36 protein-coding genes and 2 pseudogenes are annotated in these 44338 nt (G+C 27.5%); 5 read left to right on the top strand and 33 right to left on the bottom strand.

Annotated features, from left to right (window positions below; translation table 11 throughout):
- Positions 1 to 122 precede the first annotated feature (122 nt).
- The 6 genes from NG918_RS01295 to NG918_RS01270 form a co-directional block, all read right to left on the bottom strand.
- The gene (locus NG918_RS01295; protein ID WP_252224135.1) at positions 123 to 1997 is read right to left on the bottom strand and encodes an N-acetylmuramoyl-L-alanine amidase family protein; all 1875 of its coding nucleotides are present in this window, start codon (positions 1995 to 1997) and stop codon (positions 123 to 125) included.
- A gap of 408 nt (positions 1998 to 2405) precedes the next feature.
- Complete coding sequence (locus NG918_RS01290) at positions 2406 to 3341, bottom strand: Rpn family recombination-promoting nuclease/putative transposase (protein WP_252224133.1); 936 nt, start codon at positions 3339 to 3341, stop codon at positions 2406 to 2408.
- 85 nt (positions 3342 to 3426) lie between these two features.
- Positions 3427 to 4497: a DNA-processing protein DprA gene (dprA, locus tag NG918_RS01285; protein WP_252224140.1), complete on the bottom strand. Its 1071-nt coding sequence runs from the start codon at positions 4495 to 4497 to the stop codon at positions 3427 to 3429.
- 1 nt (position 4498) lies between these two features.
- A complete protein-coding gene (locus tag NG918_RS01280) occupies positions 4499 to 6037 on the bottom strand; it encodes a YifB family Mg chelatase-like AAA ATPase (protein ID WP_252224131.1) in 1539 nt (512 codons plus the stop codon).
- On the bottom strand, positions 6021 to 6611 hold the full coding sequence (locus NG918_RS01275) for a transposase (protein WP_252224130.1): 591 nt from the start codon (positions 6609 to 6611) through the stop codon (positions 6021 to 6023). Before NG918_RS01275 ends, NG918_RS01280 begins: the two co-directional genes overlap by 17 nt.
- A gap of 156 nt (positions 6612 to 6767) precedes the next feature.
- Positions 6768 to 7970, bottom strand: coding sequence for a cell wall-binding protein (locus tag NG918_RS01270; protein ID WP_252224128.1), 1203 nt, complete (start codon positions 7968 to 7970; stop codon positions 6768 to 6770).
- 296 nt (positions 7971 to 8266) lie between these two features.
- Here NG918_RS01270 and NG918_RS01265 point away from each other — a divergent pair, with 296 nt between their 5' ends.
- Positions 8267 to 9718 carry a DUF2334 domain-containing protein gene (locus tag NG918_RS01265; RefSeq protein WP_252224126.1) on the top strand — a complete coding sequence of 484 codons (1452 nt, stop codon included), beginning with the start codon at positions 8267 to 8269 and terminating at the stop codon, positions 9716 to 9718.
- Positions 9719 to 9784: 66 nt separating this feature from the next.
- On the opposite strand, the gene NG918_RS01260 is transcribed toward NG918_RS01265, so the two are convergent.
- The 24 genes and pseudogenes from NG918_RS01260 to NG918_RS01150 all read right to left on the bottom strand — a co-directional run bounded on the left by NG918_RS01260 (position 9785) and on the right by NG918_RS01150 (position 32119).
- Positions 9785 to 10711 carry a hypothetical protein gene (locus tag NG918_RS01260; RefSeq protein WP_252224124.1) on the bottom strand — a complete coding sequence of 309 codons (927 nt, stop codon included), beginning with the start codon at positions 10709 to 10711 and terminating at the stop codon, positions 9785 to 9787.
- 286 nt (positions 10712 to 10997) lie between these two features.
- Positions 10998 to 13037, bottom strand: coding sequence for a M13 family metallopeptidase (locus tag NG918_RS01255; RefSeq protein ID WP_252224122.1), 2040 nt, complete (start codon positions 13035 to 13037; stop codon positions 10998 to 11000).
- 380 nt (positions 13038 to 13417) lie between these two features.
- Positions 13418 to 13864 (bottom strand): hypothetical protein, encoded by a 447-nt coding sequence (locus NG918_RS01250; RefSeq protein WP_252224120.1) that lies wholly within the window; start codon positions 13862 to 13864, stop codon positions 13418 to 13420.
- Between the two features lie 2 nt (positions 13865 to 13866).
- Positions 13867 to 14280, bottom strand: a complete 414-nt coding sequence (locus NG918_RS01245; protein WP_252211741.1) for a nucleotidyltransferase domain-containing protein — start codon at positions 14278 to 14280, stop codon at positions 13867 to 13869.
- A 159-nt stretch (positions 14281 to 14439) separates the two neighbouring features.
- Entirely contained in the window at positions 14440 to 16119 is a 1680-nt protein-coding gene (locus tag NG918_RS01240; protein ID WP_252224118.1) for an AAA family ATPase, read from the bottom strand.
- Positions 16120 to 16379: 260 nt separating this feature from the next.
- On the bottom strand, positions 16380 to 16613 hold the full coding sequence (locus NG918_RS01235) for a hypothetical protein (protein WP_252211737.1): 234 nt from the start codon (positions 16611 to 16613) through the stop codon (positions 16380 to 16382).
- A gap of 35 nt (positions 16614 to 16648) precedes the next feature.
- The gene (locus NG918_RS01230) at positions 16649 to 16834 is read right to left on the bottom strand and encodes a DUF3990 domain-containing protein (RefSeq protein ID WP_252224116.1); all 186 of its coding nucleotides are present in this window, start codon (positions 16832 to 16834) and stop codon (positions 16649 to 16651) included.
- Positions 16834 to 17049 (bottom strand): DUF3791 domain-containing protein, encoded by a 216-nt coding sequence (locus tag NG918_RS01225; RefSeq protein WP_252224114.1) that lies wholly within the window; start codon positions 17047 to 17049, stop codon positions 16834 to 16836. Before NG918_RS01225 ends, NG918_RS01230 begins: the two co-directional genes overlap by 1 nt.
- Before the next feature lie 227 nt (positions 17050 to 17276).
- Positions 17277 to 18176: pseudogene (tnpC, locus tag NG918_RS01220) on the bottom strand (IS66 family transposase); the annotation flags it as partial.
- Between the two features lie 13 nt (positions 18177 to 18189).
- Positions 18190 to 18765, bottom strand: coding sequence for an IS66 family transposase zinc-finger binding domain-containing protein (locus NG918_RS01215; protein WP_252224110.1), 576 nt, complete (start codon positions 18763 to 18765; stop codon positions 18190 to 18192).
- Between the two features lie 5 nt (positions 18766 to 18770).
- Complete coding sequence (locus NG918_RS01210; RefSeq protein WP_252224108.1) at positions 18771 to 18929, bottom strand: hypothetical protein; 159 nt, start codon at positions 18927 to 18929, stop codon at positions 18771 to 18773.
- Positions 18930 to 19039: 110 nt separating this feature from the next.
- Positions 19040 to 19390 carry an IS66 family insertion sequence element accessory protein TnpB gene (gene tnpB / locus NG918_RS01205; RefSeq protein WP_252224106.1) on the bottom strand — a complete coding sequence of 117 codons (351 nt, stop codon included), beginning with the start codon at positions 19388 to 19390 and terminating at the stop codon, positions 19040 to 19042.
- Positions 19378 to 19662: pseudogene (locus tag NG918_RS17170) on the bottom strand (hypothetical protein); the annotation flags it as partial. The pseudogene NG918_RS17170 and the gene tnpB, both read right to left, overlap by 13 nt.
- 447 nt (positions 19663 to 20109) lie before the next feature.
- Positions 20110 to 21261, bottom strand: coding sequence for a UDP-galactopyranose mutase (glf, locus tag NG918_RS01200; RefSeq protein WP_252224104.1), 1152 nt, complete (start codon positions 21259 to 21261; stop codon positions 20110 to 20112).
- A gap of 41 nt (positions 21262 to 21302) precedes the next feature.
- Complete coding sequence (gene rfbC, locus NG918_RS01195) at positions 21303 to 21878, bottom strand: dTDP-4-dehydrorhamnose 3,5-epimerase (protein ID WP_252224102.1); 576 nt, start codon at positions 21876 to 21878, stop codon at positions 21303 to 21305.
- Positions 21875 to 22804, bottom strand: a complete 930-nt coding sequence (locus NG918_RS01190; protein WP_252224100.1) for an NAD-dependent epimerase/dehydratase family protein — start codon at positions 22802 to 22804, stop codon at positions 21875 to 21877. The genes rfbC and NG918_RS01190 overlap by 4 nt, the downstream gene beginning before the upstream one ends.
- On the bottom strand, positions 22804 to 23859 hold the full coding sequence (rfbG, locus tag NG918_RS01185; protein ID WP_252224099.1) for a CDP-glucose 4,6-dehydratase: 1056 nt from the start codon (positions 23857 to 23859) through the stop codon (positions 22804 to 22806). The genes NG918_RS01190 and rfbG overlap by 1 nt, the downstream gene beginning before the upstream one ends.
- Before the next feature lie 25 nt (positions 23860 to 23884).
- Positions 23885 to 25183, bottom strand: a complete 1299-nt coding sequence (locus NG918_RS01180; RefSeq protein ID WP_252224097.1) for an FkbM family methyltransferase — start codon at positions 25181 to 25183, stop codon at positions 23885 to 23887.
- A gap of 42 nt (positions 25184 to 25225) precedes the next feature.
- Positions 25226 to 25999, bottom strand: coding sequence for a glucose-1-phosphate cytidylyltransferase (gene rfbF, locus NG918_RS01175; RefSeq protein ID WP_252224095.1), 774 nt, complete (start codon positions 25997 to 25999; stop codon positions 25226 to 25228).
- 22 nt (positions 26000 to 26021) lie between these two features.
- Positions 26022 to 27098 carry a glycosyltransferase family 8 protein gene (locus tag NG918_RS01170; protein WP_252224093.1) on the bottom strand — a complete coding sequence of 359 codons (1077 nt, stop codon included), beginning with the start codon at positions 27096 to 27098 and terminating at the stop codon, positions 26022 to 26024.
- A gap of 27 nt (positions 27099 to 27125) precedes the next feature.
- Positions 27126 to 29090: a DUF4422 domain-containing protein gene (locus NG918_RS01165; protein WP_252224091.1), complete on the bottom strand. Its 1965-nt coding sequence runs from the start codon at positions 29088 to 29090 to the stop codon at positions 27126 to 27128.
- Positions 29087 to 29932 (bottom strand): DUF4422 domain-containing protein, encoded by an 846-nt coding sequence (locus NG918_RS01160; RefSeq protein WP_252224089.1) that lies wholly within the window; start codon positions 29930 to 29932, stop codon positions 29087 to 29089. The genes NG918_RS01165 and NG918_RS01160 overlap by 4 nt, the downstream gene beginning before the upstream one ends.
- Entirely contained in the window at positions 29922 to 30650 is a 729-nt protein-coding gene (locus NG918_RS01155) for an ABC transporter ATP-binding protein (RefSeq protein WP_252224087.1), read from the bottom strand. The genes NG918_RS01160 and NG918_RS01155 overlap by 11 nt, the downstream gene beginning before the upstream one ends.
- A gap of 11 nt (positions 30651 to 30661) precedes the next feature.
- Entirely contained in the window at positions 30662 to 32119 is a 1458-nt protein-coding gene (locus NG918_RS01150; protein WP_252224085.1) for an ABC transporter permease, read from the bottom strand.
- Between the two features lie 272 nt (positions 32120 to 32391).
- Between NG918_RS01150 and NG918_RS01145 the strand changes: the two genes are divergently transcribed.
- The 3 genes from NG918_RS01145 to NG918_RS01135 all read left to right on the top strand — a co-directional run bounded on the left by NG918_RS01145 (position 32392) and on the right by NG918_RS01135 (position 37379).
- Positions 32392 to 33843 (top strand): undecaprenyl-phosphate glucose phosphotransferase, encoded by a 1452-nt coding sequence (locus NG918_RS01145; RefSeq protein WP_252224083.1) that lies wholly within the window; start codon positions 32392 to 32394, stop codon positions 33841 to 33843.
- Positions 33843 to 34997: a glycosyltransferase gene (locus NG918_RS01140; protein WP_252224081.1), complete on the top strand. Its 1155-nt coding sequence runs from the start codon at positions 33843 to 33845 to the stop codon at positions 34995 to 34997. The genes NG918_RS01145 and NG918_RS01140 overlap by 1 nt, the downstream gene beginning before the upstream one ends.
- A gap of 549 nt (positions 34998 to 35546) precedes the next feature.
- Positions 35547 to 37379, top strand: coding sequence for an O-antigen ligase family protein (locus tag NG918_RS01135; RefSeq protein ID WP_252224079.1), 1833 nt, complete (start codon positions 35547 to 35549; stop codon positions 37377 to 37379).
- A gap of 127 nt (positions 37380 to 37506) precedes the next feature.
- Here the strand turns inward: NG918_RS01135 and hepT are convergent, their stop codons facing one another.
- From hepT to NG918_RS01120, 3 genes are all read right to left on the bottom strand, one after another.
- A complete protein-coding gene (gene hepT, locus NG918_RS01130) occupies positions 37507 to 37914 on the bottom strand; it encodes a type VII toxin-antitoxin system HepT family RNase toxin (protein WP_252224077.1) in 408 nt (135 codons plus the stop codon).
- A gap of 203 nt (positions 37915 to 38117) precedes the next feature.
- Positions 38118 to 39962, bottom strand: coding sequence for a PspC-like choline-binding domain-containing protein (locus tag NG918_RS01125; RefSeq protein WP_252224075.1), 1845 nt, complete (start codon positions 39960 to 39962; stop codon positions 38118 to 38120).
- A 566-nt stretch (positions 39963 to 40528) separates the two neighbouring features.
- Positions 40529 to 42859, bottom strand: coding sequence for a cell wall-binding repeat-containing protein (locus NG918_RS01120; RefSeq protein WP_252224073.1), 2331 nt, complete (start codon positions 42857 to 42859; stop codon positions 40529 to 40531).
- 1084 nt (positions 42860 to 43943) lie between these two features.
- Here NG918_RS01120 and NG918_RS01115 point away from each other — a divergent pair.
- Complete coding sequence (locus NG918_RS01115) at positions 43944 to 44195, top strand: hypothetical protein (RefSeq protein ID WP_252211711.1); 252 nt, start codon at positions 43944 to 43946, stop codon at positions 44193 to 44195.
- The last annotated feature ends 143 nt before the right edge of the window (positions 44196 to 44338 follow it).

Raw genomic sequence — 44338 nt, 5'->3', positions numbered from 1 at the left:
ATTCCTAAGTTCAATTACTCAGTCCACTTTGCTTATGCATATATAAACTCTATCCCCAAACATAACATTGTAAAAAAATAAGAGACTTTCTTTCGAAAGTCTCTTATAATTTAAAGCTTAAATTATTTAACCCAAGCTCCATTAGCTCCTAAAACATAACCATTAACAGTTGTGTTAGCTAACATTTTTCCTGATCCATCAGCGAAGTACCAAGTACCATTGTCGTTGATCCAACCAGTTTTCATTGCTCCTCTAGTTCCATCTGAAACTGGATTTAAGTAGTACCAAGCTCCATTAATGTTTTGCCATCCTGTTTGCATAGCTCCATTTGAACCTAAGTAGAACCAAGTTCCATTAATAGTTTGCCATTCAGTTTGCATAATTCCAGCTGCATTAGCTAAGTACCAATTAGCTCCATCTTGGAACCAACCAGTTGCTTTAGTGTTGTCAGCGTTAACGAATGTCCAAGTTCCATCAGCAGCTTGGCTCCATCCAGTTTTAACTTCAACTTCTGGCTTTTCTTCTTCTTTATCTTCTTTTCCACCGATTATAGAATAAACTTCATCATCTTTATTCTTATCACTCCAGATAACCATGTTATCTTTATTGTAAACTGACATAAAGTCCATTCCGCCATCTACTTTATAAACTTTATCCCAATCATCTTTGTTATCAAATTTGTAAATAAATCCGTTTTCTAATCTCCATATATTTCCATCTACATCAACGTCCATTGCATCATAATCCTCACTGCAATCTCCGTTAGCATCAATATAATATAATCCTGATTTTGGCTTAAAGTTTACAGTTTGTACTAATAATTCTCCAGCAGAATTTTCTTTATATCCAACTAAAGTTCCATTAACAACAGTGAAATTTGGATCTGTCACATTTTCACCATTTATATCTCCAGTAAGGAATGCATCTTTGAAGTTTTTAACATCTTCATTATTTCCATTATCTTTTTGAAGTTTTCCATCTTTATTACATACAACATAAGATGTTACATTCTTAGCATATTTAGCTCCATCTTTGTTATCTGAAGCTTGATCTTTTGAAATTTTTTGAATAACTTCAAATGAAACTTCATTTGTATTTATTCCATTAAATGCAATTTCATTATTTCCATATACTTCGTCTATAACAAGTTTACTATTGTCACTACCTACAAGAGATATTGTAACTGTTGCTAGTCTATATATGTTTTTAGAATCTTGTGCTAATACTGTTCTGTTAGTTACTTTTGCAGTAGCCTTAACATCTAATCTATCACCTTTTTTAACTCCATCATCAAAAGCTTTTGTTGCATAAGCATCAATCTTTTCTTCTGAATCTGTATTTTCAACATATATGCTCTTATCTTTTATATTTACACCGGCGCTTGTTGAAACTTGTATTTTTATTTTCCCTAAATTATAATCAGCATCAATATAATTTCCTTTTGCATCAGTATAAACTTCTAAATTTTCTGTGTCACTACCATTAGTTACACCATTAGGTTTATATTCAGCTTTATACCAAGTTTCACCGAATTTATTTCCCGCAATTTCTTCCAATGATGGATTTATATCATGATCATCATATCTATCTTTTGCTTTATCTTTTACCTTTTTCTTTAATGCTACTTCAGCATCATCTTTATTTTCTTCCTTAATGTTATCATCAGTTACTTTACCATTTGTTAAATCAACAAAGTACTTTCCGTCATCAATATTAACATATTTTTCTCCATAATTTCTTGATTCTGAATTTGAATCTAAATCATCTAATTCAGTATATTTTCCATTTGAATAGAAGTAATTAGCTTCATCTTTATCTTCTAATTCTCCATCAACATAGAATTTACCATCTTTGTATGCTTCTGCATGGTTTATTATACCGTCCTTTGATGGTATTCTCTTAACGTCTGCTGCATTAACTCCAGTTGCTGGAACTAATGAAACTACTGCTGCGGCAGCTACTAATAAAGCTGTCATTTTGTTTGCTCTGTTAAACATAATTTCTTTCCCTCCTAATTTTTAAAATCATTATAAATTATACCATTATAACATATTAATGTAAAGTTTGATATAAAGTACAATAATATTGTCATCATTTACTTAATTGGATTTTTATAGTCAAAAACCCACTTTTATCATTATACCAAAAAGTTTGTCCCTGTCAATTGATTTTTTGGTATATAATTATCATATTTCAAAATTATATATATATGTTATCTTTTTTCTATATGTGGATTATTATCCCATAAATCTTTCGTTATACAATACAATAACATTTTCTAATTTAGGGCCTTTTTTGAGAAAATAAATTAAAATTTAAAAATATTTATTTATTTCCCATTTTATGGACCCCAGGGGTAAACAAAAAAAACAGACAAGACTTTAAATCTCATCTGTTTCCATTTTTTACACCCCAGGGGTGATTATTTTATTTATCTCTTCGTCTGTTAATCCTGTTAATTTAGATATAGTTATATTATCCATTCCTAATTTATTTGCCTGTATTACTGTTTCTTTTATTTTTTGCGTTGCTCCTTGCTCAATGCCTTTCTCAATGCCTTTCTCAATGCCTTGCTGTATTCCTTTTTGTATTCCCTGCTCAATTCCTCTTTGTATACCTTGTTGAATTCCTTTTATTTCAGCTGTTTGCATGCAAGCTATATAATCTCTAATTGCCTTTAATTCTCCTTCATATAGCTCTCTTTCTTCTCTATCCAAATACATAACATCTAACTTTTCAACAGCTTTTTTTACAGATTCATCTACTGCTAATTCAGTTGGTATTTTATCTTTTTCAAGCTCATAAGCTCTATTTAAAAATGCTATCCATCTATCTAAAGTAGTTTTCACATCTTTAAAATCCTTCTTAAACTTATTAAGTTCTATAAAATGCATTTCAAATACACTTGAAAATTCTTTTTTACTCTTCTCATTATATACTTTATATACATTATGAAAGTCGTCTTCATCTATATAATCAAAATCTAAAATATTTATAGATATAGTTTTTCTTAATTTGTCATAATTATATCCACCTTCTAATTGATCTGAATATACCTTAGCCCAATAATAGAAAGCTCTTTTTTCATAAAAAACCTGTTCTGATAGTTGCATCTCTATGTCATACCAAGTTCCTTTTTCATCTACTGCTTTTATATCAAGTATGCTCATTTTGTCACTTTTATAATTTGCTATGTTATATGGATTTTTAAGTATAATATCCTTTACTTGTTGATCCTCTGATAATATGGAATTTATAAAAGAAATAAGTATATCCTTATTCTCTTCACTTCCAAATAATTTTTTAAATGCAAAATCTACTTTGGGGTTTAATCTACACATAAAATTCACTCCTTAGCATTTTTTATCTATATATATTATACCCTATTAAAAACTCTTCATAAATCATAATCTTTTTTTCCATTTTTTACACCCCAGGGGTAAACAGTCCTCTTTTTTGTATTATGTAGCCTTTAAGCTCCATTTGAAGTAACACTTCTTCTATATTATTAATCAATGTACCTAATATAACTTTTATTTCATCTAATGTAGCTGGCGATACTTTAACCAAATTATAAATTTTTTCTTCTTCTTCACTCATTTTAAATGATTCTGACTTATAGTCATCTTTTACAACAACCTCATTTGAAGCAATCATTTTAGGATTAAGGTATATCTTTGTCCCTTCAAATATTAATTGATTTGTTCCAACACTAAAGCCTTCATATATATTATTAGGTACTGCAAAAACTTCTTTATTATATTTCATTGCACATCTAGCTGTATACAAAGCTCCACTATTTTTTCCTGCTTCAGTTACAACTATTTTCTCACACAACATTGCAATAATTTCATTTCTTCTTATAAAATTTTGCTTTGCATTTTTGCTTCCTGGTGGAAATTGAGATATTACTAAACCTTGTTCGCATATAGCTTCCATTAATTTCATGTGTTCTTTTGGATAACATCTATCTAGCCCTGTTCCTATAACAGCTACAGTATATAAATTATTTTTCAAAGCTATTGTATGTGAATATCCATCTATTCCTTTTGCCAACCCACTAATTATAGGTATATTATTTTTAGAAAGTTCTTTTGATAATTCTATGGTTACTTTTTTACCATATTCACTACATCTTCTTGACCCAACTATTGCTACTGATTTAGAAAATTCTTTTATTATTCCTTTTGCATATAACACTATTGGTGAATTCATATATTTATTTAACTGACTTGGATACTTTTCTTTATATTTTCTTAAAATGTATATATCATTTTCAATACAGTAATCATATATTTTTTGACAATAAGTTAAATCCCTAGAATTAATGATTTTTTTAGCTAATTTATTGCCTATTCCATCTATTTCTAATAATTGTTCATATTTTGCTTCATATATAGATTGCACATTATTAAATTTTTTAAGAAGTTTAGAACCTATTACTCCTCCTACTCCATCTATTAAACTCAACCAAATATATAAAATTTCTTCATTCATACTAAACAATAAGCATAGATGCTTGCTCCTTTTCTATTTCTCTACACATTAATGCTTTTATAATGTGAGACTTATTAATTTTTTCACTACCTTCCATATCTGCAAAGGTCCTTGCAACTCTCAAAAATTTATGATATGTTCTTGCACTATATCTAAATTTTTCATAAGAATCTTTTAATATTTTCTTACTATAATTATCTAAAATACAATACTTCTTAATAAGATCTGGTGTCATAACTGCATTGCAATTAATATTTTTATAATTTTTATATCTTTCCCTTTGAATATTTCTTGCAGCTTCAACTTTTTCTCTAAGACTTTTAGAACTTGGTCCTGGAGTATTATTTGATAAATCCATAATATTTACTGCATTAAAATTCTTTTGTATATCTATTCTATCCATTATTGGACCTGATAGTTTTTGTCTATATTTAATAATTTCATAATCAGTACATTTACACCTTTGCTCTCCATAATATCCACATGGACAAGGATTCATGGCTGCAACAAGCATAAAATCTGCTGGAAAATCATGAGTATACTTAACTCTAGAAATTGTAACTTTACCATCCTCAATAGGTTGCCTTAATGCATCTAGGGTTTTCTTATTAAATTCTGCTATTTCATCTAAAAATAGAACTCCATTGTGTGAAAGTGAAATTTCTCCTGGCATAGCAAAAGTGCCTCCACCTATTAGTGAATTTAATGAAGCATTATGATGTGGTGATCTAAATGGTCTTTCTGTTATTAATGCCCCTCTATTTTGCAACAATCCTGAAACACTGTATATCTTAGTAACTTCTAAAGCCTCTTCTTCACTCATAGATGGGAGTATTGTAGGGATTCTTTTAGCAATCATTGATTTACCACAACCTGGTGTTCCACACATCAACAAATTATGTCCACCAGCTGCTGCAACCATTATAAATTCTATGGCACTATCTTGTCCTTGAACATCACTAAAATCTATTAAATATTTATTAGATATTTTATGCTTAGCGTTATTCAAATTTATAGGTTTATATGGATTTATTCCTGATATAAAATTAATAACTTCATTTAACGTTCTAAAAGCAAAAATATTCATATCACCAACTAGACTTGCTTCTTCCACATTTTCTATTGGTACTATTATGTTTTTTATACCATTATTTTTGGCTTCAATTATCATTGGCAATATTCCTGTACATGGTCTCAAATCACCATTTAAAGATAGCTCGCCTATAAAACCATATGTACTAATTTCTTTAACTTGTACCTGCTTCGATTGTATTAGCAATGCAACTGCCATACCTAAATCATAATGAGATCCCCTCTTTTTAATATCACTTGGAGATAAATTAACTACTATTTTCATTTTTGGAAATTGAAACTTAGAGTTTATTATTGATGCTTCAAGCCTCTCTCTAGATTCTTTTATGGCAGTATCTCCCATTCCTACTATAGATATAGACGGTAATCCATCTATAATATCAATTTCTATTTTAACTAAATATCCATCTATACCTAATATTCCAAAACTATTAACCACTGTAGCCACTTAACTTCCCTCCCTCTTTATTGATACTAAGTGCATTCTCTACAAATTCCTTATATAAAATATCTCTATTCCTTTTACTAAAATAATCTAATATTATTTCTGGATTTATTGTTTTTTTAGAAGTCTTTCCTATAAACATAGAATAACTAGACCATTTGTAATACTCAGGTTTCTTAACTATATTAGCCCTTACTGGATTTAAATGAATATATCTACTAACTTCTAGGATTTGTTTATCATCTTTTATCAACTCTGAAAAATATCGTGATTGAAATAAATGTCCTATGTAATTGTATTTCTTATTAAAATATTTTGTGTATGTAGAATTCAATCTTCCCATTATTCGTGTTAATGGTTCTTTTCCTGCTTTCATCATCAAATGTACATGATTACTCATTAAACAATATGATATTAATTCATAATTTAAGTAATCATAATAATTTAAGCTATCCTCAAGTTTATTTAAATAAACCCTAAAGTCTTGTTCATCTAAAAAAATTTTGCTTTTGCGATTACCTCTAGTTGTTATATGATATATAGCACCTTCATACCATATAATTTTAGGTGTTGACATCTCAGCATTTCTCCCTATAACTATTATTATTTTAAAGTATAGACATAATCTTTTTATTTAAACATTTCCCATTTTCTGGACCCCAGGGGTAGATACACCAAAAAAACAGATAAGATCAAATCTTATCTGTTTCCATTTTTTACACCCCAGGGGTGATTAATATGGGTAATAATAAAAATGTGTAGATGGATCTGTATCATATCTTGGATCATAATCTTTAACATTTCTTTTATGTACTACATTGTCACCAAATTTTTTTCTTTGGTTATCTGCAATATATGAATTCCATCCATCAGCCCAACACATAAATGTGTATACATGAGAATTATTTTTTGTAAATACAATATCTCCTGGTTTTAATTGGTTTAAATCATAACACGCTACAAATCCTTTATTCTTTAATTGACTTTCTAATTGAGCTACATTTGCAGTATACGTAGAAATATTGAATCCATTTCTTCTTAAAACTTCTGATAAAAAATATACACAGTTATTACTCTCAATTCCGCCATGCAGTCTTATTGCTTCATCATGCACACTTACTTGATTATATGTATTAGTCATGTATTTAAATATGTTGTAATTAGTATTTGAATGAGAATAATCTCCATATATATTTACACATTCCCCATTAAACTGAGAATATTTATAGCTATCATACCATGTATTTTCAGCAAGAGTTCCGTCAGCATTAAATCTATAGTTTTTTCCGTCTATAATTTTTTCTTCATTTGATAGCATTGCACCTATATTTCTATCTAAATAGTACCACTTTTCCTTTAATTTTTTCCAACCATATTCGATTTTTCCTGATTCTGAAAAACAATACCACTTCTCATTTACTAATTGCCATCCTGTTAACATCTCCCCATTATTATTAAAATAATATGTTGTTCCATTTATGTTTTGCATGCCTTTTTGCATTGCTCCATCATTGTTAAAGTAATACCATTTTCCAAATATGTTTTTCCATTCATTCTTAACTAATTGATTTTTAAACTCATAATAATACCATGAACCATACTTTTCTTTCCATCCAATTGTATGTAACTCTTCTTTTAAAGGTTCATCTTCTTTTTCTTCATCTTTATCAGATTTCTGTGATGATACATCAGTATTATTATGCTTGTCCTCTTTTTCTTTTGTATCTTCTTCCTTAATATCTTTTACATCCTTTGTATCCAAATCTAGTTCTTTCTTTGATTCATTCTTTAATAAATTACTTTCAGTTAAAACCTTATTTTCTTCAACTAATTTAATCTTTTCTGGATTTGTACTTTGACTTGCAAAGACTGTTGTTGGAATACTATTAATACATAGTATTAATGATAAAATCACTATTATTTTCCTTTTCTTCACATTAATCTCCTCATTTTTTCTTTTGTATTATGCATATTTTTAATATATATATGTTAGTTCTATTTTTACAAATTTATTAACTATCAAATAATGCACCTTAATTTATCGTTAACTGTTTATTAATCTTTATCTTAAATTTAAAAGTAGAAATTTTTTATCATCTACTCTTTTGTGCTTCTCACTAGCTTACCCAATTTCCATTTTTTACACCCCAGGGGTATAGCAATTACAGTATCATGTTATACTATATTTTATATTACATATTCAATAGATATGAAAAGAAAGGAATTTTATTTATGAGAAAAAGAATTTACACTTATCTTCTTTTATTATTCATGTTTATTTTTTTAACGGCTTGCAATAATACAGATGAAACTAAATCTTCTAGCTCAATTGATAACGATATTAGTAGTAATGATGAGAATTTAAATTTTGATAAATTATTAAAAAAAGGTGATGAACTTTCTAATGATTATTCCACATTTAAAGATTTTGATATGAATAAAGATGAAGCAAAACTTAAAATAGATGGAAAAAATTTAAATTTTACCTTACCAATATACTTAGATAAGAATAGATACTATTTACCATTAAATGAAATTGCTTATAATTTAAACGGTAAAGGCGTGAAAAATGAAGATATATTATCATTAAAAATAAACGATTTAATTTATTCTATTAATCTTTCAAATAATACCGTTAAGTGTCCTAATAAAGAATTTAAATTAAAAAAAGATTTATTAAACTCTGAAAACATTTATTACATATGTTTTTCGGACCTCTCTAATATGCTTGATTTATATACTAGATGGGATAAGGATAATAAGATAATTAATTGTAAAATTAATTCTAGTGAAAATATAAAAAATGCTAATACTGAAGTAAATAATAGTAATGATAACTCTAAAAATACTAGTGATTATACTGATATAGATAATGAAAATACACAGATAGGATTAATACGATTTGAGGATATATGTTTAACTTCTCAAAGTTATGATAAAAACTACTTTGAAAATCTTCGTGTAATTGGAACATACATGAATGAAAAAAATATTCCTTATCATATAGCTTGGATTCCAAGATACAAAAATCCTAATTTTAAAATTGATAATAATCCTTTAACTAAAAATAATTTTGAGATTGCAGAAATGGTTTATACACTTGATTATTTGAAAAATAATAATGCTGTAATTGGTTTGCATGGCTATACTCATCAGTTTGGACATCATGAATCAGCTGCTGGATTTGAATTTGGAAAGTTTGAACCTTCACCTGTTGTGTTTAGAGAAAAAATAGAAAAAGCTATTGAAACAGCATCATACTTAGATATACCAATAAATTTTTTTGAAGTACCACATTATGAGATAACTCAAGAACAAAATAAAATTGCAGAAGAATATTTTAAAATACTTTACTATCCATTTAATGATTGTGGTGTTGACAATGCAGATTTGACAAAGCCACAACTAAGTCCTTATAATAACGCTTCATTATATATATCAACTCCATTAGATTATATTGCAGAAGGTAAAGAAGATCTTTGTTTAGATAGAATTAAAAATGCTGATACCTCTAATATGGGTAGTGTATTTTTCCATCCTTCATTAGAAAATAATTTTATTACACTAAGTGAAGATTCTAATGGTTGTCCATGTTTTAGCTATGATGATAATTCTATATTGAAACGATTAGTAACTATATTAGAAGAAAAGGGATTTAAAATGATTAAAGTAACTGAACTTTAAAAGATCAAGCTGGTAAATATCACCAGCTTGACCTTTTTCCATTTTTTACACCCCAGGGGTGATTTCTTATAAATCATCTTTTGAAAGATTTATATAAACATATGAATCATCATTAGTTTTAGTTTCTATTTTATAATTTCCATCTTGAGTAAGCTTATATTTAGTAATATTAAAGAACTTACTACCGTTTAATTTAAACTCTTCTTTTTGTCCATCAGGTTTTGTTATTATAAGATTTTTCAAAACATCATCTCCAGCTTGTACAAATGATGATATTAATAAATCACCATTGTTAGATGATTTAGAAAAACCTATATTAGGTGAAGTTATATCTCCATTATTAAGGTAAAAGTCATATTTTAATACATCAGAATAAGAACCATCTTTAAACTTGTAAACCATAAGAATTTCAGTCATACCAGTATAAGAACTTTCAAATGATACAGGAGAATCATTACCATTAACTAGTCTCCAAGTTGAATAATCATCTGTAAATCCTAGTATCTTGCTATACTCTACTTTTCCTGATTGATTAACTTTTTTATAAGCACAATACAATTGTCCTCCATCATAAGTAGTCTTAGGTAATACACGATGTCTACAATACGCATCAATAGAAAGAGTTATTTTTCCATCTTCACTTTTTGCAACAGTTTGAATTGCATCTCCTCTTTTTATATCACTTCTATATTCTCCAGTTTTATCAACATAGTAACCATCAATAAATTCATCTGTACACATTCTACCCATGTCTTGTATAAAATACCATTTCCCATTTTCTTGATACCAACCATATTTATGGCTATATCCATCAGAATCAAATAAAAAATATGTTCCATTATAGTTATACCATCCAGTTGGATAACTTCCATCATCAAGTTGTAACCAATCTCTTCCGTTATCATTATGCCATTCATTAGCAGAAGCCTTTATTGGCAACGCTACTATTGTTATAACTGCTGTAATAAGTAAACTTAAAAGTATTTTTTTCAATATACTTCCCCCTCGTTTTAATTTATATATTTACAATTATACCATTATATATATTTAAAAGAAAATTAAAGCAGCATTGTTAGGTATGTTAAAGTCACAATGAACACTTCCTTCAATAAGTTTTACATACATTGGTTTCAAATATTCACTTAAAGTTAAAAATCTTCATAATATACTTTCAATAATCAAAAAACAGATAAGATTTTTACGTCTTATCTGCTCATATGTGGTGACTGTCACCAGCTTGACCTTTTTCCATTTTTTACACCCCAGGGGTGATGTTATCCTACCAAATCTTTAATCTATTTTCTGGTTTTACATACATATTATCATTTTCTTTTATTCCATATATTTCATAGAATTTATCAAATTGTGATAATACTACATTTGATCTTACCTTATTAGGTGAATGTACATCATTTTCAAGTTTAAGATCTCCATACTCTTTTGTACTAATTTCACGCCATACATTAGCATTACTTTCAAAGAAATCTTTGTAATTAGCCTTTGGCATCTTATCTAATATATCTAATGCACAAGCTATTCCTCCAAGGTCAGCTATATTTTCTCCTACTGTAAGATCTCCATTTACACTTTTACCATTATCAAGTTTTACATTATTATAAAAGCTTCTTACGTTATTAGTTTTTTCTTCAAACTTTTTATAATCTTCAGTGCTCCACCAGCTATTTAAGTTACCATCGCCATCAAACTTGGCTCCAGTATTATCAAAAGCATGACTAATTTCATGACCAATGATTGCTCCAATTGCTCCTAAGTTATGTTCTTTTGAAGCATTTACATCATAAAATTGTTGTTGAAGAATTCCCGCTGGAACTGTGATTGAATTAGCTGTTGGATTATAGAAAGCATTTACCATTTGTGGTGGACATGCAAATTGTGATTTATCTACACGTTCATTTAATATACTTAATTGCTTTTCTTCTGCAAATTTACCTAAATTTATTAAATTTTCAAAAAGTGAACCGCCTTCTTCATATGATCTTATCTTTAATGAAGAGTAATCTTCCCATTTTTCAGGATATCCAATTTGAACACTTATTTTATTTAATTTTTCTTTAGCACTCTTTTTAGTTGAATCACTCATCCAATCTAAATTTTCTATTCTCTTTTCATAAGTTTTAATTATTTCATCAGTCATATCTTTAACATCATTTTTAGTCTTTTTAGAAAAGTATTTTTCAACATATATCTTACCAAATGGCATTGCTAATGCTGAATTAACTATATTTATAGCCTCTTCATCTTTAGGAGTTTCTCCACTTGAACCTAAGTAAGCATTAGAAAATTCTTGTGCTGCTTTTTGGAAATCATCACCTAGACAACCTGCTGCACCTGCTATATTTTTTATTTCTATATAATCTTTAATAAGTGGTAAATTTTCTTCAGTATAAATATCATTCATTGCTTTTAACCAATTAGGTTCTGTTAAAATTATTTTATTAGCTTTATCTATTTTTAAATCTTTCATAAGATCTTTTATCTTTAAATTTGGAGCTACTTCGTTAAGCTTATCTAAAGTATATACATTATATTCATCATCTATTGCATTAGGATTTTTTGAGCTCTCTTCTTTTCCTATTATTGATGGTGCTATCATGTATTCTAATTTGTAAAAATTATCAACCTTTATTTTTGCCTCTTCTTCAGTATATCCTACTAAAGTTAAGATCTTTTTATAATAATTTTCAGAAAGACTTTTCACTCTTGCAGTATTTTCTGTTGGCTTTACATATTCATCAGAATTTCCCAAGCTAAGAGAAGTTGATCCAACATATGCTGCATATCTAGTGGCATCTTTTAAATCAACACTACATCCAATATTAATTAATGGATTTCCAATATCATATTTATTAAGTTCTCTAACATCATTTAAAGTCTTAATATTTTTAATCTTATCTAATATTCCCTTAATAGGTTCTATACCTTGTTTATTTCTTGCTTCACTATTTAAAACATTCTTATATAAATTAATCATTTTTTTCTCATCACTATCTTTTGAATAGTTCTTTTCATTAGCTAGTAATTCTTTCATTATTTCTTTCTTTTGATCTGTTAATGCCTTTTCAGCTTCATTAAATGCTGAATTAGATACTTCACCAGCATCAATCTTAGCAGTATTTAACCATTCTTTATTAGTTACACTATAAAAGTCATCTTGTAACCTTATATCGTCAGATACTACTTTACTTCCTAAATTAGCTGTGTCAGTTACTTCAGCTGCTTTAACATATGTTGCTTGTGACATAAATAATGAAAATGCCAAAGCACATGCTATAAGCCTACTCTTTTTAAATTTTGCCATTTTAAGTCTCATCCCCTATATCTTATTAATTTTTAGATTACATTTTTACAGGGTATTTATATATGCCACTTTACATATTGCATATATCAATACAGATAAAAAAATAACCTAATTTTTAATTTGCGTATTTAATGTACCATATTCTGTAATATACGTATATATTACCTATAAAATATTAAGAAAAATTTATGATTTTTCTAACTTGTACATTATTATCTTGCACAGATATATAATTATTATTATAAAAAATGTATTTCTTATGAATTACTTTTTAAGTAAAACAAAATTTAGATTTTAAACTTGTACCTGTAAAATTTTACACCCCAGGGGTCAATAAAAAAACAGATAAGATTTTTACACCCTATCTAATTGTATAAATTTTATTTCACTCTTAAATGTATTTCTGTATCACTTACCTCTAAAAATATATCAAGATACATTATTTCTGAAAAACAACATTTAAATATATCTTCTTCCACACCTTCTCTTTTATAATAATCGTGTGTATATCTATTTCTTAGTCGTACAATTTTTATTAAAAAATCACATAAAGAATCCTCTAAAAATCCATGAATTCTTGCTCTCTTTACTAATTCTACTGCTGAGCATCCATCTATATAATTATCATTCATAACTAAAAATGTCTCTGACATATCAATTATATATTCCGTTAAATCCTGAAAATATCCAAGAATAGAACGCTTTAAAAAAATAGAATTTGTATTATTAAATTCCTTCATTGCACCAATAAGCAAAGTAAGTGTGTCTTTAGCAACATAAAACTTCTTTTCTAATCTTTCTTTTTTATATTTATAATAAGGTGACATATTTATTTTCCTCCATTTAGTAATTCCGTATCATGTTTTATAAGTTTATTAAGCCATTCATTATTTCGTAAATATTTATTAACATAAAGTCTAAAATCAATTTCTTTATTAAAATCTAAAATAAGTTTATTTTTACTTTCTATATAACATTTTGCTAAATCAGAATCAAATTCATTTAAATATAAAAATGTTATATGTATATTATCATAAGAAAAAAAATCTTCTAACCTAGGAAGTAATTCATCTTCTAGTTTAAATTCAAATTCTACCCCTCTTTTTTCATTTAACAAAATTAATATATCTATATCACTTCTATTTTCTATAAAGTTTTCTGTATTATAACTACCAAAAGTAGCTAAAGCAATTATATTATCTGTGTCATCAATTTTAAAATCTTTTATATCTTCTTTCTTCATGTAATTCACTGCCTTTAAATCATAGTATTACTTTAATTATAACCTATGTTTAATTTTCTTAAAACAAAAAAACAGATAAGATTTTTACACCCTATCTGCTATGGTGACAGTCACCAGCTTGAATATTTTCCAAATTTTACACCCCAGGGGTGGTTTACATCAACCTTCAACAACCTCAATTTTTTTCCCTTTAAATACAATTGCAAGTTTTAATATATTATTTATATTTCTTTCCATAAGTTCTGCTTCATATTTATTTTCCTCAATTTGATTTAAAGCTTCTTCAATTCCATTTTCTATGCTTTTACTCATAAAATCATCAATCTTTTTAAACTCCATTATAATTCCAAGCTTTGAAGTATCTTTAGGAATTAACATAACATCATATCTGCCATATCCACTTTCTTTATTTGACTTAACTTCATATTTGTCTGAAAGAGATACAATCATCCCAAGTACAAAAGCATGATACACTTTTTCTGGTTCCTCTCCTGATACATCAAAATAACTTATATTATTTAAAACAAAATTTTTGAAAAAACCACCAAAGGTTTCAACATCACCAGTTACCAATGCATTCAGCATAATAGAATATTTCTTGCTTGTTAAACTTTCCTTAAACCACTTTTCAATTAAGTTTTCATAAAATATGCTTACTTCTTCATTTGGTATCTTTAATTCACAATTAAACTTTCCTCTAATAAGCTCCTTATTTACTGGCTTCAAATATCCGCTTAAAGTTAAAAATCCCCATAGATTTTCCTCATCATCTTCTACGTCTTTCATAACAACATGATCATCTACTATCTTTTTTATAGAATTTCCCTTTATAAGTTCTTCAAGATTTTTCTTAGTATCTTCATTTCCATTAGAAAGTAATCTCTTTATTAGATCATTACTACTACTATTTATCCAATAAGGCATAAATCCTATTGCATTGTTTTTAATATAATTTAAAACTGACCAAGGATTATATATTATCTTTCCTCCAAATATATATCCATTGTACCATTTCTTAACTTCATCAATCTTTTCTGAAAGGTTATAATAATCTAATAAATTTATAACCTGTTCTTCTGTAAAGCCAAATTTATCATTAAAATTAATTCCTAAAATACTATCTACCTCTATATTATTAAGCCCTGAAAAAATACTTTCCTTTGCAACTCTAAGTATTCCAGTAACTAGAGATTTTTCTAAATATACATTATCCTTAAGTGCAGCTGTTAAAATATTTCTTATTAAAACGATAGCTTCCTCGTAATACCCCCTTAAATAAGACTCCTGAATTGGCACATCATATTCATCTATAAGTACAATGACTTTCTTATTATAATGCTTGTTAAGCAATCTCATTAAATTGCTTAAACCATTTAAACATTCTATAGGAGTTACTTCTTTAGCTATAAATCTTTCAATTTCTCTTTTATCAATATCTAATATTTTATTACTTTCTAATAAATAATCATATTCCCTATATAAATTTGAAAATAATATTATTAATCCCTCTTGAAGATTTTCAAAACTAAGATGTTTTTCATTCTTAAAAGTAAGAAAAACAACTGGATACGCTCCTTGCATCTTCATTATCTCTTCTTCATTTTCTATTTCTAATCCCTTAAATAAATCTTTATTTTCATCTTTCTTTTTTATATCAAAAAAGTATTTTAGCATACTCATATTTAAAGTCTTACCAAAACGTCTTGGCCTTGGAGTTAAAATAACCTTTGCTGCATTTTCTATAAACTCTTTTATTAATAAGCTTTTATCTACGAAATAATGATTTTCTTTTATAATTTCCCTAAAGTCTGATGTTCCAACCTGAATACTCTTTTTCATTACCGCACCTTCTTTCTAAAAAAATATCTATCATATAAATTTTTAATTGAATTTTTATTCATATATCTTATATTATAGCCTATTTATAATGCACTTAAAACAAATAAGAGTATTCAAACTTGTACATGTAGGAGTTTAAACTTCAGGGGTCAATAAAAAAACAGATAAGATTTTTACATACTATCTGTTATCTTTATTTCCATATTATTTTTATAAAATATTTAACCCTTCAAAGCTATTATCAATTTTTTTATTTAAATTTAATGAAATTTCACCTTTGGCTTTTCATATAAATTTAATTCACGTAAAACATCATCAGCAATAAATGAATATGATTCTGTACAAAGTGTAGTTTCCTGTTCAACTAATTCACGATAAACATTAGTTGAATAAAATAATTCTAATGTTTCAATTTCAGATTTATTTAACTTTTTTGAAAGTTCTAGTACTATCAGTTGTAGTTTACGATTCATTATAGATTTTTTAATCAGCATATTCCCACCTCACTAATTTTAATCTTTTAATAGCTCTATAAGTATGAAATGAAATTTGATTTTCCTCTAGTTCTATTACGCTTTCCTATTTTTAGCGCCCATTTAGTTGCTTGCTTAAAATTAGTTGTCGTATAAAATCCCATTCCAAAATCTCTTTTATCTAAACTATTATTTAAATCAATCTTCTCAAAATAAGTATAAATTCCATGATATAACTTCATTATAAAATCCCACTCCTATTAAAAATAAATTTATGAACATCTTCAACACCATAAGATATAGATTGTGTATGCAGTATATCATAAAATTCAATTATATATTCAAAGACATTATATTTTTTAAATAATTCTATTATTTCTTGACCCTCTATTTTATAACATTTCTTATACTCTTCTATTAGACATACTATATATAACAATATATTAGAATCCAACATAATTTTCCCATCCTTTAATGTGAAATATTATTCTCTTAATCATATTATACTTATTTATTAATTGTATTTCTACTCTTATGTCATATTTATTGACTTAAAACAAAAAACAGATAAGACTGTTAAATCCTATTTGCTATAACCATCAACATATTTAATCTTTTCTATAGATAATCCTAAAATATTTTTTAATTTGTAAGGATCAAAAATTTAATATTATTTAGTATTAGTTATTTACCAACCTTAACGCATAATACGTCTGGAAGGGCCTTTGACCAAGGCATATAATTATCTAGAATTTCTTTATCTTTAGATTCTGCATTAGCTAACACATCAAATAAATATACTAAATACCTTTCTACTATTAAGCCGTTGGCTTTAGCGGTTTCAATTATGCTATAGATTAAAGCACTTGATTTTGCACCTTTTGCTGTATTTGAGAAAAGCCAGTTTTTTCTACCAATAACAAATGGTTTTATTGCTCTTTCAGATCCATTATTATCTATTTCTAAAGATCCGTCTTCTAAAAATGTTTTCATATCAGGTAAAAGCTTTCTAGTATAGTCAAGAACTTTACCTAACGGGCTTTTTGGAAGAGCATCTTTTATTTCTCTCTCTACATATTCTTGAAATTCATTAAGGATTGGCGCTGACTTTTCAAGCCTTATTTTATATCGTTTTTTATAGTAATCTTCGTCCTTGCTATAAGTTTCCCTTAAGTCTTTTTCTATTTTATAAAGTTTTTCACAATAATTAAACCCTATTATAGCACGTGATTTTTTTAGGGCTTCTTCATCTAAGTTTACTATTATTTCATGATATTTTCTTCGGATATGAGCTAGGCAATATAATCGTTTCACATTTTCGACCCTATTATATCCGGTATATCCATCTGTTTGAAGATATCCTGAAAATCCTTTCAAAAATTCTTTAGGACAAGAGCTAGATCTTGTATTCTGATAGTCATATAAAATAATTGGATCTTCTAAAGCTCCGGATTTATATAGCCATATATATTTTTTAGATTTTGAATCCTTACCGCTATCGTCAATAACTTGAAGGGTAGTCTCATCAGCTTGTATATAATTTTTCTTTAAAAGTTGTTCCTTCATAATATCATATACAATTTGAAGTTCAGTAGCACTATTTCATTATCCAATTAGATAATGTTTGTCTTGAAAGATTTGCACCTAACATATTAAAGTAAGTTTCTAATCTATATAAAGGCATTGCATGCTGATACTTCATATTTATTACATGAGCTACTAATTCATTTGATGCCATACTTTTATAAAATATAGTATTAGGTAATTTTGTTGAAATTATGTTTGCAACACCTGCTTCTGCTTCGCAAGATTTGCAAGCATAGCTATATGTAATATGTTCTTCTATATAGAGTTTTGCTGGTATGTATTTTAATACTTCCTTTGATTTACGTCCAATAACAACTAAAGGATTGTTACATTTGCTACATATTGCTTTGTTTTCTTCAAGCTTATGTTCAACGATGATTCTTTCTAAATTTGCTAAATTATCTTTCTTACCAATATGTTTAGATGACTTAGTTCTTGTATAAGCAATTTCCTCTATTGTTGGCTCAGCCATTTTAGAGTCACTGTTCTTTTCAGCATCGTCAAAAAGAGACATTTGATTAGAATCTACTTGTTCACTAGATTTTCCAAATATCTTTCTGTTTTTATTAAGAATTTGACCTTTCAAAAATGCTAATTCAGTTTTAAGATTTTGAATTTCTTTGTCCTTTGATTCAATTTCATTGTTTTTGAATAAATCTCTGAATCTTTTAACTCAATTTCTTTTTCCATTTTGGAAATCAATAACTGTGTTTTTTCATAAAGTTGATTGTTTAAATTTAAGCCATCCATTTTGTTACCTCTCAACAATTCTTATAGGTATATAATACCATAAAACCCTTGATTTTAGAAGGGCTTGCTCACTTTTAAATCAAGAGTTTCTATTTATAATTTCAAATGTTTTAGTAACAATTTTTTTCTTTTATAGGCTTAAATTTTGATGTAGTTCTAACTTCATATCCTTTAAGTAGCCAACTTAATTCTTCTTTATTTACTTTCATTGCTTCTTCTTTAGTCACAGGCCATTTCAACCTATTATTTTCAAGCCTATGATAATATAGCCAAAAACCTTCATCAAAATGTAATATTTTTAATCTATTCATCGATCTGTTACAGAAGACAAACAGAGATTTTTCAAAGGGATCTAATTTTAACTGTGTCTCAACTATCATAACTAAACCATCTATACTTTTTCGTAAATCTGTTATACCACAAGCTAAATATACAGTATCTACCTTATCTATATTAAACATGTTTTACTAAACTCCCTAAGTATATTTGATAACAAAGCTATTTCATTAGCCGGTATAAATATTTTAGCTTTGCCAATTTCTATCTTAATCTCAGCAGCTGGTTTAATATTATTAGTTACTGTTAATATATTGGTATTATTTTTTTCTAAAGCTATAGCCTGAAATGTCGTATTATTCTCTTTCTCAAATTTCTTTCTGTAATAGTAAAACTGACTTCTACTAATACTATTTTCTTTACATAAACTATCTAACGTCCCTTCGTAAGAAGAAAACTTCTCTACAAGTTCTCTTCATTTCACATCTGTTCCTTTTTTAACCATAACAATTCCTCCTTGTTATCTTATTACTTGAAATTTTAACAAGAAGGTTTAGTATTATCTAGGCAGTAATTTTTTTACGCTTACAGTTATAGGGCTTTACTTTGTGTTGCAAGTTTACCCATAGCTTCGAGCCTCAAATGTAATTTGTGTACCTCAGACCAAGGTTTTGCCTTAATCTTCCTTCAGATTCCACCTCACGATGGACACCCTTGCCATTAGCTACATGGTTGGCACTATCAGCCCCCATTACGGACTTTCACCGGTTAGTACGTGCCCATGCTGGGCACACAACAAAAACAGATAAGATTTTTACATCCTATCTGCTATGGTGACAGTCACCAGCTTGAACATTCCAAATTTTACACCCCACAGATGAACACCCTAAGTTTATCCTATATACTATGAAAGTTTTTTACAAACTTCTAATGCCCGTTCTAATGCTTGATCCATATTATAATATTTAAAATCAGCCAAACGACCACAACAAATTAAATTATTTATTTTATCAGTACGTGATTTATATAATTTATATTGTTCCTGACTATCTTCTGTTAATACTGGATAATAAGGCTCAGACTTTTCTTCAATATTATATTTAGAAGGATATTCCACAGCATATGTCGTACCAATAACATTTTGTACTGGCAATTTTTTAAATTCAGTAATTCTAGTATATCCTTCTGCCTGAGGATATGCTACTACCGGTGCATCTTGTTTACTATCAACATTCTCATATTTAAAATCAAAATAAAGCGATCTGTATGGTAAATACCCTTCAATACCTTTAAACAATTCATCTAAAGCCCCTGTATAAACAACTGGAATTAAACATGGTTTACCATCAAGTAAAATAGATGTTCCATCTTCACTTATAGTGAGATGCTTCAATGCTTCTACATTTAATTCAATATTAATATTATGATGATTTAATAAATTAGTAAAAAAGTCTGTAAATGATACTTTAGGCATTACCTCATATGGATCACCTAAATAACCAATATCATAAGAAAATCTTAATGGCACACGTTTAAATATACTAGGATCTATTTCAGTAGGAGATATTCCCCATTGTTTAGCACTATAAAGGCTATAATCTTTATTATATAAAAATTGTGCATATTCTTTTATCACTGAATCAGAACAATTTAACACTTCTAATACTGTTGCTGTTGCTTTATTCCCATAATATTGTTTAATATGTGATTTCAAACTTTCAGCATCACTAATATTATAGAAATCATCTATTGTTTGAAAATTAAAAGGTGTAGGCGTAACCTTTCCATCAATTTCAGCCATACATGTAAGTGTATATGGTTTCCACTCAGCATATTTGTTCATAAATTCATATAAATTCTTTTTCTTTGTATGAAAAGTATGTGGTCCATATTTTTGTACTAGAATATCATGTTCATCAATATAATCGTACATATTACCACCAATATGGCTTCTACGCTCTAATATCTTAACTTTCTTATTACATTTTTCTGCTAAATGTCTTGCTATAACCGCACCAGTTAATCCACATCCAACTACTAATACATCATATTCCATCTAATTAATCCCTTCTGTAAATCTAAATCTAAAAATTTTCTCTAAAAACCACCATAAATATTAATAAATTCTTCAAAAGTCTGTAGGTTTTTATCCTTATCTGCTATAATCATGTTATTTTTTCCTCCGATTTTATCCAAAGGCCATTTTACATTAATATCTTTATCATTCCACATAATTCCATCATCATATTCTCCATAAAATTTTTCACCACATTTATATGAAACAATTGAGTCTTCTAATACTAAATATCCATGAGCACATCCAGCTGGAACAAGTATTTCATTATGCTTTTCTCCAGTTAAGTCAAATCCAATCCATTGTTTAAATGTAGGACTGTCTTTACGTAAATCTACTACAACATCATAAACATGACCATGAATACAACGTACTAATTTAGCTTGTTGTTTCACCTTTTGAAAATGTAATGCACGTATTACACCCTTATGAGACGTAGTATAAAATACTTCCATCAAATCATGAGAAATTCCATTTGCTTCAAATACTTCTTTAGAATAATCTTTTGTAAAACAACCACGAATATCCTCTGCATTAAATGGAGTTACTTCAATTAAGCCTTCAATTTTAGTAGGTTTAAATTCAAATTTTTGTATCATTTCAATTCCTCCTTTAAAATCTCACACCACCAATCATGTGTACGACGACATCCTTCTGCAAAACTAATTTCTGCTTTAAATCCTGTATCTCGTTCTGTTTCACTACAATCAAAACTACAAATTGGCATATCAACACCTGTAAAAGGAACATTTCCAAATATAAATTCTAAATTTGGAGCAATAGCTAATTGCATTTCCTTTAAAAATTCTTTAAGAGGTCTAGCAGTAGAACTACCTATTAAATACTCATGGAATGGTTTCCCATTTTCTCCAATTAGTCTAAATGCCCTCGCTACATCATCAATATACACAAAATCATAATTTTGTGTACCTGCTGTAAATTGTGGATTTTCACCATTAATACACTTTTGAATAGTAGTATTGACCATTCTCGGACTACGTTCACCAACTCCATATGTATTTGTTATTTCTGGCCACACTAACTCAATACCAATATCAGCAGCTACAGCCATGCACATTGTATGAGCAACTAACTTACCACTTCCATAAATATATCCAAGTCCAGGTTTATTACCTTGTGTATAAGCTGCCGCCATAGTCTCATGCTCCATTATGCTTCCAGCACAAACGAATCTTTTTACGCCAAGTTTTTTTGCAACTCTCATTGCATCTACTGTCCATTGTGCATTTTGCAATTGTAATTTTGTATCTGCACGTGCCGCACCAGCAGAACCATCCCATGCAAAATGATAGAACATATCATACTCTCCTATTGAAATATGCTTATCAAGATTTTTTACATCTGATAATTCACAATAAACAATCTTAATATTTTTATCCTTACTAATATTATTAGTACGATTTTCTCTGCAGACTGCATATATTTTATAATCATTTTTCAACAATTCTTTTACTACTGCACTTCCAATAAAGCCATTTGCACCAGTAATAATAGCCTTTTTCATTATATAGCCTCCATATATTCTTTAATTTGTTTCTTCATAACGTTAGAAATATCTTCACCATTAATCCATGCTTTTGTCCATTCACAAGTTTTGTCCATAGTTTGTTCTATATGCCATCTAGGTTGCCATCCAAATTTTGTCTTTATCTTTGAGCAATCTAACTTTAGGAAATTAGCTTCATGAGGACCCCCTACATATTGATTTTCCCATTTAATCTTTTCTTTCCAATGTTTACAAAACAAATCAACTAATGTGCCAGTAGTAACACAATCACAATCATCCGGTCCAACATTATAATAGCCAGCATAATTTAAATCTTCATATTGTTTTTGTGCAATCATTAAATATGCAAATACAGGTTCAAGAACATGTTGATAAGGACGTGTAGAATGTGGATTACGAACAATTATAGACTCTTTATTTTTAGCAGCTCTTATACAATCAGGTATTATACGGTCATTCGCAAAATCTCCGCCACCAATTACATTTCCTGCACGAGCAGTAGAAATAGCAACTTTATTTTCACTAAAGAAACTATTTTTATAGCTGTGTGTAACCAACTCAGAACATGACTTCGAATTAGAATAAGGATCATATCCATCTAATGGTTCATTTTCACGGTATCCCCATTCCCATTCCTTATTTTCATATACTTTATCTGTTGTCACATTTAAAAAAGATTTTACACATGAATTCAAACGCACACATTCTAAAATATTTACTGTTCCCATAACATTTGTCTCATATGTATATACTGGATCCTTATAACTATCACGTACGATAGGCTGAGCTGCTAAATGAAGAACTATTTCTGGTTGCGCTTCTTTAAAAACTTTTTTTAAATGTTCTAAATTTCTTACATCTCCTATAATATGAGTCATATTATCTTTCACCTTAGAAATTTCAAATAAATTTGGTTCAGTTGGTGCTTCTAATGAGTATCCTGTAAGAATAGCTCCAGCATCAATTAAAACTTTACTCATCCACGTTCCTTTAAATCCAGTATGTCCTGTTACAAGAACTTTTTTTCCTTTATAAAAATCTAAATTAATCAAAGAACCCACCCTCTCTTTGTACTTTCTATTCTTTTACTTCTGCAATAAGAAGTGTTTCTGTTAATACACTCCCAAAAGTAGGTCTATATATTTTAAATGAATATCCTAAATTTAGTTTTTCTATCATAGGTTTTATATGAAAGAAATCACTTGCATTATGATATATACTTATTAACAATATAGGTTTCTGAGTTATAATTGTATTCATGGCACCCTTTAAAAACTCTTGTTCGGCACCTTCTAAATCTGCTTTAATTAACCCAACATTCAAGTCATTTTTCTTAACATATTCATCTAACGTAATAACATCAGCTTCAATATGGTCATTATATGTAAAAGCATCATTTTCATAAATAGTACTTGATGAACTATTTACACTCAATTGTAATTTTCCATTTTTTGAACCTAGTGCTGATTTTACAGGTACCACATTCTTTAAATTATTCAATTCTACAGTTTTAAGCATATTGTTGTAATTCTCAGGTACAGGCTCAAAACAATATACTTTTTTATTTGTTAATGGTGAGAATATTAATGCACTATCACCAATAAAAGCACCTGCATCTATAATATCTTTATTTTGTATGTTTTCTAGTGTCTCAAGCTTTTCTAATCCATAATTATAATAAAATACACAAGCTTCAAAATGATTAATTGGTAGTAAATAGTTATTATAATAATACACGTTTTCAGATAACTGTAAAATATTCGAATAAAAATTCTCATCCACTATCTTACATTGTCGTAGTTCTTCAACAGTATATACTGATGCATTTTCTTGAGTTAAACCCTTAATCAATTTTAATCTTGATAAACCACTTAATATAGTTTCAATACTTTCTAAATCAAGTCCTTTAATTAATTCTAAAAAATCAGATTGAAATGTTGTATATTCATTGCACTCTTGTGTTGGAAAATCCTTGTAGTAATTTCTTTCAAATTCAATATTTATTTCTCTTTTTGATTCTAACATCATATATCTTGTATATTGATTTTCATTTACAAGATTATTATATAATTCATAACTCGTCTTTTTATCCTCTTCCAAACATTGTACGTATTTATTATTAATATCTTTTTGTTCTTTCCAGTATTGATTAAATTTATTATATATATATTCATGTTGTTCGATCTTTTTAGTAAATAATTGTTCTAATATATCAACTTTATTTCTAAGTATAGCATTTTCATTTGATAAATCATAAATACTTTCATTAATCCGACAATTTTGTTGTTCTAATTTATAAAAAAGTATTTCAATTTCTCTATTAAATGAACTAATTGGTAATGGTAGTATTCTTTTTAAAAATGATTTTAATTTCAAAATAAATTGCATCTCCTTTATTTAAACATTATTTTGACATTATTAATATTTTTTCCAAGGAGCTTTTTGTTCATTCCATAATTTTTCAAGTAATTCTTTATCTCTAAGAGTATCCATGCATTGCCAAAAACCATCATGACAGTACGCATTTAACTGTCCTTCTTGAGAAACCTTTTCTAGTGGTTCTTTTTCAAAAGTTGTGCTATCTCCATCAATATAATCAAATATTTTAGGTTCTAAAATCATATATCCTGCATTAATCCAACCACCATCTTCTTTTCTCTTTTCAGCAAAACGACTAATTGTATTATCATTTTCAATTTCTAAAGTTCCAAAACGCCCGCCTGGTTGAATTGCTGTCATAGTTGCAATTTTTTTATGCTGATTATGAAACTCTAATAGTTTATTGATATCTATATCACATACTCCATCACCATAAGTCATCATAAATGTTTCATTTCCAACATAATCTTTAATACGTTTTATTCTTCCTCCTGTCATGGTATTTAGACCCGTATCTACGACTGTTACTTTCCAAGGTTCAGAAACATTATTGTGTACAATAATTTCCCCATTATTTGAAAAATCAAATGTAACATCTGAACGATGAAGATAATATTCTGCAAAATATTGTTTAATTATATGTTGCTTATATCCTGCACAAATAATAAAATCATTATGACCATAATAAGAATATTCCTTCATAATATGCCATAAAATAGGCATATCCCCTATTTCTATCATAGGTTTTGGCTTTAAATGACTTTCTTCACTTATTCTAGTTCCAAATCCACCTGCTAATATTACTACTTTCATTTTAATACCCACTTCCCTTTTTCTATTTTAATATAATATCTACAATTTTTTTTATTATTTTGCGTCTTTTGCTGCCTTTTTTTAGTATTTTATCAATCAGCATACGTCTTTTGGTACCAAATGGGAAAAATCTATTCATTGATGTCTGATTATGTTTATAATTAGCATTATATTTCACCATTCTAGCTATAATTTTTTCATAGAAGGGTATATCCTTTACTAATCTCCAAAACATATAACTTTTATCAATTTCAGGATCTTCCCAAGGTTTTGGAGTCCCTGCAAAATGATATATTTTTGCATTATCATTTATATTGTTGTATATATTCTTTGATATTTCACTTGAGGCATCTATACACATAATAATATCCCTACTAAGTTTAACATAACAGTTCCATTCCATACTTAAATATAAAATATTTTGAGAAAATAATGAGTTTATAATGTCTTGTTCTTGAAATCTAAATTTATTACTCTCAGCAAAATTAATAATATATTCAATAGTAAAGCATTCTCTAATTTTCTCTAAATTTAATAATATTACACCTGTATTTATATAATTTTTAGCTTCTTTTAAGTTTAATATATCCTTAGAATACTTATACGCATCATATTCTATTTCCAAAATTCCTTCAAAAACAATATCTTTAACTCCAGCGACAAAATAATTGTTAATATCAGTATTATATAATAAAGATACATCTTCATTAATTACAACATCACAATCAATAACAAGTGTTTTGTCATAACCTTTCAAAATCCACGGTACTAATAAACGATAATACGCTTCCCTAGCATAGTTTCTAGAGGAAATATAAAGTTTTGTTTTTTTTAACAAACCTTCTGGATTGTAAAATCTTATTTTTACATTATTTATATTATAAAAAAAATCCAAGATAACATTTTGATATTCTAAAGATATTTCATTTTGTAGAACAACTATATCGTAATTTTTCTCACTATCATTGTTATCTATTATGGATTTTATTGTAGCAGTTAAATATGGCACATAATAATTGCTAGACATGAGCACTATGGACACACTTTTTTCTGCAAAAATAGGTTCTAATATATCATCTATTGTATTATCATATTCCATATTGCATCTCCTGAATTTATAAATATTTTATATCTTATATTTTGGTCTAAAAAACAAATACACCTTTTTTAAAATTTTCCATTTCAACGACCCCTTTGGCAATAACTTCTTAGCAAACTCTCTACGCATTGTGTCTTTAGGTAATATTTTATCAGCTAATTTACGTGCACCTGAACGGTTATCAATAATATAATTTGGTGTTACAAAATTATTTGTAGCTATAATTGATATTTTTTTATCTACCATTCTTGAAATTAATATTTCATACACTGGTGTACGTTTTGCTACACTCCAAAATTCTTCTGCAAATTCTATTTCAACATTATTCCATGGTTTCTCTGCTCCAGCATAATGTATACAAACAGGATATAAGCATTTATTATACTCATCTTCTGAGTCTAAAGGTGCAAAATTTATTGATTCTTTAATAAATTCACTAACACTAACATAATAATTCCATTTTAAATCAATAAATTTAATCTTATTTTCAAATAATACATTTAATATATCCTGCTCTTGTATTCTAAATTTATGTTCTGCAGCAAATTTTATAATTTCTTCTTGCGAATAACTTTTTCTTATTTTTTCTAAATTTAACAATAAAACACCAGTATTTATATAATCATATGGTTGAACCATCTTCATTTCATTTTTACAATATTCATATGTTCCTGGAACAATTCCATTAAGAATTCCTTGAAATACTATATCTTTAACACCAGCTGCAATATAATCTTCAATATTAATATCATATAACTTAGCAATATCATCTTTTAAAATGATATCACAGTCCATTACTATTGCTTTTGAATAATCATTTAAAATCCATGGCGTCAAAAGTCTATAATATGCTTCTTCTGCATATACTTCATGTGATATGTAAAAATTAACCCCTTCTATCATATGTTTTGGATTATAAAAACGTATATATACATTTTCCAAATCACTTACCATATTATACAGTAATTTTTTATAAGTTTCAGATATTTCCTTTTGTAGTATTATAATATCATAATATTTATTTTTATTAATATTTTCCAATAAAGATTTTAAAAATACACATAGATATGGAACATAATAATTACTTGACATTAATACTATAGGTATACATTTTTCATTTTTTAATCGTTCTAATTTTATTGATTTTTCAGTACTTTCAAAATACACTAATTGTAACTGTCGTACTTTATATTTATCCTTTAACAATTTATATATAAATATACCAAATAATATTTCACCTATAAATCCTAATGTTCTTTTCATATTTTTATTATAATATGTATCATCTATCATTTTTTCTAACTTAAATAATATACTAAACTGAAATTCACATAACTGATTAAATATTTCTTTTTTCATAACATAACAATTAAATCCATAATACTTACTTCCATTTAAGTATTCATTTGATATATCATAATATTCCGGATACAATTCTTTAATAATCTTCTGAAGCTTATCAATAGTATCATATTCAATTAAATAATTCGTATAGCCTAGCCAATGCTCCTTTATAGAATTTTTTATACCATGAGGTGTAGGTTTATTTTTGACATCAAATGGTTCAAGAACAATCGCATCATAATCCTCTATAATTTCCCTCATCTTATATTCGTTATCCAAAGAATATTTTTTATAATTTTTAGATAAATTACTATCAACTATATGGTTTTCTTGATTAGTGAAATAATGATTTGATGTGAATGATAAAAATCTTCTATAATGACATAAACCATAATAATCAGCATCACTATTTTTCCATGCCCAATATTGAACTGTCAATTCGCAAAACGATTTTCTCTTTTCTGAAATATTATCCCCTGTATCATCACCCAGCATTGTAATGTTTTCTCTTTCATCATATACAGCACCACAACGTACAGGTACAAATAATGGATTATCAATAGTCTCACTATCCAAATCAATCCTATGCGAAACAAATATTTTAACATTAGGCTTGTTTGAATTTTTTTCTACTCCTTGATTTTTCATTTTTTCCTCCTTAAATATAACATTCTTCCTAACATTCCCTTAATTTCACTTCCAGGTGGAAAGAAAGTATTTATTATTTTTTGTCTTTTTAGATTATGGTTAATATCATCATAGCAGGAGAAATGTACCCTTGCTAATTCTCCCAATAACAACTTGTTTTGTAACTTTAAATATGTAAAGTAAATACCAAATAATCGTTCTCCTAAATATCCGTTTGTTTTTGGTAAAACATCCACTGCTTGTTCATCAAAAGTAAACAATATATCAAAAAGCCATGAACAATATTCATCATAAATATGCTTTTTCATAAAAAACATATTCCCATAATATTCACTAAATCCATTTAAATACGTTTCAACTGCTTCATTAAAATATGGATATTTATCTAACAATATGTTAACTACCATATCTAAATCTTTTTTTCTATGCCCTTTTGAAACAGCATATCTCTTATACACTGAAATACCATTGTATTCAGGTATTGGAGCTATAACATCATATTGTTCTTTAAAATTTAAAATTTTTTCTAATGATATTTCCTCAATATTAGGTGAATTTCGTATAGTATAAGGACGTGGCTTTTTGTAAGTATTTATATCACAAACTTCTCTTGAAATATCAAGATATCTTCTAAACTGAAAAAAGCCTACATATTCAGGAATATTATGTTTCCATACATAATATTGTGTTCTCAATTCACAATAATTATTTTTATATGCAATATTGGTGCCATCTTCCAAATCTGTTGGAATCATTTCAACAAATGGTGAATTTATCTTGTTTATTGATTTATGATATGAAATAAATATTTTTACATTTTTGTCAAAATTATCATAGCTCATATTTGTCACAAACCTCTTCAGTATTTCCAATCATACAAATTTCTCCATGATCCAACCACACTACACGATTGCATATCTCACGAATTTGATCTAATGAATGTGATACAAATAGCACTGTCGTCCCACCAGACATTAGCTCCATCATTCTTTTATGACTTTTTTGTTGAAAAGCTTCATCTCCTACCGACAAAATTTCATCAACAATTAAAATCTCCGGATTAACAACCGTTGCTATAGAAAAAGCCAAACGCATCAACATTCCTGATGAATAATTTCTAATTGGTACATTAATAAATTCCCCTAGCTCTGAAAATTCGAGAATTTCTTCATATTTATTATTTAAAAACTCTTTACTATATCCTAAAATCGCTCCATTTAAATATATATTTTCTTTACCTGTTAAATCAAAATCAAAACCTGAGCCTAATTCTAGCATAGGAACTATATTCCCATTACAAATAACGCTACCTTTAGTTGGCTTCATTATTCCAGAAATAATTTTCAACAATGTACTTTTCCCTGACCCATTGCGCCCTATTATTCCAATAACTTCTCCTTTTTTTATATTTATTGAAATGTTGTTCAACGCCCAAAACTCTTTATATGCTAGTTTTCCTGATAATATAGATGTTACATATTCCTTTAATGATGATATTCTATCATTAGTAAGCTTAAACATCATAGAAACATCATTTATTTCAATTATTTTATTTTTCATTATTTGCCTCCTTACAAATTTAAAACAAACTTATCCTGAGATCTTTTAAATATCACAGCACCAACTATTAACATTCCAAATGAAAATAGAAAACATTGTATATAAAGAAATGGTTCAGGTGATATACCTTCTAAAATGCAAGTACGTACAAATTTAATCAAATAATATATCGGGTTATAATCTAGTACAAATTTAAATTGGTTAGGCAATATACTTTCAGGATAAAATATTGGTGTGGCATACATCCATAACATGCTTGCAATTCCCCACAAAAATTGAGTATCTCTAAAATATACCATTGATGCTGATAAAAGCATTCCTAATCCAAAGCAAAAAATCACCAGACACATTAAAGCAAAAGGTACTAAAAAGAATGATTTAGAAAATGGAACTCCACTTATAACCATTGCTCCAATCAGCGGTAATAATGAAATAACTAAATTCACTGTAGATGATAATATTTTTGACAAAGGGTATATATACTTTGGTATATATACTTTGGTAATCAAACCTGTGTTACTTATAATAGAAGCTAAAGATATTCCGCATGCCTCTGAAAAATAATTGAACATAACTATACCTATTAATAAATAAATATGATAATAGGGAATATCAGATTTAAATATAGTCGAAAATACAAAATATTGTACTGCCAACATAAAAAGAGGATTTAAAAAGCTCCAAAAAATGCCTAATATTGAACGCTTATATTTAGTCTTAAAATCTCTAGAAACTAATTGTTGTATTAAAAATTTATATTTATTCATAGCATCAAATAAATTTAATATATAGCTTCTTCTGTTAGTTTTTATTTTCATAGTAATTATCAAAATTATACACGCTAATACACATGCACCAGACATAACAATCTGTTTATAATACATACCTGTCCAGACATGATCTTTACCATATGAAGTAAAACATAAAGTTCCATTAACAGGTTGTTTATTAAAATATAATTGTGAATCAGATTTTTTTTCAACAGAGTTTATAAGTGGAGACACTGCATTACCATTAACACAATCTTTTGAATAAATACTTAATTTCAATTTATGACCATATGTACCCTCTATGTCTGTTCCAATTGGTAAATCTATTATTTCACCCTCGCTGATATTTCCTACATCTATAGATTTATCCAATAGAATAGCCCCTGTTTCTGCATCAACCAATTCAAAATTTACAGTACCAGTATTTTTTCGCATATACGTTCCCATCTGAACAGATACACCTTGTAAAATTTGAATTTTAGATACAAACTCTTGTTCCACACTATTATCTTTAATTAGTTCTACTGCTCCTGATGTAGCAGTTAGTAAGTGAATATTCCCTTTTGATTGTCTTAAATGTAATTCTTCACCTGCTAAATAATAAAATAATCCTGCAAGCAAAAAATAACAAACAAATGTTATTATAGTAATTTTCTTTATTAGTTTGAATTCTTGTACATTCTTTTTTATAGTTTTCATTTCATTACTCCATCATAAAATATAATAATTTATATTGGTTTTACGGCATAAATAACCTTTTTTAATTATATCATACCCATATTCATAAATAAACTTGTTTTAGCTTGATCAGACACTTATTGAAAATTTTCATAAAAAATGCTATTATACAACTAAAATAAAATCATCATTTTTCATATATAATGCAATTAAATCCTTTTAGGACAATATATTCTGGACAATTAAAGAAATTGCACTTTAATTTATAATTATAATATAAAGGATGAGTATAAATGATAAAAGAAAATCAAAATCTACTAAATAAATTCAATGCTATTTCAGATATTATAATTTTATTTATATCCATGACTTTTGCATATTTAATTCGTTTTTATATATTTTCAGCAGATACAGAATACATTAAATTAATTACATATATTCAATTTTCAGTTCTTATAATCCCTATAAATCTTATTGTCTTTAATTTTTTTAATTTATATCATTCATTTAGAACAACAACTTTTATGAAAGAATGTACTCAAATAATTAAATCAAATACAATCCTAACAGCTATTTTATTATCTTTGTTATTCATTTTTAGGTTAGTAGATATATCTAGGTGGGTTATTGTTATTTTTTATTTTGTAAATATTGCTTTAATTATATCTAAAAGATTTGCTTTAAGAAAAACTTTATCAAAATTCCGTTCCAAAGGTTTAAATCTAAAACATGTAATAATTGCTGGCGGTGGCGAAGTAGCAAATGAATATTTAGAAGTTATTAAAGCCAATAAGAGCTATGGTTATAATTATTCTGGATATGTTGCAAATAATTCAGATTTCAAAGGTGAAAAACTTGGAAATTACGATGATTTGTATGAGGTTTTAAATAAATATAAGCCTGACGAAGTTGTCTGTGCTCTTGATATATCTAATTCAAAATATCTAGAAAATGTAGTTTCAGATTGTGAAAAAAGCGGTACAAAAATTTCTATAATACCCTTTTGCTATAAGTATATTCCAAGCCAACCATATATTGATCAAATTGGGGACATACCTCTTATTAATATTAGAAGGATACCTTTAGATAATTTAGGCAATGCTTTTATAAAGAGGACAATAGATATACTTGGATCACTGGTTTTGATTATATTAACAAGTCCAATTATGCTTATTACTGCTCTAATCATTAAATGTACTTCAAAAGGTCCTGTTATCTTTAAACAAAACCGTGTAGGTTTAAATAAGAAGCTATTTACAATGTATAAATTTAGATCTATGAAAGTTAATTCTGAGGAACAAACTGGTTGGAGTACAAATTCTGACCCTAGAAAAACTAAATTCGGATCTTTTATTCGTAAATTCTCTATAGATGAATTACCTCAATTTTTTAATGTATTAAAAGGTGATATGAGTTTAGTAGGGCCTAGACCTGAGTTATCTCATTTTGTTGATGAATTTAAAAATGAAATTCCACTTTATATGGTAAAACATCAAGTAAAACCAGGAATAACTGGACTAGCTCAAATAAATGGATTTAGAGGAGATACTTCAATCAAAAAGAGAATTGAATATGATATACACTATATTGAAAATTGGGACATGCTATTAGATATATCAATTCTATTTAAAACAGCATTTAAAGGCTTCAAAAATAATGAAAAGCTAGTAATACAAAATAAATCAATAATAGAAAATGTTGAAAGTGTAAAATGTAATAAAATTAAAGATAACGGAGTACAATAATGAAAAAAATACTTTTTGTAGCATCAACTTTATCTCATATAGAAAATTTTCATATTCCTTATTTAAAAGAATTTAAAGAAAAGGGTTTTTCAGTTCACATTATTGGAAAAATAAATAATAAAACTGATATTCCATATGTTGATAAAATAATACCAATTAAATTTGAAAAAAATATGTTTTCAATTAAAAATTTTCATAATTCTATAAAAATAAGAAAACTTATTAAAAAGGAAAATTACAATATAATTTATTTGCATACTACTTTAGCTGCTTTTTTCACCAGATTGTCTATAATGATGTTATTTAAAAAGCCAGAGTTAACTATAAATACTGTACACGGGTATTTATTTGATGATAATACTAAGTTCATAAAAAAAAGTATTATGATTTTAGCTGAAAAATTTGTAAAGTGTGTTACTGATACTATCATTGTTATGAATTCAACAGATTACAATATAGCAAAAAAATATAATTTATTTAAAAATAATCTTCATTTAATTAATGGTATGGGCATTACTTTAGAGAATTTTCCATTAATAAATAAAGATAAAAAACTTTTACTAAGAAAAGAAAATAACTTTTCTGATAAAGACTTTATCTTAATATATGTAGCTGAATTTTCAAAACGTAAAAATCAGATTTTTTTCATCAATTCATTGAAGAAATTAATTGATGAAGGATTTTCTGATGTTAAATTATTGCTACTTGGTGATGGAAAAATGTTTGATTATATTAAAAGTTACTCAGATGAATTGGGAATTAGCGATAATATAATATTTACTGGATATACAAAAAAGACTTGCATGTACTATCAATTATCTGATGTATGTGTCTCTTCAAGTAGAATAGAGGGGCTTCCTTTTAATATAGTTGAGGCAATGTCTACTGGTTTACCTGTAGTTGCTTCAAATATCAAAGGACATAGTGACTTAGTTAAAAAAAATAAAAATGGATATTTATTTGAATATAATAATGCAGATGAATTTTGTAACTATATAAAAAAAATATATTGTAATAAAGAATTACAATATGAAATGAGAATTTGCAGTTCTGAAACTTCAAAAAAATATGCTCTACAAAGCGTTTTGGATCATACAGTTGATATAATCTCTGATGAGTATAGTAGTATAAATCACAATAACATAAATATATAAATTTAAAGCATGTTCTACACAACTAACTTAATTGTGCAGGACATGCTTATTTTTATTATCTTACTACATATTTTCTCATTTCTTGCACCACATATCTTTACAATGATATAATATAACTTAATCTAACAAAGATTTTTAAAATTAATTTATATTGTAAATCTATATTGATATATGTAATAGGTAAAGTGGCATTATAATTGGAGTTTGAGAATAGTTAAATTGCTCCATCCATTTTACTTATATATATATATCACCTTGTTAAAATATATGCTTTAATTAAAGGCTATGTTTTAAGTGGATGTTGATATTATAGTATAAGAGCGAACTGGCATTGGAATTTACTTTTTAGAACTCTTAATGAAGATTTGTACAATTAATTGCTTGTCCGCAATCTTTGATTGGGAGCATGCATTAATTGGACTAAGCTTTGTTTTAGAGTTCTTAAAGTAAATTCCTCTGTCCATGAGCTTTATACTATAATATCAACACTATTTTAAAACATAGCCTAATTAAAAAGATAATAAAAATAATATTTTAGGAGTGTTAAATATGTATCTTCTTGAAAGAATTGAAGACAATTTAAAGAAAAAGTCCATTGGATTTTTCTTACCTATTACATTTATATTAACTATAATACCTCTTATTGTGAGATTAAAGATGGTTGATCTTGATGATGCCGGTATAAATTTATATGCAGTTGAAAATCAAGCCGATTTCTTTTCACAAAATAAGTCTCTTTGGTTAGCTATTTTTTCTGTAATACTTTTTATATTTGCTTTATGTTTATTTAAAAAATTATTTGAAAAAAGAGATAAAACTACTACTGCAATTTTAATTTGTACTGGTGTGTTTTTAATTTGTACTTTCCTTTCAGCGATGTTTTCATCGTATAAACAAGTTTCTTTCTTTGGATTTTATGATAGAGCTGAAGGATTTATTACTATTGCATGTTACATGATTATTTTTGTTTATTCCATTTATGCATTTAAGAGTACACATTGTTATAAGTACATGATAATACCTATATTAATTGTAGTTTTAATTAATTCATTTTTAGGAATTTTTCAATACATAGGTCATGATTTAATTAATAGTAAATTAGGTATTGCATTAGTTGTTCCTAGTAAATACAACATTGGTGAAAAAGGCTTAGGCTTATTATATGAAAAAGGAAAACTTTATGGTACTTTTTATCATTACAATTATGTTGGTAGCTTTGTCGGCCTTGTATTACCAATATTATTTTCTTTAACTATATTTGAAAAGAAAGTAATTAATAAGATTGTCTTAGGAGTATTCTCATTACTTTCTGTATGGTTATTATTTGGTAGTACATCTCGTGCTGGTATAATTGGTATATCTGTAGCTATTGTATTAGGACTTATTATCTTTGGAAAAGTCATATTTAAAAGCTGGAAGCCTCTTGTGATAACTTTAGCTTGCATTGCTGTTTTAGCTGTTGGAGGTAACGTTGCTACTAAAGGTCAACTTTTTGAAAGAGTTCCTTCCCTAGTTTCTGATATATTTAGTGTTTTTGATAACACAAGTAATGTAGATTATAGGACAAATACTCCTATAAGTGATATAAAACATGTTGATAAAAGTGTAGAAATAACTGTCCCAAATGATGTTTTAAAAATATCTTATGAAGATGGAAATTATATATTTAAAAATTCTAATAATGAATCTATTAAATTTGATATTGTAGATGGAGTTTATAAAACTGCTAATGAAAACTTTAGTAATATTTCATTTAGATTTGGTAAATCAAGTAAATCTTCTAGTAAAGCAGATTTATTCATGTTACAAGTTAATGATAATCCAACATTTATGTTTAAATTAAAAGAAGACAACAGCATTCATCTAAGAGATTCAAACGGAATGAGATTTATAGATGTAGACTATCCTAATACTTTTGGATTTAAAGGAAAAGAAAAATTAGGTTCTGCAAGAGGATATATCTGGTCAAGGTCAATTCCTTTAGTTAAAGAAACTTTATTATTAGGTACTGGACCAGACACATTTGCTTATGTATTCCCACAAAATGATTTAATGGGTAAATACTACGCTTATGGTACTCCTAATATGATTGTAGATAAGCCACATAATTTATATTTACAAATTGCAATAAACAACGGTTTAATAGCTTTAATTGCATTCTTAGGTATAATGATAATCTATGTTGTAGATAGTATTAAATTATATGCATTAAAGAAAGAATACAGTGAATCTCAAATACTAGGTGGAGTAACTTGCCTTGGAATTGTAGGATACCTTTTTGCAGGGATGTTTAATGATTCAGTAGTCAGTGTAGCACCTATGTTTTGGATAATACTAGGAGTTGGGGTTTCATTAAATTACTTAAACAAAAAAGAAAACTAAATAGATTTATATAATTTTGAAATATACTTAAAACAAAAAATCCAGAGTTATTATTTGCCCTATCTACTTGACAGGTGGCAATTCAATTCTCTGGATTTTTACTCTTCACTTTTAAACATTACTTTACCTATATTAATTTATTTATATAATAAACATATTCTTTAAAGTCTTCTAAATGATTTTCTATTATAGCTTGAACAATTTTCATTCTCACAGCTTTATAATCATGTACAGCTATGTTTCTAAATCCCACCATTGATTTCATCTTTTTAGTTAATTCATCATCTAACATTTTGTTTGCATTAAGTACCTCAAAAGCATCTCTACTATTTTGTGGAATACCTAAATGTTTTTCAGATACAATGTGCATTGCTAAATCAATTGTAGCTTCACAAGCTCTTTGTATATTTAAAATTATGGAGTCTTGTTTAGTATAATCATCTAAATTACTAGGATCATTATCATAGACTTCATGTATTCTATTTAATGCTCTATCAATTTTTTCACTTCTATTTAAAATAATACAATTTATCAAATTTAATTCTCCTTTTCTTTAATATTATTTATCAAATATTACTTATCATATCCATATCATGATTATATATGATAATTCCTTTGGTTGAAAGCTTATGAGATAGAACAAGCTGGTGACAGTCACCAGCTTGGACAAAAAAGGTACTCCCACATGGGGAGTACCTAATATATAAAATTTAAATATGATAAAAAGCTTAATTTAAATTATCTGATCCAAGCTCCGTTAGCTCCTAAAACATAACCATTAACAGTTGTGTTTGAAAGCATTTTTCCTGAACCATCTAAGTAGTACCAAGTACCATTGTCATTTAACCATCCAGTTTGCATAGCACCTGAAGCGTTAGTGTAGTACCAAGTTCCGTTGTCATTAATCCAACCAGTTTTCATTGCTCCTGATCCTTGCATAAAGTACCAAGTACCATTAACGTTTTGCCATCCAGTTAACATAGCTCCTGAAGCATTAGTGTAGTACCAAGTTCCGTTATCGTTGATCCAACCAGTTTGCATGATTCCAGCTGCATTTGAGAAGTACCAAGCTCCGTTGTTGTTTAACCAACCAGTTGCTTTAGTTCCATCTTCTTTAACGAATGTCCAAGTTCCATCTGAGTTTTTAACCCATCCAGTTGTTACTTCTGGCTTTTCAGGTTCTACTGAATCGTCTTTAGCTCCAATTACTGAGTAAACTTCATCTTTTTCATTCCAAACAACCATGTTGTCTTTGTTATAAACTGATAATTCATCCATTGATCCGTCTACTTTGTAAACTTTGTTCCAATCTTCATCATTATCGAATTTGTAAACAAATCCACCTTCTATCATCCAAAGATTTCCGTCTACATCTTTATCAAAAGCTACAACATTTTCTTCTTGATCAGCTTTTGTTATATCTGTGTAGTAGAATCCTTTGCTTGTTTTTAATTCAACAGTTTTAACGTCTACTGTTTCAGCATCTTTATCAAAGTTGTAAGCAACAACTTTTCCGTCAACAACTGAGAAAGTTGTTTCAGCTAATGCTTCTTTAACTCCCTTATCATTAGAAAGTACGTAGTTAGCTACAGTTTTAGCATATTTAGCTCCATCGATATCTCCTGAAGCTTGAGCTTTAGATATCTTTTGAATTACTTCAAATTTAACATCTGCTACTCCATTAGCATCTGTTATAGCAGTTCCATCAGCTCTTGTGAATGCAGTTACAGCATTAGTAGCATCAGTAGAACTTGTAGCTTTATATATGCTCATTCCATTAACTTCTGTTATTAAATTAGTCTTAGCTTTAAGAGTAATAGTTGCAACTCTATAAATGTTATTAGAATCTTGTCCTATTATCTTTTCAGCTGTAACGCTTGCACTTAAGTCATCTTTACTTACTGAAGCATCTTCATTTGCTTTACCAAAATCATATTCTTTGTCTGTATTTTCAACATTAACTGAAGAACCAGTAGTTGGTGTTACTCTGATTTTTCCTAAGTTGTAATCAGCATCAATGTAGTTACCTTTTGCATCAGTATATACATTTAACGCACCATTTGCAGCTCCGTTTGTAGTTCCATCAGCAGTGTAAGTAGTTTGGTACCAAACTTCTCCGAATTTGTTTCCAGCTATTGATGATAAAGTTACAGTTGCATCATGATTGCTGTATCTGTCATCTGCTTTATCTTTTACTTTCTTTCTTAATGCAATTTCTGCATCGTCTTTATTTTCTTCTTTGATGTCATCATCAGTTACTTTTCCGTTTTCTAAATCAACGAAATAATTTCCATCAACAACAGTGTACTTTTCTCCATAAGTTTCTACATCTGAATTTGAATCAACATCTTCTAATTCAGTGTATTTTCCAGCTGATAAATAGTAAGCAGCTTCATCTTTATCTTCTAATTCTCCATCAATGTAGAAGTTTCCGTCCTTGTATGCTACCGCATTATATACAGTACCATCTTTAGATTCTATTCTCTTATAATCAGCAGCATTAACTCCAGTAGCTGGAACTAATGATACTACAGCTGCAGCAGCTACTAATAAAGCTGTTGCTTTGTTTGCTCTATTAAACATATTTTTTCCTCCTAGTTTTCCACTTAAATTTCTTTTTCTTTAGTTTTTCTAAAATTTCTTCTTTAGTTTTTGTGGAATATTATTCACTTTTTTCTTTTCGTAATATAATACCTCCACTTTTTTATATTTCGGTACTTTTTTTGTAGTTCTTTATACTTTTTTGTAATATTTCTAAGATTTTTTTAATTTTTTTATATTTTTTTCTCATAAAATTTAGATATATTAAAAATACTTTCATAAATTGTAATAAAAATACTTGGTATTTATATTGAAAAATACCAAGTAAATAGAAGTAATTTAATTTTATTCAATTTTTGTATATAAATTTATATTTAATATAATTAAAGGCTATCTCATAGATATAAATATCTAATTTGAGATAGCCTGTATATTGATTATATTAATTTATATTGATATTTAATTACGAGGGAAAGTTGTAATTTAACACAATACCAATTTTATTTTAAGCGTAGATTTTAATCATTTTAGTATTCCTAAGTTCAATTACTCAGTTCAATTTATTTATGCATATATCATACATTGCTAAGATATATGATTTATACCTATTATCTAATCCAAGATCCATTTGCTCCTAATGTATATCCATTTACACTTGTATTAGAAAGCATTCTACCTGAACCATCTAAATAGTACCATGTTCCTTTATCATTAAGCCAACCAGTTTTCATTGAACCATTACCGTTTAAATAGTACCAAGTTCCTCTATCGTTTATCCATCCTGTCTTCATAGCTCCTGATGGTTCCATAAAGTACCAAGTTCCATTTACATATTGCCATCCTGTTAACATGTTTCCATTATCATTTAGATAGTACCAAGTTCCTCTATCATTTAACCAGCCTGAATGAGCCATTGATCCATCTGCATTTAAATAGTACCAATTTCCAAAAGGATTTACCCATCTGTTTGATTGCATTATTCCATATTCATCAAGATAATAATAAGTTCCATTTACATTAACCCATTGATACTTAACTTGATTTCCTTCATTATCAAAGAATATCCAGTTTCCGTAATTATCTTTGTCCCAACCTTTTTTAACTTCATTATTATCATCGCCATCATTTCCTGATGATTTTTTCTCACCTATGATTGAATATACTTCATAATCTTCATTCCAAGCAACCATATTGTCTTTATCATAAACTGATAATTTTTCCATAGAACCGTCTACTTTATAAACCTTGTCCCAATCTTCATCATTATCAAATTTATAGATAAATCCTCCATCTAAAGCCCATATGTTACCATTAACATCTATATCATATGCTTCTTCATTATCTAAATCTTGATCTTCTTCTTTAGACATATCAGTATAGTAATGTCCAGATCTTGATTTTAATTCGATAGTTTTAGCATTTATATTATCTCCATCTATTTTGTATTCAACAAGTTTTCCACCTACTGCTGTGAATTTTCCACCTAATAAATCTTCTTTATCACCATCTTTATCAGATATAACATAGGTAGTTACATTCTTTGAATAGTGAGCTCCATCTATATCCTTAGAAGCTTGAGATTTAGATATTTTTTGTATTGTTTCAAAACTTACTGATCCATTTGCACCTCTTTTAAATACATCACTATGATCATTTATTTTGATTCCATTTATTTGTTCTATTAAAATATCAGAAGTGCCATCACCCTTTGCTCCATTTGCTGCTTTTTCAATTAAAGTTGCATCTGCTATTGCTTCTACCTTTGCTGCTTTTGCTGCTTCTATTGCTTTTGCATTTTTTGTAGCTTCATCTCCTGTTGCTTCTCCAAATGCTTTTTCTGCTGCATTAATTATTGCATCTTGAACTGCTTTTATAATTCCTGTTGCTGATGGTGTTTTAGCATTCTTTATTCCATCAAGTGTTGTTACTGAATCTACTGTTAATTTATCAGCTTCTCCTTTTACAAGACTTACTGCTGAAGCTGTTGTTTTAACAGTTTCAATAGTTGCCCCTTCTAGACCAGCTGCTTTTTCAACTTCATCTTTTATAGCTTTTTTAACGCTACCATTTACATCAACACCGTCAATACTGTTTATTGCTGCTTTTACATCAGCTATTGTTGCAGTATCTGTAGTACCTTCAGTAACAAATGAAGAATTAATATTAATTGTTACAGTAGCTCTTCTATATATATTATTAGAATCTTGTGCTATAACATCTTGATTTGACACTTCAGCTTTTAATGCCCTTTTGGCTCCAGCAACTTCAAATTCTTTATCAGTGTTATCTATACTAACACTCTTGCCATTAGCTGTTACTCTAACTTTTCCTAGATTATAATCAGCATCAATATAATTTCCCTTAATATCTGTATATACTGTTAATTCTTTTGCTGTATTTCCATCTCCACCATTAGTCTTTTTATCATCTGCAGTGTAATGAGTTTCAAACCATGCGTCTCCATATTTTGAACCATTAAGTTCTTTTAAATCATTCTTTGACTCATCATGATCTGAATATCTATCATCTGCTTTATTCTTTATTTTCTTTTTTAACGCAATTGATGCATCATCTTCCCCTTCATCTCTTAAATCATCATCATATACTTTACCATTTGTTAAATCAACAAAGTAATCTCCATTATCAAGATCAAGATATTTTTCATTAAATACTCCGTTAAATTCAGAACCAGTATCTACCTCATCTAATTCTGTGTATTTACCATTACTTAAAAAATAGATTGCTTCAGTATCTCCATTTTTCACATCACCATCTATAACAAAGTTTCCATCTTTATATGCTTGAGCACTATAAACTGTACCATCCTTTGACTCTATTCTTTTATAATCTGCAGCATGTACACCTGTTGACGGAACTAATGAAGTCACCGCCGCCGCTACTAGTAATAATGATGTTATTTTGTTCGCTCTTTTTATCATATATATTCTTTCCCCTTTCGATGTGCGTGTTTACAACTTAAAATTTAAATATTATTCTTGTACGATTTACATTTAAATTTATCTTTTTATTAATCTCTTTTTATTAATTCTTCTTATATATATCTTCTTATCAAATTCTTTTTATTAATTTTTCTTCTTATCAAAATTCCTATTATTCTTTATCTTTGTGTATTATCTTAAAGCCTTAAATTTTTATTTTTTTATATTAAAGCTTAATTCTTTATATTCTGTTATTTCTTATTATATTTGCTTTATAGTACTTTTATTTTTTAACTCTATTTTAATTAAATATTGATATCTTAGTATAATAAGCGTAGTGGCAATCTCTTATTTACCTTTTAGAGTCCTATCTACTAGTTTTACACTGTAATATCTAAAATTTTTTAAAATAGCACTTTTATAAAGTTTAATTATAATGGCTTTTTCTTTAATTATTGTAGGATATAGCTTAATTTACCATCATGTTAACTATTATAAGCAAATTTTTCTTTTTGGTACCTAAAAATTACTTTTGATTTTTTTGTCGACAACTCTAAATAGAATTACTAATTACTTAATAACTCTAAGCAGATTTATTAATCAGTCAATAACCCTAAAAGGATTATAATTTAAATGACTTTAAGATAAGATTTAAGATAAGAAAAATAAATAAATTGTTTTTATTTACACTACACATTACAAATTTGATTTTATATTTTGGGACCTATTTCTATATTTTTTCTTCTATTAAGGTTTTCTTAAGAAAAAACTCAAGAAACATTAATATTTTCTATTGATTTTTATTACTGAATCAATTTCATATTAAAACAAGCTAAAATGAGACTATACTTATTTTAGAATTCCTAAGTTTAATTACTCAGTCCATTTTACTTATGCATATATAAATATATGCGATATTTTAATTTTTACAAATTTAACCTAGTATTAAATTTGAGTTTATTCAAATAATATTACTGTAAATATTAATACCTCCAAATAAACATTATTTTTAACTTATTTTAATTTCTTTAATATATTATTTTAATATATTACTTTTTTTAAAATATTAAGGAAGTGATATTCTATGAATAATGAAAAATCGCCTTATCTACCTAAGGTAAGAACAGATTATTATCCAACACAAAGCAAAATAGAAAGTGTTTCTGAAGACGGATCAGTTGCCATTAGTTTACCTAATCCAGCCGTGGATGATATTGTTGTAAATAACATCGCTTCCATGGAATTTGATTATACTCAAGATATGACGTCTAGTGAAAATTCCGACTTAAATAGCACTGATCCTGAAAAAAATTATTTTAAACATTGTAACAAATAATTTTAAACTCCCGAGAAAAGAAAACAGAGTACTTAATGACATACATCATTAAGTACTCTGTTTTTTCATGTTCAATTTAAAATTCACTATTTATACTTTGTATATGTTGATATATTTTTTTAAAAAAGTGGCATTGTAATTGG

It is taken from the genome of Clostridium sp. ZBS2 (assembly GCF_023845855.1).
In the GTDB taxonomy this organism is placed as follows: domain Bacteria; phylum Bacillota; class Clostridia; order Clostridiales; family Clostridiaceae; genus Clostridium; species Clostridium aquiflavi.
The sequence above is the reverse complement of the archived record's forward strand: the minus strand, read 5'-3'. Positions and strand labels throughout refer to the sequence as shown.

Bases quoted from the DNA above. Each gene is read 5' to 3' on its own strand.
- NG918_RS01295 (WP_252224135.1), bottom strand. From the start codon at position 1,997: ATGTTTAACAGAGCAAACAAAATGACAGCTTTATTAGTAGCTGCCGCA.
- NG918_RS01290 (WP_252224133.1), bottom strand. From the start codon at position 3,341: ATGTGTAGATTAAACCCCAAAGTAGATTTTGCATTTAAAAAATTATTT.
- dprA (WP_252224140.1), bottom strand. From the start codon at position 4,497: ATGAATGAAGAAATTTTATATATTTGGTTGAGTTTAATAGATGGAGTA.
- NG918_RS01275 (WP_252224130.1), bottom strand. From the start codon at position 6,611: ATGTCAACACCTAAAATTATATGGTATGAAGGTGCTATATATCATATA.
- NG918_RS01265 (WP_252224126.1), top strand. From the start codon at position 8,267: ATGAGAAAAAGAATTTACACTTATCTTCTTTTATTATTCATGTTTATT.
- NG918_RS01255 (WP_252224122.1), bottom strand. From the start codon at position 13,037: ATGGCAAAATTTAAAAAGAGTAGGCTTATAGCATGTGCTTTGGCATTT.
- NG918_RS01250 (WP_252224120.1), bottom strand. From the start codon at position 13,864: ATGTCACCTTATTATAAATATAAAAAAGAAAGATTAGAAAAGAAGTTT.
- NG918_RS01245 (WP_252211741.1), bottom strand. From the start codon at position 14,280: ATGAAGAAAGAAGATATAAAAGATTTTAAAATTGATGACACAGATAAT.
- NG918_RS01240 (WP_252224118.1), bottom strand. From the start codon at position 16,119: ATGAAAAAGAGTATTCAGGTTGGAACATCAGACTTTAGGGAAATTATA.
- NG918_RS01235 (WP_252211737.1), bottom strand. From the start codon at position 16,613: ATGCTGATTAAAAAATCTATAATGAATCGTAAACTACAACTGATAGTA.
- NG918_RS01230 (WP_252224116.1), bottom strand. From the start codon at position 16,834: ATGAAGTTATATCATGGAATTTATACTTATTTTGAGAAGATTGATTTA.
- NG918_RS01225 (WP_252224114.1), bottom strand. From the start codon at position 17,049: ATGTTGGATTCTAATATATTGTTATATATAGTATGTCTAATAGAAGAG.
- NG918_RS01210 (WP_252224108.1), bottom strand. From the start codon at position 18,929: ATGGATGGCTTAAATTTAAACAATCAACTTTATGAAAAAACACAGTTA.
- tnpB (WP_252224106.1), bottom strand. From the start codon at position 19,390: ATGTTTAATATAGATAAGGTAGATACTGTATATTTAGCTTGTGGTATA.
- glf (WP_252224104.1), bottom strand. From the start codon at position 21,261: ATGGAATATGATGTATTAGTAGTTGGATGTGGATTAACTGGTGCGGTT.
- rfbC (WP_252224102.1), bottom strand. From the start codon at position 21,878: ATGATACAAAAATTTGAATTTAAACCTACTAAAATTGAAGGCTTAATT.
- NG918_RS01190 (WP_252224100.1), bottom strand. From the start codon at position 22,804: ATGAAAAAGGCTATTATTACTGGTGCAAATGGCTTTATTGGAAGTGCA.
- rfbF (WP_252224095.1), bottom strand. From the start codon at position 25,999: ATGAAAGTAGTAATATTAGCAGGTGGATTTGGAACTAGAATAAGTGAA.
- NG918_RS01170 (WP_252224093.1), bottom strand. From the start codon at position 27,098: ATGGAATATGATAATACAATAGATGATATATTAGAACCTATTTTTGCA.
- NG918_RS01165 (WP_252224091.1), bottom strand. From the start codon at position 29,090: ATGAAAAATCAAGGAGTAGAAAAAAATTCAAACAAGCCTAATGTTAAA.
- NG918_RS01160 (WP_252224089.1), bottom strand. From the start codon at position 29,932: ATGAGCTATGATAATTTTGACAAAAATGTAAAAATATTTATTTCATAT.
- NG918_RS01155 (WP_252224087.1), bottom strand. From the start codon at position 30,650: ATGAAAAATAAAATAATTGAAATAAATGATGTTTCTATGATGTTTAAG.
- NG918_RS01150 (WP_252224085.1), bottom strand. From the start codon at position 32,119: ATGAAAACTATAAAAAAGAATGTACAAGAATTCAAACTAATAAAGAAA.
- NG918_RS01145 (WP_252224083.1), top strand. From the start codon at position 32,392: ATGATAAAAGAAAATCAAAATCTACTAAATAAATTCAATGCTATTTCA.
- NG918_RS01140 (WP_252224081.1), top strand. From the start codon at position 33,843: ATGAAAAAAATACTTTTTGTAGCATCAACTTTATCTCATATAGAAAAT.
- NG918_RS01135 (WP_252224079.1), top strand. From the start codon at position 35,547: ATGTATCTTCTTGAAAGAATTGAAGACAATTTAAAGAAAAAGTCCATT.
- NG918_RS01125 (WP_252224075.1), bottom strand. From the start codon at position 39,962: ATGTTTAATAGAGCAAACAAAGCAACAGCTTTATTAGTAGCTGCTGCA.
- NG918_RS01120 (WP_252224073.1), bottom strand. From the start codon at position 42,859: ATGATAAAAAGAGCGAACAAAATAACATCATTATTACTAGTAGCGGCG.
- NG918_RS01115 (WP_252211711.1), top strand. From the start codon at position 43,944: ATGAATAATGAAAAATCGCCTTATCTACCTAAGGTAAGAACAGATTAT.